Origin of the sequence: Vibrio sp. 1562 (genome assembly GCF_033340155.1) — a bacterium.
In the GTDB taxonomy this organism is placed as follows: domain Bacteria; phylum Pseudomonadota; class Gammaproteobacteria; order Enterobacterales; family Vibrionaceae; genus Vibrio; species Vibrio alginolyticus.
This window is the reverse complement of the sequence record NZ_JAWOVY010000003.1, coordinates 330554-375614: the sequence shown is the minus strand read 5'-3', so window position 1 is coordinate 375614 and position 45061 is coordinate 330554. Positions and strand designations below refer to the sequence as shown.

At 43.0% G+C, this 45061-nt stretch carries 36 protein-coding genes, 1 tRNA gene and 5 pseudogenes (1 of these 42 only partly in view); 23 read left to right on the top strand and 19 right to left on the bottom strand.

Annotated elements, in window-relative coordinates; all coding sequences use genetic code 11:
* Nucleotides 1–397: 397 nt before the first annotated feature.
* Nucleotides 398–751, bottom strand: a complete 354-nt coding sequence (locus tag R7Z49_RS05185) for a hypothetical protein (RefSeq protein ID WP_318111416.1) — start codon at nt 749–751, stop codon at nt 398–400.
* 1309 nt (nt 752–2060) lie between these two features.
* On the opposite strand from R7Z49_RS05185, the gene R7Z49_RS05180 reads away from it, so the two are divergent.
* Entirely contained in the window at nt 2061–2675 is a 615-nt protein-coding gene (locus R7Z49_RS05180; protein WP_025612720.1) for a hypothetical protein, read from the top strand.
* 59 nt (nt 2676–2734) lie between these two features.
* Nucleotides 2735–3082, top strand: coding sequence for a hypothetical protein (locus R7Z49_RS05175; protein WP_169637214.1), 348 nt, complete (start codon nt 2735–2737; stop codon nt 3080–3082).
* 165 nt (nt 3083–3247) lie between these two features.
* Here the strand turns inward: R7Z49_RS05175 and R7Z49_RS05170 are convergent.
* Nucleotides 3248–3470 (bottom strand): annotated as a pseudogene (locus tag R7Z49_RS05170) (hypothetical protein); the annotation flags it as partial.
* Between the two features lie 218 nt (nt 3471–3688).
* On the opposite strand from R7Z49_RS05170, the gene R7Z49_RS05165 reads away from it, so the two are divergent.
* Complete coding sequence (locus R7Z49_RS05165; RefSeq protein ID WP_025612718.1) at nt 3689–4387, top strand: hypothetical protein; 699 nt, start codon at nt 3689–3691, stop codon at nt 4385–4387.
* A gap of 403 nt (nt 4388–4790) precedes the next feature.
* Nucleotides 4791–6040: pseudogene (locus R7Z49_RS05160) on the top strand (DEAD/DEAH box helicase).
* 151 nt (nt 6041–6191) lie between these two features.
* Here the strand turns inward: R7Z49_RS05160 and R7Z49_RS05155 are convergent.
* Entirely contained in the window at nt 6192–6608 is a 417-nt protein-coding gene (locus R7Z49_RS05155; protein ID WP_005375544.1) for a VF530 family DNA-binding protein, read from the bottom strand.
* Nucleotides 6609–7026: 418 nt separating this feature from the next.
* On the opposite strand from R7Z49_RS05155, the gene R7Z49_RS05150 reads away from it, so the two are divergent.
* Entirely contained in the window at nt 7027–8484 is a 1458-nt protein-coding gene (locus R7Z49_RS05150; protein WP_053303744.1) for a DUF3360 domain-containing protein, read from the top strand.
* A 131-nt stretch (nt 8485–8615) separates the two neighbouring features.
* Here R7Z49_RS05150 and trpB read toward each other — a convergent pair whose 3' ends face one another.
* The 4 genes and pseudogenes from trpB to R7Z49_RS05130 form a co-directional block, all read right to left on the bottom strand.
* Nucleotides 8616–9839, bottom strand: coding sequence for a tryptophan synthase subunit beta (gene trpB / locus R7Z49_RS05145; RefSeq protein WP_005375643.1), 1224 nt, complete (start codon nt 9837–9839; stop codon nt 8616–8618).
* A gap of 400 nt (nt 9840–10239) precedes the next feature.
* Nucleotides 10240–10546 (bottom strand): annotated as a pseudogene (locus R7Z49_RS05140) (S1 RNA-binding domain-containing protein); the annotation flags it as partial.
* Nucleotides 10547–10905: 359 nt separating this feature from the next.
* The gene (locus R7Z49_RS05135; protein ID WP_005375644.1) at nt 10906–11118 is read right to left on the bottom strand and encodes a cold-shock protein; all 213 of its coding nucleotides are present in this window, start codon (nt 11116–11118) and stop codon (nt 10906–10908) included.
* A 306-nt stretch (nt 11119–11424) separates the two neighbouring features.
* Nucleotides 11425–11673: a hypothetical protein gene (locus R7Z49_RS05130; protein WP_005375646.1), complete on the bottom strand. Its 249-nt coding sequence runs from the start codon at nt 11671–11673 to the stop codon at nt 11425–11427.
* Nucleotides 11674–11962: 289 nt separating this feature from the next.
* On the opposite strand from R7Z49_RS05130, the gene pcp reads away from it, so the two are divergent.
* The 4 genes from pcp (at nt 11963) to R7Z49_RS05110 (ending at nt 15575) form a co-directional block, all read left to right on the top strand.
* Nucleotides 11963–12601 (top strand): pyroglutamyl-peptidase I, encoded by a 639-nt coding sequence (gene pcp / locus R7Z49_RS05125; protein ID WP_064354607.1) that lies wholly within the window; start codon nt 11963–11965, stop codon nt 12599–12601.
* A 197-nt stretch (nt 12602–12798) separates the two neighbouring features.
* Nucleotides 12799–13062, top strand: coding sequence for a hypothetical protein (locus tag R7Z49_RS05120; protein WP_053303741.1), 264 nt, complete (start codon nt 12799–12801; stop codon nt 13060–13062).
* 63 nt (nt 13063–13125) lie between these two features.
* Nucleotides 13126–14112, top strand: coding sequence for a CobW family GTP-binding protein (locus R7Z49_RS05115; protein ID WP_017821090.1), 987 nt, complete (start codon nt 13126–13128; stop codon nt 14110–14112).
* Nucleotides 14113–14282: 170 nt separating this feature from the next.
* Nucleotides 14283–15575, top strand: a complete 1293-nt coding sequence (locus R7Z49_RS05110; protein ID WP_025768979.1) for a DEAD/DEAH box helicase — start codon at nt 14283–14285, stop codon at nt 15573–15575.
* Nucleotides 15576–15641: 66 nt separating this feature from the next.
* On the opposite strand, the gene R7Z49_RS05105 is transcribed toward R7Z49_RS05110, so the two are convergent.
* From R7Z49_RS05105 to R7Z49_RS05095, 3 genes are all read right to left on the bottom strand, one after another.
* Nucleotides 15642–18632, bottom strand: coding sequence for a DUF6701 domain-containing protein (locus R7Z49_RS05105; RefSeq protein WP_411913021.1), 2991 nt, complete (start codon nt 18630–18632; stop codon nt 15642–15644).
* Nucleotides 18633–18942: 310 nt separating this feature from the next.
* Nucleotides 18943–19782 carry an arginase gene (locus tag R7Z49_RS05100; RefSeq protein ID WP_086047306.1) on the bottom strand — a complete coding sequence of 280 codons (840 nt, stop codon included), beginning with the start codon at nt 19780–19782 and terminating at the stop codon, nt 18943–18945.
* Between the two features lie 6 nt (nt 19783–19788).
* Complete coding sequence (locus R7Z49_RS05095) at nt 19789–20523, bottom strand: IclR family transcriptional regulator (protein WP_053307814.1); 735 nt, start codon at nt 20521–20523, stop codon at nt 19789–19791.
* Between the two features lie 348 nt (nt 20524–20871).
* Between R7Z49_RS05095 and R7Z49_RS05090 the strand changes: the two genes are divergently transcribed.
* Nucleotides 20872–22344 carry an EAL domain-containing protein gene (locus tag R7Z49_RS05090; protein WP_053307813.1) on the top strand — a complete coding sequence of 491 codons (1473 nt, stop codon included), beginning with the start codon at nt 20872–20874 and terminating at the stop codon, nt 22342–22344.
* On the opposite strand, the gene modF is transcribed toward R7Z49_RS05090, so the two are convergent.
* Entirely contained in the window at nt 22332–23786 is a 1455-nt protein-coding gene (modF, locus tag R7Z49_RS05085) for a molybdate ABC transporter ATP-binding protein ModF (protein ID WP_064354613.1), read from the bottom strand. The two genes, R7Z49_RS05090 and modF, sit on opposite strands and share 13 nt — an antisense overlap.
* 285 nt (nt 23787–24071) lie before the next feature.
* Between modF and R7Z49_RS05080 the strand changes: the two genes are divergently transcribed.
* Complete coding sequence (locus tag R7Z49_RS05080) at nt 24072–25622, top strand: PAS domain-containing methyl-accepting chemotaxis protein (protein WP_025768974.1); 1551 nt, start codon at nt 24072–24074, stop codon at nt 25620–25622.
* 161 nt (nt 25623–25783) lie between these two features.
* Here R7Z49_RS05080 and R7Z49_RS05075 read toward each other — a convergent pair.
* Nucleotides 25784–25874: transfer RNA gene (locus R7Z49_RS05075), tRNA-Ser, on the bottom strand.
* A gap of 329 nt (nt 25875–26203) precedes the next feature.
* On the opposite strand from R7Z49_RS05075, the gene R7Z49_RS05070 reads away from it, so the two are divergent.
* Nucleotides 26204–26884 carry a MaoC family dehydratase gene (locus R7Z49_RS05070; protein ID WP_318111415.1) on the top strand — a complete coding sequence of 227 codons (681 nt, stop codon included), beginning with the start codon at nt 26204–26206 and terminating at the stop codon, nt 26882–26884.
* A gap of 63 nt (nt 26885–26947) precedes the next feature.
* Here R7Z49_RS05070 and R7Z49_RS05065 read toward each other — a convergent pair whose 3' ends face one another.
* Nucleotides 26948–27772, bottom strand: coding sequence for a phosphate ABC transporter substrate-binding protein (locus R7Z49_RS05065; protein WP_064354614.1), 825 nt, complete (start codon nt 27770–27772; stop codon nt 26948–26950).
* A gap of 266 nt (nt 27773–28038) precedes the next feature.
* Between R7Z49_RS05065 and R7Z49_RS05060 the strand changes: the two genes are divergently transcribed.
* Entirely contained in the window at nt 28039–28392 is a 354-nt protein-coding gene (locus R7Z49_RS05060) for a DUF3024 domain-containing protein (RefSeq protein ID WP_017635751.1), read from the top strand.
* Nucleotides 28393–28425: 33 nt separating this feature from the next.
* On the opposite strand, the gene R7Z49_RS05055 is transcribed toward R7Z49_RS05060, so the two are convergent.
* Entirely contained in the window at nt 28426–29235 is an 810-nt protein-coding gene (locus tag R7Z49_RS05055) for a helix-turn-helix transcriptional regulator (RefSeq protein ID WP_053307810.1), read from the bottom strand.
* A 71-nt stretch (nt 29236–29306) separates the two neighbouring features.
* On the bottom strand, nt 29307–31310 hold the full coding sequence (gene rnb / locus R7Z49_RS05050; protein ID WP_318111413.1) for an exoribonuclease II: 2004 nt from the start codon (nt 31308–31310) through the stop codon (nt 29307–29309).
* Nucleotides 31311–31723: 413 nt separating this feature from the next.
* Between rnb and R7Z49_RS05045 the strand changes: the two genes are divergently transcribed.
* Nucleotides 31724–33655 (top strand): DEAD/DEAH box helicase, encoded by a 1932-nt coding sequence (locus R7Z49_RS05045; RefSeq protein WP_104976537.1) that lies wholly within the window; start codon nt 31724–31726, stop codon nt 33653–33655.
* A gap of 72 nt (nt 33656–33727) precedes the next feature.
* On the opposite strand, the pseudogene R7Z49_RS28115 reads toward R7Z49_RS05045, so the two are convergent.
* A pseudogene (locus R7Z49_RS28115) lies at nt 33728–33971 on the bottom strand (EAL domain-containing protein); the annotation flags it as partial.
* 86 nt (nt 33972–34057) lie between these two features.
* Nucleotides 34058–34378: pseudogene (locus R7Z49_RS28110) on the bottom strand (GGDEF domain-containing protein); the annotation flags it as partial.
* A 363-nt stretch (nt 34379–34741) separates the two neighbouring features.
* On the opposite strand from R7Z49_RS28110, the gene R7Z49_RS05035 reads away from it, so the two are divergent.
* Nucleotides 34742–35935 carry an acetate/propionate family kinase gene (locus tag R7Z49_RS05035; RefSeq protein ID WP_005375697.1) on the top strand — a complete coding sequence of 398 codons (1194 nt, stop codon included), beginning with the start codon at nt 34742–34744 and terminating at the stop codon, nt 35933–35935.
* 68 nt (nt 35936–36003) lie between these two features.
* Here the strand turns inward: R7Z49_RS05035 and R7Z49_RS05030 are convergent, their stop codons facing one another.
* Entirely contained in the window at nt 36004–36933 is a 930-nt protein-coding gene (locus R7Z49_RS05030) for a LysR family transcriptional regulator (protein WP_115386707.1), read from the bottom strand.
* 128 nt (nt 36934–37061) lie between these two features.
* Between R7Z49_RS05030 and R7Z49_RS05025 the strand changes: the two genes are divergently transcribed.
* From R7Z49_RS05025 to R7Z49_RS05010, 4 genes are all read left to right on the top strand, one after another.
* On the top strand, nt 37062–37976 hold the full coding sequence (locus R7Z49_RS05025) for an alpha/beta hydrolase (protein WP_318111411.1): 915 nt from the start codon (nt 37062–37064) through the stop codon (nt 37974–37976).
* 72 nt (nt 37977–38048) lie between these two features.
* Complete coding sequence (locus tag R7Z49_RS05020; protein WP_017635745.1) at nt 38049–38987, top strand: alpha/beta hydrolase; 939 nt, start codon at nt 38049–38051, stop codon at nt 38985–38987.
* A gap of 205 nt (nt 38988–39192) precedes the next feature.
* Nucleotides 39193–39495 carry a hypothetical protein gene (locus R7Z49_RS05015; RefSeq protein WP_054579645.1) on the top strand — a complete coding sequence of 101 codons (303 nt, stop codon included), beginning with the start codon at nt 39193–39195 and terminating at the stop codon, nt 39493–39495.
* Between the two features lie 224 nt (nt 39496–39719).
* Complete coding sequence (locus R7Z49_RS05010) at nt 39720–40928, top strand: hypothetical protein (RefSeq protein ID WP_318111409.1); 1209 nt, start codon at nt 39720–39722, stop codon at nt 40926–40928.
* Between the two features lie 119 nt (nt 40929–41047).
* Here R7Z49_RS05010 and R7Z49_RS05005 read toward each other — a convergent pair whose 3' ends face one another.
* Entirely contained in the window at nt 41048–41854 is an 807-nt protein-coding gene (locus tag R7Z49_RS05005) for a sulfite exporter TauE/SafE family protein (protein WP_258490088.1), read from the bottom strand.
* Between the two features lie 122 nt (nt 41855–41976).
* Here R7Z49_RS05005 and R7Z49_RS05000 point away from each other — a divergent pair, with 122 nt between their 5' ends.
* The 4 genes from R7Z49_RS05000 to R7Z49_RS04985 form a co-directional block, all read left to right on the top strand.
* The gene (locus R7Z49_RS05000) at nt 41977–42771 is read left to right on the top strand and encodes an AraC family transcriptional regulator (RefSeq protein ID WP_258490089.1); all 795 of its coding nucleotides are present in this window, start codon (nt 41977–41979) and stop codon (nt 42769–42771) included.
* Nucleotides 42772–43109: 338 nt separating this feature from the next.
* Nucleotides 43110–43778 carry a DUF1826 domain-containing protein gene (locus tag R7Z49_RS04995; protein ID WP_017635741.1) on the top strand — a complete coding sequence of 223 codons (669 nt, stop codon included), beginning with the start codon at nt 43110–43112 and terminating at the stop codon, nt 43776–43778.
* A gap of 4 nt (nt 43779–43782) precedes the next feature.
* Nucleotides 43783–44253, top strand: coding sequence for a Fur family transcriptional regulator (locus R7Z49_RS04990; protein ID WP_258490091.1), 471 nt, complete (start codon nt 43783–43785; stop codon nt 44251–44253).
* An 82-nt stretch (nt 44254–44335) separates the two neighbouring features.
* Nucleotides 44336–45061, top strand: partial view of a dihydroorotase gene (locus R7Z49_RS04985; RefSeq protein WP_047104476.1) — the 5' portion only. The gene runs 609 nt beyond the window's last position; 726 of the gene's 1335 nt are visible here — the first part of the coding sequence; it begins with the start codon at nt 44336–44338; its stop codon lies beyond the right edge, outside the window.

The following is a 45061-nucleotide window of genomic DNA, read 5'->3' as shown; positions in this document are numbered from 1 at the left end:
AGTTTGCAACGTTTCCTCTATCAGAGCGTTTGTCAGGGGTTATTTAACTGGCTATGGCAAACACACCTCTGCCCCAAAGTTGTTTAGATTAAATACCCTACAAAATCTAGGGGCAGGCGTTTTCCCCTACCAAATCTAATCCGATTCATGAAGACTAGCATGTGTCTTTTTTGCGTGTGAATAGGCTAAAGTGTGTTCTTGGTGGAAAGTGAACCCTCCAGCTCCACCAACCGTTTGGAAGCAACATATTATCAATTAGTTAGTGCTTTTTTGAAAATGCTATATTTGTATAAGCGCTTCGTAAACGCCATGTGGGTTCATGGCGGCTCATAGTTGAAGTGCTCAGTTCTCTAATTTTAGTCAAACCATCCTCTCAATCTATCTTTACAGGGGACGGTCACTTGATGTACCCCATTAAGCATTCTCCCGCTTGCTGTTCTGAGAAATAGACTGCTAACGACTGTTTTTCATTTTTATTAGCCAAAATAGAATACTCAAAAGCTTTTTCAAGCACCACAAGCCCACGCATGTAATCAGAAATATTACTTGTTGTGGATTTCAATTTTTCCTTAGCTAAATCATAAGACATTCCCATTTGACGAAACGTCATAAAAGATTGAGCCACTTCTCCAACACCTCTACACTCTTCCAGAATATCACGGGATTCACTTACTTCTAGATTAACGCTAGACATAGCGTTCGCATTCAAAATCAAGGTACAGAATAAAAATATCGACTTTTGAAATTTCACAATATCACCACTTAATCGAAATTTATCACACCAACAACCGACCAACCTTCTTGACACCGCGGACACCTGAAATCACTCCTACCATAAATCAAGCCATTAAGAGATTCGATTGGAATCAAATAATCACTAAATGGTAAAAATCTCACACTACTTTGTAATGTTACTAGCTCTAGGTTCTTATCTATTGTGATGTATTCAAACACTGTTTTCGGTAGCGCATCTGACTCTCGTAACCTCAAAAAAAGCTCAGCTTCCGAAAAACCAAGCGAGATGCTGCCATTGACACCACAAGCACAATTTATTCTGATAATTTCACCAGGCAAACTTATTTCCTTTATCATGAAGATAGATAGCTACATAGTAAATGCGACACTGTATTACTTTTAGTTAAATCATAATTGCCCTGAAACGTGTTTAGACAGCATTTACCTATACAAGATAAATTTAGCCAACAAGCGGTTGACCATTTGTGCAACAAGCCTTTTGCACAAATGAGCTAACGCATCTTTGCCCCATTTCGGATTAAATTATTTACTCAGTATCAGAGAAAACTCGCAGTTTTCCCTAGAATAGGTAATATGACTAGCCATAGATGCAGGTAATACCAACTTATAGGATTTCATCGTCACTCCAATCCACTAACGAGGTGAACAATGACAAGTAAGAGTAAATAAGCCACCAGAAATTTTGATTAAGAGGTATTTAAATTGAAAAGAGATGTCGCGTTACTAGTAGCCGAAGCGCCTTGGTTTTCTTTCAAAAACAACAGAGATCAAGCGAGTGGACTCCGTTTTTTACAGGGATAAAGCAGTATGTGAACAAAAATGCTAAGAAATTACAGCGTAATATTTATTCATGTGAATATTACGATAATAACTCCTTGGGGTATGCGTTAAATCACTTAGACATGGAAGAGAACATACAAATACTTTACATCGGTGGGCAGTACTACTAGAAACTGCAATAATCAAAGAGTTCACTGAAGGTTATATTAACGAGGGTAAGTTGAACTCTAAACAAGACATTATCACTTGCTTTCATAATGCTCTTTTTCCATTTGATTTGAATATCCCTTTTGCCAATGGTGACGATGGAAGTCCTCAAACTCTTGGTGAATCAATACGTTTTTGGTCAAGACCACAAGGGAGCAGGTCATCCTGTAAACGTCACAAAAGAGTTACTTACTGGCTTGATGACTTGAGTATCGGGCAAAATCGTGAGATTTCTTTCTTAGTTTTAGGTATAAGCGAGTTTAGCTAGTTGTTAGCACATACTACTTTATTAGTTAAACAACAGGATGAAACTAACTATGCCTATTAAAAGAAGAGTTAAAAATAATCATATCAATTATGAGCATGTGGCGAAGCTGATTCTTTTGTGTTCTAAAAAACACTGTTCAGATGCTGAAGCAGGTCAAAATAGGTTCAAAGTTCGTGAAGGTCTCATCCAGAAGATAACGGGCATACCTTTATCTCATGATGACCGCTTTTCCATTATCAGAGAGTTTAATTATCTAGGCTGGCAGGTAGCCATTAACCCTGATTATTGGCTTGTATTTGCGGTGGATGAAGATCAACTATTTAAGTGGGATGAGGCTAGTTACCTGTATGGGCTGGAGCAAAGCATCAAAGCAATACAGCAGGGATATGAGCCGCAACTGGGAGAGATTTACGATTACTATCCACTTAGATCAAACCTAACTGCAAAGTTCTTAGGTTGGTCGGACGAAGATATTCAGGAAAAGCTTGTGGAAGAGGCTTTAAGGGAAGCAACAGATGAAGTTGAAGAAGAGTATGAAGAAACAGGTGATAAATCTCTTCTAGGTATCGGACAGAATGATGAAATCTGCTTAACGAACTTCACTTTTTGGGAGTATCTAGACTTCGAACTGGCTAGAAATGGACTAGTTTTCAAATCTAAATAAGACTGGCGCAGGTGTGTGGTTACTCGATAGTAGCCACTCATCCTCCAAGGAGGTTTGTGTTGTTAACCCCTCAAATACCTATCGTGATCAATACCAGTAATCTTCACAAATGCCTAGAAGATGCGAAGTTAATATCGAAAAAGGTTGGAGAGCAGAACATTCTCTTAGAGCTACAAATTTATCTTTTAAGGATAGATTTATTAATAGCCAATAGCCGTATCCAGAGTGATTGGCAAACCAATGCATTAACCCTCGATAAAATTCTTCGTAAACTTTTAGGGCTCTCAAAGCAGATAGAGTCGTTGATAGATAACCATGTTTTTTCAACTCAATATTGCCTTGATAGTGCTTTGGAACAAGTGAAGGTATTGATTACCGTAACCTGTAAAGATATAGACGGTCGGTAATATTCTTGGTGTAATTTGGTGCTTGATATGATGGTTATGTTCTAAGACAGACTGAGTGATTATATGTCACCCCGACAATTACAAAGGACTGTTTACCGTCTCTCCAGAAATGATTTGTGCAGTTTTGGGAGTGCCCGTATCTGCTTAATCCTGATTCGTCACAATTCAGTGTGTGTTTCTTCCAACTCTTTTTAGATCACGAATTGCTTTCTCTTTATTAGCAATTCGCAGGGGCCGATCTGAAGTTATGGTATTGTTGATAATGTCAATATTATCACATTTCGTGTGTGTGAACTCGATAACGCCATATGAGGTCCTAAACTCCCCCCTTGCGTCCAGTCGTCATGATCGTAATTCGGTCAATCATCACTTGGGAAATGACACTGTATGGCAATCTGGTTAATAACTTAAAAGTGAACGGCCTACCTAGCGATTTTGGTGTTATAATATTGATTATTAGGAAAAAACTCTTCAATATTGACGCTGCGAATAGCTAAGAAGCTCAAAGCCTATTTTTCAAGCTTTGAGCTTACCTTACGATTTGCTCAGATGATGGCTACAAATTTAACTCTAATGAATACCAAAATTTTTTAAAAGGAACTAAAGATGGCAAGACATAGTGCCAATCGGGGAATACTGGTGCTGGAAAGTCCATGGGAATTGGATGATAGTGACTCTAACCGTTCAAGTGTTGTGCCTTTTATTGAAGGTGTTGCAAAATTAGCAGGGGATACAGAAGTTTACCATGCTGATTTTTATGACAAAAAGAGCTTTGAATATGCCTTAGAATGTCTTTGTAAAGTCAGGTTTTCTAACACTATTGTCTATATTGCAGCTCATGGGTACAAGAAGAAAATAGGTAATATGAAGTTAGAGGATATTCTTTTCGCTATTGGCATGAAATCAAAACAGTACAACATAACAGGGGTTATGTTCGGTTCATGTTTCGTCGGGGGGAATACTGAGTTAATCGAAGTCTTCACCGCTGCCAATAATTTACGTTGGTGTGCAGGTTATGCTTCGACATCTAACTGGCTAAGTGGCACTTTCATCGATAGTGCAATCATTGCGCAGATGATCAATTTAGAAGAAAGTGAGTTCTCTAATCGAGATACACTTGTCGAACATCTTGCTTATGCAATATCCCCTTTCTCAGACCAAATGTACATTGGTGACGATTATGAAGAGAATCCTGTAGCTTTGTCGGACTCATTGCAGTTTATCGTGCAACCTAAGGGACAGGGTTATCATCCAAAAACAGTTTCGTCGGAAGTCTTCATAGCTAAGAAACAGTACGACGTATAAGATCTCCGCCACATGACGGATTAACTCAAACTGTAGTGGATGAGTTGATTTGGCCAATAGATAAGAGGTATTTACAATACCTCAGATTATCCGCTAAATGCTAATTTAGGGAAAGCACTGACAAACTTTTGTCCAATTATAAGCTATAGGGTTTTCTCAAGCTGTATTTTGCTTTACAGGAGTCAGAATGCCTGACTCCTTTTCACTTTGCTTGTCGTGAGCTTTACCATCTTGGTCGTAGAGTATTGGTTATCGAAACCATTAACTCATGTTAGTGAAAGGAAGTTCCTGAACCCTATAGTGCTTCTTTCACCAATCTTCTGTTTGGGCCATTATCTCTAACATCCAGACGCGAAATAGCATAAGATACACGGCCTTTACTAGCACTGAGCCACTCATTGTAATGACAGATAAAACACAGCAAGCGACATTTGCCGATCTTGGCCTGATTCCAACATTAGTCGAGCGACTAGAAGCGTTGGAATACAGCCAACCGACGCCCATTCAATCCCGTTCTATTCCTGATATCCTTGAAGGGAAAGATATTATTGGTGGTGCCAATACGGGGTCTGGTAAAACCGCTGCTTTTTCGCTGCCAATCTTGCAAAAAATTGTTCAGCAAGACGAATCAAACAATCGCCGTGGCAACTTCGTTTCCCACCTGATTTTAGTACCAACTCGTGAGTTGGCATCACAGGTGGCATATAACGTCAAATCTTACTCATACCATCTCAGAGATAAGATCAAAACGGTTGCCGTATTTGGTGGTGTATCGGTGAACCCACAAATGCTGGCGCTTCGTGGTGGCTGTGACATCATTGTTGCAACGCCGGGTCGATTACTTGATCTGGTATCCAGTAACGCGATTAAGTTGGACCAAGTAAAAACGCTTGTTCTTGACGAAGCCGACCGTATGTTGAGCCTCGGATTTACCGAAGAACTGAATAAGATTCTTGCGTTACTCCCAGAGAAGAAACAGACGCTGTTATTTTCTGCAACTTTCCCTGATAAAGTGACGACGTTGGCTCAGCAGTTGCTCCGCGACCCTGTTGAAGTTCAGTTGCAGAGCGCAGAAGCCAGCACTTTGGTGCAGCGCGTGTTTAGTGTAAATAAAGGTGAGAAGACGGCGGTACTCGCGCACTTAATCAAACAGCATCAGTGGCGACAGACTCTGATTTTTGTGAATGCTAAGAATGCCTGTAATCATTTAGCTCAAAAGTTGTCAAAACGCGGTATTACCGCTGAAGTTTTCCATGGTGATAAAGGGCAGGGCGCTCGTACTCGTGTCCTTGACGGTTTTAAGTCTGGCGAGATTCAAGTTCTTATTGCCACCGATATCGCAGCACGCGGCCTTGATATAGAAAAACTTCCAGTGGTGATTAACTTCGATCTTCCGCGTAGCCCTGCTGATTATATGCATCGAATCGGTCGTAGTGGTCGTGCTGGTGAAGTAGGTTTAGGTTATCTCTTATCGATTACGACGACTACCACCATTTCAAAGTGATAGAAAAGAAAAATAAGTTTCAACTTGAACGCGAGCAGGTAGTCGGTTTTGAAGTGGAAGACGATCAGAGTGAAGCCTACTTTTTACCAATGAAGCCGCGAGCGAAGCCGGCAGGTACGGGTAAAAAGAAGAAAAAGCGTAATCAATAGAAAACGTAAACTACATGTGAGTTTACTTACGGGAGTTGTTAGAGAAAAGGAATGCTCACTAGCTTGAGTCTTCGCTTCTAGCCATTCCTTTAAAGAACAATAGAGCCCTGCTGGAGCTACCAGTAGGGCTCTATTGCTTTTCAAGATAGTGTTATTGGCGACGAGCAGGGCGTCCGCGAGGTGAACGCTTTTTAAATGCAGACGCTGCTTTGGCTTGTGACTTAAGAATAGAGTCAACGGTTAGCGGCATTGGCTCTTTAGGTTCAAGGCCATGAGGGAAGGTACGAGCTCTTGGTGGTAAGTTGTATTCTTCTTCGCTCGCGCGTGGCATGCGCTTAAAGCGATAAAGGTAAAAGTTTTCTAATTTTTCTCTCGCCCATTCGGTTTTCTTTAAATACTTCACGCTACTTGCAATCGAAGGCTTAGTGTTAAAGCAATTAAAACGCATTGCTGTATCTAGAATGTCCCAGCCGTAAAAATCCACTAACTCTTGCAACATAGTCTCTAGCTTTAATCCGTGCAGTGGATTGTTCTGTTGCAGCTCGATTCTCTCTTCGTCAGTCATCATTTTTAAGGGCCTTACTCATTAAAGGGCGGAGTTTAACAAAGTATACAATGTAGAGATATCTATAGTTACTTTGCGATGGATGCGAGCACAGTGCTCTCTACCTTGAAAGTATAAATCGGAATTGGCCGCTCTACTTGGCTCTCTGCTCAAAAATGACTCTTAAAAGTTCAAGCGTCCCAGCTCGATGTTAAATTATTGTGTAATAAGTGAGATTTTTGTTGTTCTTTTACTAATGTCTAATATTCCTACCCATAGCAACACATGCTTAATAAGCTCAAAATCAAAATTGGTTCATGCCGCTTTCTTAGTATGGCCTAGAAGTTTGATGTGGGTGTTGTCTCGTATTGGTCGAAGGCCTGTCTACCAAGCGAAACTCTAGTTGACGTAGTTCAACGTTGAAACATAAAAGGATGACTCAATGTCTGACAAAAGTAAGACTTTTTACAGGGATGTGCGCAAAAAACCGCATGAATTTGAAAGCCGAGAAGACTTTCTAAATCATGATTTAACCGTCATGAGTTTCCGTCGCTGGGGAATTCATTTGCCTTCACGTGATTACAGTATTGAAATCGAAGACTGGGTACCGGCATTAGCAGCAACCATTGGTAAAGTGGTTATGGTCACTGCCATGGTTTCCGCTTTTGCTGCTCAGTTTGGTTTATCTCCGGAATTCATTGCAGAAAACGTGCGTTACGAATTACTTATCGCTGGAGCCCTGTTCGTCATCCTGTTTTCTGCCATCCTAAACCCGAATGCAAACTTAGCGGGAACCCATGGACCAATGATACCGCTGATTCCTATGATTGCAGCTGCAGGAGGGCACCCTCTCGCGCTAGGTTTGATGGTGTGTGTTTTTGGGTTAATTCTCGCCTTAACCAAAGGTGGCTCTAAACTCATGACTCTTACTGGTATCGGGGTTCGAGGAGGGTTGTTGATCTACCTTGGTGCCGTTGGGTTGCTCGGGCAAATTAATAAGACGGAAGCGTGGGCTGCAAGTACGGACCAAGGTTACATTTCGTTTGTGGTCATAGGCCTAACCGTTATGGTTTACGCTTACTTAGCCAAGATCAATAAACGTTGGCTCGCTATCCCATTGTGCTCTGCACTCGCGGGTATTGTTGCTTATTTGATGGGCGCTGAGTTTGCTTTTACCACAGAACCGGGCCTACCTAATTTCAGTCCATTCTACTGGTGGGGGGAAGATACAGGCTGGCAGCTAGGCTGGCCAACCCTAGAGCACTTTATTGCCGTGACTCCATTTGCTCTACTGGCAGTCGCTATGTGGTCCCCTGATTATCTCGGCCATCGTGTGTTTCAAGAACTTAACTACCCAAAAGAAGCGAAAGGTGTACTCATGGATGTCGACGACACGATGGTCGGAGCATCTGTTCGTCAGGGGGTTGGTTCACTCTTAGGGGGCGGAAACCTAGCTTCTTCTTGGGGAACGTACATGATTCCTGCCGCAATTGCCAAGCGTCCTATTCCAGGTGGCGCTCTGTTGACGGGTTTCATGTGTATTGCGGCGGCGGTAATTGGCTACCCAATGGATCTAGCAATGTGGGAACCTGTTCTGCGCGTTGCTTTGATTGTGGGTGTATTCTTACCACTCCTTGAAGCGGGTATGCAGATGATCCATAAGCATAAAGATTCACTCAGTGCAGGTATCTGTATTTTTGCCTGTGCATTCGTTAATCCAGTCTTCGGTTGGGCAATCACGATGCTGTTGGATAACCTCGGGCTTATCGGCGACCATGAGCGTGCTAACGAACTATCGCGCAAAGATAAATATCTGATTCCTGGCACTGCGTTTATCGTATGTGCAGGCTCCCTTGCTATTGTTGGTCAGCTTCCAGGCATTCCAGCTCTTATCGGTTAATCGAATTATGCTCTAAAGGTATAGTGAGAGCAGTGAGTAAAGGGACTTGCTTCTTAAAATAGTAGACAAAAACAAAAAGCTACCTAGTACCAGGTAGCTTTTTGCATGTAGGGTTAGGCTACGGAGTTAGGCTATATGAGTGATTCAATGCCGTATTTTGCGCCGTAGTGTTCAACGACAAAATCAATGTCTTTGTCACCACGGCCTGATAAGTTGATCAAAATCGAGCCGGTTTCTCCTTGCTGTGCGAGTTTAATTGCGTAAGCGACAGCGTGTGAGGATTCAATAGCAGGGATTATTCCCTCTTCACGAGACAGCTCAAAGAAGGCATCAATCGCTTCGTCATCACTGATTGAGCCGTAATTGACACGGCCAATGTCTTTTAAGTAACTATGCTGAGGCCCAACCGATGGGTAATCCAAGCCACTTGCTACAGAGTACACTTCCTGAGGTTCGCCTTGCGCATCTTTAAGCATGTAAGACTTAAATCCGTGCATGATACCTGGCTCACCGAGTGTGAGTGTTGCAGCATGCTCGCCAACCTTTTGCAAAGAGCGGCCCGCAGGTTCAACGCCGTGAATGGCGACTTGTTCATCCTCTAAGAAAGCAGTAAATAGCCCCATCGCGTTAGAACCACCTCCAACGCATGCGACGAGATTATTGGGTAACTTGCCGGTCATTTCTTTGAATTGAACTCGTGCTTCGTTACCGATAATTGATTGGAAATCTCTCACCATTTTAGGGAATGGGTGAGGGCCAACGACAGAGCCTATCGCATAAAGTTGTGTATCAGGATCTTTCAGATAAGCTTCGAATGCAGAATCTACCGCTTCTTTGAGGGTTTTGCGCCCATGAGTGGCAGGAATGACATTAGCACCAAGGATTCTCATGCGGACGACATTCGGATGTTCTTTGGCGATATCAACTTCACCCATGTAAATGTCGCATTTCAAGCCAACCAATGCCGCGGCTGTAGCAAGCGCAACACCGTGTTGCCCTGCGCCAGTTTCTGCAATTAGTTTCTTCTTACCCATCTTTTTAGCGAGAATGGCTTCCCCTAAGCAGTGGTTAATTTTATGTGCGCCTGTATGGTTTAAGTCTTCGCGCTTTAGGTAGATGTCTGCTCCGTATTTTTTAGACAAGTTTTCCGCATGGAAGATTGGGCTAGGTCGTCCAACAAAGTGCTTATACAGGCGAGCGAGTTCCGCTTTAAATTCAGGATCTTTGCTGCATTCCTCATAAGCTGCGTTGATGTCATGCATGATTTGTTCAAGCTCAGGTGGAACAAAGCTACCACCGTATTCACCAAAGTATCCTTCTTCGTTGGGCATAGTGAGATCAAACGAGTTTTTCATTATTTACATCCTAGTTAACGAAAGTATTGATACTTTTATACCCAAAATTTAGAAGTGGTTGTGTGATCAGTTGCTTAAATCAGAGTTCGCGATCTAGTGCACTAGTTAAAAAGTACAACTTGTGTAGGGGACAATAGTTGTGATGTAGAATCAGGTGGTTTGAATAGATGCAAAAAAGCCTCGAGAGATCCTAGGCTGTCATAAGAACCTCTCGAGGCAAACAGAATGCTGGAAATACACTCTGCGATGGTGTCTGGAAACAAAAATTAGATTCGTTTCCTTTGTCAGATATTAGGGTTTTAGAATGAGTCGATGTCAGCGAAATGTCACAAGTTAATTGCGGTATTAAAAGCTTATTTTTTATTTTTGATTAATGGATTAGAAAGTAACCTAAAACAGGCTAACCTACCGCGTGTTCCGCGTCTTTTAAGTTGGACATGATCTTTCTTTGTCTCGAATCGGCGTCTTTAACCAACACGTGCACTTTAGCTCCTAAAGTAAACGTGGCGCTCTGGCTGGAAATTTTTTGTTTGACTGCATCAAATTCGAACTCACCATTTTGGAAACTTGATAAAGGAATGAGACCTTCGGTTCGGTTCCTCTAACTCAACAAATACCCCGAAGTGTGTGACTCCACACGCTGTCCCTATGAAGTGTTGTCCGATAAATGGCTTCATGTAATGACATTTCAGTGCTGACTCAACCTCTCAGCTAGGGATTATGTGCTCGTAGTTATTAGAATTTATTGATTGAGCAGATATATTTAATTTCATTTTTTCTCTTATATTCGCCAATCGCTTTTATTTTATAAACTTTATTTTTATGAGCAAAGCATGAGGCGAAGTGATTCAGATATGAATGAGATTAATTTAATTCCAAACTGGAATTGCAAGGTAGGTTGTGTGATTACCTAAAGATGTATACCAAAGTGACTTTATTGAAAGTGATTAATGATGGTGTGGGAGAGGTAAGTGATTTGGGTATATAAACTTAGATAGAGAATAGTAAGGGCAGTAATAAGTGGAAGGGGATTGTGGCACCAACAACATTGATGCCACACAAAGAATTACAGAGCAGTTACTTCAGCTGCTTGTAAACCTTTGTTACCTTGTTCAACAACGAACGATACTTTTTGGCCTTCAGTAAGAGTTTTGAAGCCTTCAGAAACAATAGAACGGAAGTGAACGAATACGTCATCACCGCCATTGTCTTGAGAAATAAAACCAAAACCTTTAGTTTCGTTGAACCATTTTACTGAACCAGTTAATTTATTAGACATAGATACCTCTATATTTGATTGTTTTAAATATTGAATTTTTAGCTAATATCAAGTGCTACTATATGATTTTAGAGATAACTATTTTGTCGCAGGAACGTAAACGAGGAATTCGATGTGGAACTGAGAGAAACTTTGATCTTTAATTACATTAATAGCTCTTTCCGTAAGAGCTGATGTGCAGTATACCGACAAAATTAATAAAGGCTAGCCTTTTCTTTTTTATTTTTTGAGTACACCAAGCGCATTGCTTTCAAAGCATACGCTTGGTGTATAAGACGGCGTGATGTTATAGGTGGCGTCGAGCGCTTAGTGTTTTCTGGTTGGGCCGTTACGAACGATGTCTTTACCATTGTCATATACGTGCTGCGAAACCCAGCGACCGAGGAGCAATTGGTGCTTTTCTCCTAATACGGCAACAAATGGACGACCATCGGTATTAGAGGTGGCTAGCGCAACGCCAGTGACACCTTCAAGGCCAAGAGCGCCGCTTTCTACTAAATGCAGAAATGCCTCTAACTCTTCAATCGTTTCGATTACATGGTTATCAATATTCATTGTATTCAATCTCTTCGAATTGCATTGCGGTCGCGTACTCTACCTAAGTTAAGCGTGGAAACCAAGCTTCTACGTGCGTCATGTAATGAGAGAACCTTGCCCTGCCACTAATCATCAATAAGTTAGTCTCGATAGTCCGGAACTTGCCTAGATTCAATGAGGCAGAAAACACTCTCTGGTTAGACATGAGTCACATAATGTTGTCTGGTTTATCTCATCAATACTTTTGCTATTGGATGGGGTAAAGGGGAGTGCAATAATTTGTAAAACTCTTTTCCTAAAGGCTGTTATGAAGAAAGTCCTGATTACCGGTTTTGAACCTTTTGGTGGTGACGCCATTAACCCCGCCTTAGAAGCGGTCAAGCAATTAGAGGCTGCGGCCATAAAAGGCGGTGTGATAGTTACTTGCCCAGTCCCCGTAGTTCGATATGACTCGGTGAAAGTCGTTATTGAAGCAATAGAAGCGCACCAGCCAGACTGTGTGATTACTGTAGGGCAAGCGGCCGGGCGTAGCGCGATAACCCCAGAGCGTGTCGCAATTAATGTCGATGATTTTCGTATTCCAGATAACGCTGGTCATCAGCCGATTGATGAACCCGTGGTGGCCGATGGTCCTGATGCTTACTTCTCGACGCTGCCGATAAAGCGTGTTGTTCAAACGCTGCAAAAGCAGGGGATACCTAGCCAGATTTCCAACAGTGCCGGAACATTTGTATGTAACCACCTTTTTTATGGCATCCAACATTATCTAAAAGACAAACCTATTCGTCATGGGTTTGTTCATATCCCATTATTGCCAGAACAAGCAGTAGATGGCAGTCAGCCTTCTATGTCTTTGGACATGATAGTCGAAGGGCTAAGGCTGGTGGCGCAAGTTTGTATTGCCAATGATAGCGATATCCTGGTAAGCGGTGGAACGATTTGCTAGTAAGTGTTTTAAAATCCAGTAAGTGTCTGAAAGATAATAATAAGCTCGTCGTTTGATGTTGTAGTAAATGTTAGCTTTGTCAAATTTCACAAGTAGCGAAAGGAGTAGCATTGAATAGTCAGGTTGGATGTTGTTCAAACTGGCATTCCTCTAGTACAGGAGGTGTTAGGGGCTAACTTTACGAAAGGCGAGTTATTATGAAAAGCAACAAAAGTAAGTCAATCGCACTTATCTCTGTCGTTGTTTTCGCGTTGGCTATTGCTGCGCTTAAATTCGAAAACACGCTCGGAGTTCTTCCCATCGTAGTCGCTATTATCGCGTTTTTTACTTGCGTTATTTATACCGGTAGGTACTTGTCCGATATGAAGCGTTCAGAGTTGATAAGTCAACCCAAACAAGCTCGAAAAATGTGTGCCAACGCATCACGCAATGAGCTTGATGAGTGCGATAAAAAGCGTTGAAGCGAGTCACATTCTCCGTATACTTTGCTGGAGCATTAATGCACTAACGTGTCGGAGATAAGCATGTCAAATCGAGTACCAACCAACATACTGACCGGATTTTTGGGTGTCGGTAAAACGACCACGATTTTAAATCTACTGAAGAACAAACCGGAAAAAGAAAACTGGGCGGTTTTGGTCAATGAATTTGGTGAGATTGGCATCGACGGTGCATTGATGACCGACCAAGGAGCGCTGATTAAAGAAGTGCCGGGTGGTTGTATGTGCTGCACTGCGGGTGTGCCGATGTCGGTAGGTATCACCGCATTATTGCGTCAAAAACCGGACCGTTTATTGATTGAGCCGACAGGCCTTGGTCATCCAAAACAGGTTATCGCGACGCTTACCTCACAGCAGTATGAACCTTACGTTGATCTTAAAGCGACGATTGCCTTGGTTGATCCGCGTAACTTAAGTGATGAAAAGTATCTTTCTAACCAAAACTTCGTGGACCAGTTAGACAGTGCAGATGTGGTTATTGGTAGTAAGGTTGACCTATGTTCCAGCCACGACCTTGATGTGTTTAATGACTGGGTGACGGACCAATCCCCTTCAAAAGTATTCAGTAAGCTTATTCATGACGGTGAGTTGCCGATAGAAGTCTTGGATATTGAACGGGTTTACGGCAGCGCTTCTTCCCATATCGAGTCACATCATCATGACCACGCTCATCAAGAGCCTCAATTCCAGTTGGCGCCTGGTGAAGCCTTTGTGCGCAAAGAGAACAAAGGGCAGGGTTATTTTAGTTGTGGGTGGTTGTTTGGGGCAGAGTATAAGTTTGATTTTGAAAAGCTTTTCTCTATGCTTTCGGACTTGACCGCAGAGCGTGTTAAAGCAGTGGTCAATACGGATCAAGGTTGTTACGCGTTTAATGTTGCCAACCGAGTCGTGTCGGTGAATGAAATCAGCTTAGAAGGCTTTGAATCACGATTAGAAGTGATAGATTCTCAGCTGTTGCCATGGGATGAGCTTGAGCGAATTCTCCTTCAGTTATCTGGCATCAAACATTAAATTGCGCAAAGGTTAAACGAAAACGGTGAACCACTGATATATCTGTGCTCACCGTTTTTTCTTTTGTAGGATTTCAATGAGAAAAGTGAGATAAATCACTCAAATTCGGGTATAGTGCACGGCTAAATTTTTAAAGCTATTTTTAGTGGTTTGTTTAAGGAATACGCTCAATGTCATTTTCATCTCAAGGTTTTGCGCCAGAAGTGGTTAAAGCACTGGCAGAATGCGGTTATGAAAAGTTAACGCCAATTCAACAGAAGGCGATTCCAATGGCTCGCAAAGGCCATGATATTTTCGCTACAGCACAAACAGGTACTGGTAAAACGGCTGCGTTTTCTCTGCCTATGATTCAGCAGCTGCTAGACAGTAACCGTAGCGCTTCTCGTAAGACTGCTCGCGCACTTATCTTGGCTCCAACTCGTGAGCTTGCTGAACAAATTGCTGACAACATCAAAGCTTACACGAAGTACACGAACCTGTCGGTGGCTGCGATTTTCGGTGGCCGTAAAATGTCTTCTCAAGTAACGGCATTAGAAAACGGTGTAGATATCCTAGTGGCTACACCAGGTCGATTGGAAGAGCACATTGAACAAGGTAATGTCTCGGTCGCACACTTAGAGTTTTTAGTGTTTGATGAAGCAGACCGTATCTTGGACATGGGCTTTATTCACGCAGTACGTAAGATCATGCTAGATGTGGATACTGATCCGCAAATTATGATGTTTTCAGCAACGACTTCGAGCCAACTAAATCTGTTAGCAAAAGATATCCTGCGTAAGCCTAAGCGTATTGAAGTTGAGCGAGCGAATACGACAGCACAGACAGTTGCTCACGTGTTATATCCAGTTGATCAAGAGCGAAAAACGGAACTGCTTTCGGAGCTGATTGGTCGTAAGAACTGGAAACAAGTGTTGGTATTTGTGAACTACAAAGAGACCGCAAACGACGTTGTAAAAGAGCTGAAACTTGATGGTATCAAAGCGGTGGTTTGTCATGGTGACCGTGCTCAAAGTGCTCGTCGTCGTGCGTTAGAAGAGTTCAAGTCCGGTAAAGCACGTGTCATGGTGGCTACCGATGTCGCTGCTCGAGGTCTAGATATTGAAGATTTACCTCACGTTGTGAACTATGACATGCCTTTCCTAGCGGAAGATTACGTTCACCGAATTGGTCGTACAGGCCGTGCAGGTAAACAAGGCCATGCTGTTTCATTTGTAAACCGAGATGAAGAGCTCACGGTTGTTCAGGTTGAAAATCTAATCCAGCAGCGAATTCGCCGTATTGAGCTTGCAGGCTATGAACCAAAACAGCGTGAATCTTACATTGAAAAGCTGCACTCAAAACCAGCGTTTAAGAATCGTCAAGGTCGTCGTAATAACCCGAACCAGTCGGCAACAGACCAAGGGTCGGCAGAGCGTCGTCTTGCTATGGTGAAGCGCCTGAAAGCGCGTCGTGGCGCAAAGTAAATTACATCCGTTTTAGATGAAAAGAGCCCCTCAATATAGGGGCTTTTTTTGTTTTGTCGTTTCGCGTTAATTTAGGCCAAGCATATTTGGCTCACCACGATAAATAATGCGATCGTTTCCTCGGTGAATACCAAACGTAACTGTAACAGGTGGATTTTCCTCTTCACTTGTCGTGTTATCCCAATCGTATTTCAGCCAAGGGATGCGATTACCTGAGCCGTCTAAATCCAGGTGGAATTGTATTTGCTCGCGTGCTGAGTCAATTTGGCTTGCAACGATATCGGTCATTCTGCCAATACTCATCGTTCCAACGCCAGAAAGCAGGGCGTTGTTTGCTAGCGCATGAGACCAAATTGGCGTGCTGAAGTAATATTCACCACTCGCCGTTGTTGAGCTGTCATCGAAGTTAGTCGTAAATCGACCGTTTTGCCAAATTTCCACATCAAGTGGCACTTTGATCACCATGCCTTGGTTGCCACCTACATCTTGAAAGTTCAAACGACCGAATCGAATGTCTGGTTGTTTTGTGAGCACTTCGCTATCGTCGAAGAAGTTTACCTCATCAACGGCTTTAGTCGTGACTAAACCTATTTGGCTGCTGTCACTGTTAGTCCCTTTATTAAATGGGCCATCAGGGTATTGTTTATCTGTCGTGTTCTTTTTCCAACATGGGCTATTGTTACAAGTCGCATTGGTCGAGGGCTTCTCGATCACAAACGTTCCAACACTCGCGCTACCCAGTAGTTTCCAGTCTACCTTCTTAGGCTTAGGCGGCAAAAACCGATCGGAGTATGAGCTTAGCTCGCCTAAGTCGAAATGTTGTTGAAGGTTAGATGAAAAGTGGACGTAGTTCTTCACGTTTTCCTTATTCGCATTGAGTGCGACAACATCGTAAGTGACTTTCTCAAAAGGTTGATTCATGTAAGCAAAAGTTTGGCCATGTGGGTAGTGCCATTCTTGGTCTTGCACTTGAAAATATTTTGGGTAAAAACGACCGATGTAACGATAGCTTTCGTTCACAGTCATACCTAGATATTTACTTTCTAGGTTTGCTTTTACTCTCAAGCTCCCGACTTCTTCCCAATATAATCCATTAAAGACGAATTGATCATTCTTGGCTGAATTATGCGCCTGAGCCAGTGAGTCACTACTTTTTAGCAATTTTGAGGTTTGGTTCGCTGTCTCTGATGGCGTATGTTGCTCACTCGACAAGACAACCGATGCTGCTGGAGCGTCATCAAGCATAAAATTACGGGTGATAGAGGCATCACAATAACGTGCTGATTCAACAGAACCACTTACAGAGCCGTCAGTTTGCCAAATGATCGGCTTCACTGTTAGAGAGAAAAGTTCTCCGGCGGCAATAAACCCATCTCCTTGTTCAGAGGTGCCAGAAGGCAAAGCACGTTGGTTGTCACAGATAGCGAATGTCCATGGTCGCGAGTGCACATTAAATGTCCCTTTCACTTCCACTTTGCCTTCTTCAGGGCACTCTTCAAATCCCTCACATTCAAAATGATCGGACAATGTCACTTCAAATATGCCGGACTCGTTCGTGACAAGACCATGTTCAGACAAGCCGTCTTTAAATTCCGCTGAATAGCTAAAGTTTCCTTCACTTCCTCCTAATGGTTGAACCAATGGATGAAAAACCTTAGGAGTACCATTGTAGTTGCTTGCGACTACAGGTTCGCCGGTGGAAGCACAAGCAAGCAATCGCGTATGCACGTTTTCTGGTTTACCTGCAATAACGCGTATTTCATTTAAAGTGGCGCTTTTCGTCTTTGAGTAGGCCTCAAACATAAATGGCGTAAACATAAAGCTAACCGTTTGATGCTTGCTGGTGTCTTCTGCCATAGTGAAAGTCAGCGTGTAGTTAGTACCTAACGCGATGGTATCAATATCGTTCGGGACCACTCGAACAACGAGCTCACCATTGTCGTCAGACATAAATTGGTTTGCTTTTAATGTCTGCTGACCTTTGATCACCTCTAAAGTGAACAAGTCAGGGTGTGATAGGGCTGCACTGACTTCTGCGCTTACAACTTCTCCATTATTGGTTGTCATTGCTGTAAATTGCGGAAGATCGTCGCCGCACATCAGTGCCATGTCGTCCGATGGTGTGACGCTGAGGTCGAAGTCGTTCTCTGATGGAGGCGTAATTTTACATTCAGGGATATAAGAAGGAATAGGGCAAGTTGTTGGTGTTTGATTTGCGTAACTACAATTGGGTTCATCAATGCCACAATAGTGGTTGAAATTTGAACTTGATTCTAGGGTGGCTGTCACACTACCACAAATAGAAGTATTGGAGTTATTAATTGAAAAATGCATTGCCGAAATAGCTTGCTTATTCGCATATATTTTGGTCGTGCCAAAACCTGTATCTACAGTATGTCCCTGAGATGTCAAAGAACCAAAAACTGTCGTATTATTAAGATTTATCCCCGATAGAGCATTAATGTTGCCCACAACTATTGGTGTATTAGAAAGCGACGATTCCAGTTGATTAATTTCTACTTTTGTTCCTTTTGATTTGATATCACCGCAGAACATACCAGATTCGATGTACACGTCACTTTGAGCAATGATGTTGCCATTAAGGACGTTGTGCTCTCCGTAAAACTCGACAGAACGGCCATTTCCACCAACACCATTGGTTTCTATATCTCCTTCGATTTCACTATCAGTTATTTTTATAGAACCTAAAGCAGAGACATTACCTAGTACGTAGCTATTACCATTAATTTTTAACCAAGTTCCTTTAGCTTTGATGTTTATAGGGCTTTCCTTTGAGCCTATGACATTCTGCCCACGGAGTGTTATGGAACCATGAGCGGTTAAAGACGATGAGCTTTGACTACTATTTATAATTTGATCGCCTTTCGGGAGAACAATATTTGTAGTGCAATCGTAAGTAGAACCCGTTACATGAATGGTTCCGTTTTTACAAAAGGCAACATTAGTGTTTGACTTGATATCTGCTAAGTCATAAGTGGTGGCGTGTGAGGTTAGCGGTAAAAAAAGAACCGCAGTGAAAATACTGCAAAGACGCATCATCAAATGTCCTAATGAGTGGAACAAGATGGCATCAAGCGAGCGTGAGCAAATGCTCACTGAAATTGGAATAGCTGCGGTAATTTTTTGTTTTGAAGCAGCTTAGTTATTGAACTTTGGTTATTTTTTATTTCGTATGTCATACCAAAGTTTAGCGGCCTTATTACAACGTAAGTGTCAGGTTAGTTCAAGAGGCCAGTGTGATGTGTGTCGATTTATATGTGTAACTATTTGTTAGTTAAGGATAATAAGTAAGCATGTTGGTTCAGAATCAGGAAGGAAGCGATCCTGATTCTGAATGTTTATAACGCTATGCAGCGTGAACGATGAGTGGAGCCATCTGATATAACTCTTCTAGTATGGCTTTCGTTTGTCTCGAATAGACCAGGCAATCTCGATCGCCAACGAGCTGAATTGCCCTCACTTTACCTGCAACCAGACATTGCCTAATCGTGCGTAGAACCATTTGGATATCAATTTCTGACGCGCCATCAAGGCTGTTTTTGGTTTTTAGAGATCCAAGGTCGATGCTAATGATTATTTGGTCGCAGTGGTCTAGGTAATTGCCGATCTGTTGCTTAACGTTATTGCGATGACGAAAAGAAAACTCTTTCTCGGTCACCCAATCACAACCTTGATCTTCCGCGTATTCCCACGTTTCCTGCTTCGTCTCTTGCTCACAGACGCCAGCAAAAAACAATCGTACGTTTTGATAGCGAGAAAGAGCAAAATGGAATGCAGAGCCTAAGCGTGGCTCAAGTGTCGGCTTCAAGTTCATGTTATGCCCGATATTTACGACACCCACTTCGTCTCGATAGGATACGACCACAGGTAACATTGACAAGATTGCCTCGGTACAGTTGGTCACTAAAACGGGAATAGAATGACGAGAAAGCGAAAGACTTAACGCTTCCTGAAACTCGCCATTTTCCAGCTTGTCGTGGTTGAAGTGACCAAAGTTTTCAGCGGTTTCATGATCATGTTGTTGGTAAAGCCAATCACTAGCATTTTCCAAACTTTGATCAGCTAATTCAAACGCACCCTTCGACATAGGAGGTAAATACTCGCACACTGTCATAAAAGAAAAAGGGTAATGTTGCGGCTGTTTCACTGTGTGATGGAGTTTATAGCGTTTGAAAAAGCTTAACATGATGAATTACCTTTCTGGTGGTAGTGCCCTTGCCGCTTGCAGTACATGTAAAATAATGCGCTGCTTATCCTTTTCGACTCGGTGGGCCGGAGCCATCACCGAGACTGCGCCAATCAGTTTGCTTCCTTTCATTACCGGTGCGCTTATACCTGAAACACCAGGGTCAATCTCAGAAGTACTGACGGCATATCCGTGTTTACGGATGGTTGTGAGCTCTTTTTCCCACTCGTCGCGTCGGTGATCTTGATTAAAATATCTCAAGATTTTCTCGCATCGACTTTGAGGCATAAAAGCGAGCATCACTTTAGATGAGGCACCGCGCAGCAGAGGTTGACTTTGACCCTGGACGAAGCTGCAACGCAGCGCCTGCATACTTTCTTTCTGTCTGACACAAAGCGCACGATAACCAGCTGGTACCATATAAGCGGCCATTTCCCCGGTTTGTTGTACCAACCTAGCCAGTATGGTTTCGACCATGTCGAGCCCATGTTGCGCGGTCTCATAGCTGTGCATGAGTAATAATGCCGCTGGACCAACGACAAATGTCTTGTCGTGAACGCTTTCTTCGATCAAGTTCCACTCTTTAAGCAGTTTTAAGTGTCGGTAAAGGCTGCTTAAAGGAACGTTCAATTGCTCGCTTAGCGCTTTCGCAGAAACTGGGAACGGACTAACTGCAACTTGCATTAACAACTGCAGTGATTTTTCGTTTACCTGGTTAGCATTAGCTTTGTTTGTCGTCATGAGAGTGTTGTAACGTGTTGTAGGAGTTACGACAAATATAATTCTTAATTACTGAGAAAAGAAAAATAATTTTAATGGGTAATTCTTACATGATGAGAAACAGACCGGTAAAGACTTTCGCAAGTACCGATAGACATAACATGGTGTCGAATTAAAGTCTCAGGTTTGAGGCGCTTGATACTAAATTGGAACAGGAGTGAATAAGACATTGTTTAGTTTGCGGTATTACTCAGCGTTTCGCATACTGAGTTAATCCAAACAAATAATGTTAAAAAACGTGAGTTGCTAGCGGGTATCGGAATCGAGGTACCATCTCAGTAAATCGGTTTTATAAAAGGTTACTTTTATATGCTGAATAAGGCGATTTTTAAAAAAGCCATCATTTTCCTTCTGCCTATTCCCTTGGTTATTGGAGAAGTTTTGTATTTAGCTCGTGAAAGCGTGCAAAACAATCTCAATCATTTATTAGAAAAAAATGTGCAAATTGCAGATGAAATTTTATTCCAAATAGAGACAGAAAACCGCACGGCGCTGCTACACCCTGAACGATGTGAAGAGCTCCAGCAAAGCTTAATGTTTGAACGAGATATTGAAGAAATGCTCATTGTGAAAGAGGGAGTCATTACTTGTTCTTCGAAATTGGGAAGTATCTCTAAACCGTTAGCTGAGCACATCGCCTTTCCCAAGGGACAAACGCTAGCGCTTGGTAGTGTTGATAGCTTGTACGATCAGTTCTTGCTAGTGGTAACGGAGGGAGAGCGGGGTTATCAAGCCGTAACGATTATCGATCATGACTACTTTAATGCAACAATAGGGTTTAACAACGATTTACGCCTAAAACGCTCTGCGCTGTTTATCCATGATCAAGTTTCACCTGAAGGAGCATTAAGAGCGGGAAGTAATCCTATCGGTATCAAATCGTCGCAAATGTTTGAGTATGAAGCTTTGAGCGAAGCCAGCGATCTTTTCGTCAAACAGAGAACACTTTCCTATTTTTTGTACTCAATTCCAATTATTTTCGTTATCTACCTTTGCTTGTATGCGTTGAATAAGTTTATTGATCCCCATCGCAATTTGATACTGGATCTTAAAAGAGCGATAAAAAGAGGAGAGTTGACCCTGTATTACCAACCGCAAGTTAACGTTGATACCGGCCAGTTATTCGGGTTTGAAGCGCTAGTGCGATGGGAGCATCAAAGTAAGGGGTTCATTTCTCCGGATGAGTTTGTCCCTGCGGCAGAGCAAAGTGGATTGGTTTTTTTACTTACTGATTTCGTTCTGGATAAAGCGGCAGAGGACTTCAGTAAATTAGGCTTTGATCAGCCTGTCCACCTTGGTATTAACGTGCCGCCTGGTTATTTAGTCGGACCAAACGCGATCAGAAAAATTCAATTGCTCGACAGACAGTTGAGCCGAAACAAAGTCTCATTAGGGGTAGAGATAACGGAGCGTCAGCTCATTGATTCAGAGGCGAGAAAATGCATTGCAGCGCTGCGAGTGCATGGTATTGATGTGCTGATCGATGATTTTGGAACTGGCCAAACCTCGTTAGCATTTCTACAGCACATGCGCATAGATTACTTAAAAATCGATAAGTGCTTTGTCGAAACCATTGGTATTCCTAGCCTTAGTGCTTCTGTCTTAAAAGCGATGGTTCACTTCGCGGAAGAATTACAAGTACAATTGATCGCTGAAGGCGTGGAAACCATAGCGCAAGCTGAACACTTAAAGAAGATGGGAGTGAGATATCATCAGGGATACCTATACTCCAAACCATTACCTTATGAGCAGCTTGCGCAGCGAAGTCATTATGATTGGTAGACGTTAGCTCTATAACACTGAGCATTTTCATCAAACACAAACTCTAACTCATTTTTGATGCTATCTAAGCGGTCTTCTTGGTAGTGAGACACATACAATAGTTGGCTTAAATTCTCTCTAGCGATGAGCTCAAGTGTGTTCTTAACTAACCGTCTACCCAAAAAATCTAACCCTTGATACGGCTCGTCCAAAATCAATAATGTGGGTTGTTTCACGATGGCTCTTGCAATCAGTAATAGTCGCTGCTGACCGTACTCTAATTGCTTGAATGAGGTTTTTTTGTACTGGCTCATATGTAAGATATCGAGCCACTCGTTTGCAATATTCATCTCTTTGCGAGTTGGCTGGTTATACAACCCAATCGAATCGTAAAATCCTGACAAAATGACTTCTAATGCGCTGCAATTGACTCGATATTGGAGGTGTAGCGCTGAAGACACCATACCGATATGCTGCTTAATTTCCCAGATTGTCTCGCCAGTACCACGCTTTTTACCAAAAATATCAATGTCATTGCTGTAGCATTGCGGATGATCGCCAAAGATCAATCCAAGTAAGGTACTCTTTCCACAACCATTTGGGCCTTTGACCTGCCAATGTTGGCCCTTGTCTATGCGCCAGTTCAAGTCAGTAAAAATCTTCTTATCGGTGTATTCAACAGTCCCATTCTTTAGTTCAAATATTGGGTTGTTGAATGGCGTCGAGTGCTGATGCTGACGTATCAAGCTCATCATTTCTTCACTCTGTTGCTCTGACTGAGATTTTATTTGTCCAATGATTGGATGATTATCCCAACTGGACTTATCCATTGTACTATCAAGCTTTCCTGCACTGAAAAGCGCGATGCTATTGATCCACTCAGGCATGTCAGATTCGCGAGAGAAGGTTACGAGTAGTTGCACATTTTGAGAAAGCGAGTGTAAATAGCGAGCGAGAGCAGCTCGGTGCGCAATATCTAAGCCAGTAAATGGATTATCGAGTAATACTAAGTCAGGTTGTGTGGCTAAAGCTCGGGCGAGCATTACTCTTCTGGTTTCTCCGGTAGAGAGAACGCGGAAGCCACTATCTTTAAGATGACTTAGGTCGAGATCATTAATTAGCTGTTCAGTTAAGTTGGTGTCTTGGCTCTGCTCTAGGATTAATGAATAAACAGTGCTCCCTTGGTCGATACGATCAAGAAAATCCGTATCATCCTTTTCTAATTCTCTTTCCAGTAATCGCTGTTGCTCTGATAACGACACTTGCGCAACGGACAGCCCATTTAGCTCAATTTCCCCACTATTTGGTGACATTTCATCACAAATAAGGTCTCCAAGCAGAGAGCCAATATCTCCATCCGCGCTGAATATCCCCCAAGACTGCTGAGTGTTAATTTTCCAATCGTCAATAAACAAGTGTGTCGTGTTTCTCTTAGCTGCAAGCTGACGAAAGTGAATAGTCATTGTGTTTGTCTTCCCTGTTTTCGTTTTAGTGGATTACTTATAACAATTTACGAACTCAGTACGGAAGCGCTTTTGTGTATTAATTTTGAACAGTGCTCAGTCTTGTGCATATTAACGAAGCCTTGTAGTAGAGGATAAAAATGCGACTAGAGTCATTAAGTAACAAGTAAACTTGTCAATAATTTTGTTTTATTTTTGAATCAACCTATCATTATGCATGTATATGTTATGCTGATAAATTCATATTTGCCGTTTGTTAATTAATCAATGTAAGGACACATGTTTATGAGTGAAACGGAATACGATTACCCTTCGAGTTACAGCCTAGTTTCCATTACCGATACCTCCAGTTACATCAAATATGCCAGTGAAAACTTTAATGAAGTCGCGGGGTTTGATGAAGGGGAGCTTATCGGTAAACCCCACAATGTTGTGCGTCATCCTGATATGCCAAAACAGGCTTTTAAAGATTTATGGACTCACCTGAAAACTGGCAAACACTGGATGGGAATGGTCAAAAATCGACGTAAAAACGGCGGCTATTATTGGGTTGACGCGTTTGCTTCTCCTATAAAATCTAATGGTGAAGTTGTGGAATACCAATCAGTGAGATTTAAACCTGAGCGTATACACATCCAGCGAGCGGAAAAAGCGTATTCGAAGCTTCGAAATAATCGTAAGCCGTGGAAAATGTATCTTCCTCGTACACGTTTGTGGATGAGATCGGCCTTCTTCCTTTTAATTTCAAACCTTCTTGGCTTACTCATTCTACAAATGAATCAATCACCAGTGATAGCGTTTGGCGTTGTTGCGTTACTTTCCGTTTTCTCTATTTATGTATTAACCAGACCAGTTGAGAAGCTCGCTAAACAGGCTAGGCAAGACTTCAACAATCCACTCATGGAATATATTTATTGCGGAAGAATCAACGATCTGGCTGAGATTGAGCTGGGTATGAAGATGCGTAAGCAATTTGCCAATGCGCTATTGGGGCGCGTTGGCGTGTCTGTAAAAGACTCTTGCGAAAAAACGCGCGCAAGTGCTAACAGTGCTGCGACAAATAGCCAGCAAGTGACGGAGAACTTAAGCGCACAGAAAGTGGAGATTGACTCGGTCGCAACAGCGGTCAACGAGATGCAAGCCTCTTCATCTGAGATATCAAATAATGCTCAAGCGACCGCCGAGGCTACGTTAGAAGCGCAAAATACGATGATAGACAGCCGTAGCGTTATCGATAATGTTAACCAATCGGTACTAGAGCTGGTGGGTGAGCTCGGCGAAATATCTAAAGTGGTCATACGTTTGAACCAACAAACCGAGCAAATTGGAACCGTTGTTGAAGTCATCAATGGTATTGCCGAACAAACTAATTTATTAGCGTTGAACGCTGCAATTGAAGCCGCGAGGGCAGGCGAACAAGGCAGAGGGTTTGCCGTTGTAGCAGATGAAGTGAGAACCTTAGCTAAAAGAACTCAGGAATCGACAACAGAGATTAAATCGGCCATTGAAGGGATTCAAAATGGGAGCAAATCAGCGGTTTCTGCGTTAGAGAAAGGTAATGAAATGTCGACCGGAACGGTAACATTGCTAGGTACTGCTTTGGATAGCATTCAACAACTGGAGTCCCTTGTTCAGGACGTCGTCGAACGAAACCAACAAATTGCGGTCGCGATAGAAGAGCAGGTTTATGTAACGGATGAAATAAATGAAAACATCCAGTCGCTTAATTTAAAGTACAGTGAATCGTATGAACTGATGACTGAAACGAATCATATGAACACCAAAGTGCAAAATTGCACCAATGACCTGTCTGAAATGATTAAGAAGTTTGCTTAAACTTTAGAAAATCGAAGTTAAAAGCCCGCTAAACATTAGCGGGCTTTTAACTGGAATATAGTGAAGTGCTGGATTCGCTTACGAGCGAGGATTTCTAAATCTCGTTTTTGTAAGAGCTAAAACGACGAGAGCTCGCAATAAATGCGAGCTCTCTAAATAAGTGGCGGAGAGATAGGGATTTGAACCCTAGATACGCTATTAACGTATGCCGGTTTTCAAGACCGGTGCTTTCAACCACTCAGCCATCTCTCCGTTGTGGGCGGTATAATAAGGAGCATAGTCCGACTTGTAAAGTGCTGAATTATAATAGAAGTACTGTTTGCTTGTTTTATGATCACTGATGTGATGTTGGACAGTTTGAAAACGGAGTGAAAAAGGGACAAAAAGTACCAATTTATAGAGTTTTTACTTTATATTGGCGCACGTCAATAAAATGGTGTTTTATTGTTATCTTGCTGATATATAAGACATAACATGCTTTTAGGGTACATGTGTTCGCCCGAAAGTATTTGCAAGACTTTGTGAACTAATTCAAAATTAACTGGTATAGCCAGTTGTGCTTAGAATTCTTAAGGGTGTTTATGAAGGTCACAAATCTATTTAAAGACAAAGTTGATGCGATTTCTGCTCATCAATCCGAGTTTATGAATTGGATGTCTCCAACGTTACGCGATTATTGGAGTGACTTTTTGGGGAAAGCTCAAAATAGCTTTCTTTTCTCAAAAGTTCGTGATCACCAGCAGCCAGCCGTCAACGAAGAAGTTGCACCTCAACCTGCACCGATCGTAATGGCACCTGAGGCTCAAAAGCTTTATGACGAGTTAAGTGAAAAAATTGGCGAAGTTATTCACACTGGTGATTGGGTTCATGTGTCTCAAGAACGTATTAACCAATTTGGTGCGGTAACGGAAGACATGCAATGGATTCATACTGATCCAGAGCGTGCTTCAACTGAATCTCCATTTAAGACAACTATCGCTCATGGCTTTTTAACATTAGCATTGCTGCCTACACTGACGGATTCAGTCGATCCAGACAAGCCAATGTTCCCAACAGCTAAAATGGTAGTTAACTTGGGTTTAAACCAAGTCCGTTTCCCTTACCCTGTCAAAGCAGGCAATAATGTTCGTGCAGTCAGCACGTTAACAAAAGTAACGCCAATCAAAAAAGGTTTGGAGATTGAGCGCGAAATTAAAGTGGAAATTGAAGGTATTCGTCGACCTGGTGCGGTTGTGGTCTCTGTAATTCAACTGCATTTCTAATTCCGAAACCGGATAGAACACGACATAGTAAAAGAGAGCATCAAGGTGCTCTCTTTTTCATTTTTACTGATTAAAGTTTTTTACTGGCGTATAACCGTAACCTGCAATCGCTTTTTGTCCCTGCTCTGAACGAAGGAAAGCGATAAAACCTTTACCTGCATCGCTAATCTTATCTACTTTGTATAGCACTAGGAACGGTCGCGCCAACTTGTACTTATGATTGCTAATGTTTGTCGAGGTTGGGTCAATACCATCTAACTGAATCGCCTTGATCGAGCGATCTACTGACCCTACAGAGATAAAACCAATGGCGCGAGTGTTATGGTTAACAATGGTTTTTACCATGCTGTTGCTGTTTACAACCAAGTTGTTTGGGCTGATATCCGAGACAAGGCGATCATTAACGATTTTGGTCAGTCCCAGCAAGCTTTCGAAGCTGTAACGTGAACCTGAAGACGCTTCTCTAGTAACCACCGCGATAGGCTGATCTGCGCCCCCGACCTCTTTCCAATTCTTAATTTTACCTTTGTAAATATCAAATAGTTGTTGCTGAGAAAGGTTTTCTACAGAGTTGGTACGGTTTACAACAACAGCGAGGCCATCATAAGCGATAGGGTATACATTGAGATCTTCACCTTTTTCGCTTTCAGTCAGATAGCGAGAGCTCATGCCTATTTCGGCTACTCCTTTATTGACCATGGTGATACCAGCACTCGAACCAATGCCCTGAACAGCAACGTAATCGTCTGGGTGTGTTTTGTTGTATTCCTCAGCAAGTACATCCATCACACGAGCAACCGACGTTGAACCCGAGATGTTGATTTCTTTTGCAATGGTAGGGAGGGAGACTGCTATGGCCAATAACGTCGCCACAGTAAAACGTAACATATTAAACTCCATATACGGGATAAAGCAGAGTTTATGATATTGCGTTCAGGTTACACTTTTGTGAACTGTTAGCGCTAAACAGGGGAATTGTTTCTAGTCAAGAGGTGATGGAGCTAGCGTTTCCAAGTGGATTGAGATGATAATCTGGGTAAATGATAATATAGCTATCTTATACTTGAGTTAGGTAGATAACTACCATCGGTGATGATGTAAAGGTTATATACTAGGATCGACAGCTCTAACTATCATCCATCGGGAGAACGTTGATGTCAGTGTCCCAAATGGCGACAAGTCGTTTATACAAATCAGTTCAATCGCTCTGCTCTGCGCGTAATGCTAACTTGCCTGTCGAACAGGGCAAGTGCCTCTATGAGCTAGTAGAAAATGGCGTTGAGCTTCATCGGGCGCATTTTCTCCTCGACTCCCAGCATAGCGAGTATACTTCTCCCGTCGCGAAGATCATGTTTGATGAGGACAACCAACTTTGGTATTTCTATGTTCCCACATATCACAACGAGCTGTTAAGGTGGGTGCCTTATAAGCCACTTCCATTTAGCCGAATGCTTGAGGACTTACTCAACGAGTTGGAGCGCGATCCTCAAGCGTGTTTTTGGGAATAGGGCGAGCCCAACGGATGCGAATGCCGACATGATTTATACTTTAGGCTTAACGACTTGGTTTCTAAAGTCTTTGGGGGTCATGTTGTAAACGGATTTAAATGCTGTACTGAAATGCGCTGCACTTTTAAAACCAGACTCAAACGCTATTTCTGTTATTGATTTTTCTGACTTGCGCAGTTGGGTTGCTGCGAAGTTTATCCGTTTCACCTTTAATATCTGAGAAAACGAAAGATCATCTGCGGCGAGGCGACGTTTCAAGGTCGCGATGGACATGCTCATATGAGCCGCTAAGCCTTCTAGCGTGATGTCTTTTTCAATATTACCCTCAATGTACTTAATGGCTTTTTGAGAGTCGCTCAGGCTACTTGCATCATCTATGATAGATAGGATGTTTGGCTCTACCTCAACCATCAACGACAGCAATGCCATTGCGATATGGCTTTGTGTGTAGTCTGGAGCGTTGCGACTCGCTAACTTAACCAACATGTCCTTCAATTGTGCTACTTCGCTACTGGATTGCGTTGAAAAAGGATAGAAGCGCCTTTCTTCCGTTTTGGAACGTAGCATCGGGTGCGCTTTCTTAAAGTCACAGAATATGTTTGGGTTGAAGACCAAAGCCAGTGCTTTAAAGCCACCGTCACTAGAGACGGCTTCTGCACTGCTCAGATCTGCGGAGTTATAGAGTGTGAAATCTCCGGCTTTAAGTTCAAATTGCTCACCATTAGGTTGATGAACTAATAGGGCACCTTCTTCAACAATATATAATCCATTATGTGTTGCAGTGTAACGCTCACTTTTGCGCGCAGTGAAGTGATTAAAGCGAATGATCTCAATGTTCGGCATACTCGTTCTTATCGTTTTACATAACAAATAAAAAAGGCGCTCAATAGAGCGCCTTTTAACTTCATTCGGTATTATTCACTTACAGTCTGTTCTGTTTGTGCTGCTGGTTGTTCAGCGAATACCTGGGTTGGCTTTGCAACTAAACTGCGGTTTTCTTGGTTTACGTCCGTAAGGACAATTTCCAATGTATCCCCAAGTTTGTATACGACCTCTTTATCGATAGAGATGGTACCGTTGTCGCCATTGCACTCAATTCTTTCTTTATTATCAAGAATTAGTGCACCAGGAATAAAGGCTGCTGCGCCATTTTCGAGAAGTCGGACACGTGCGCCTGCACGATTAATATCGAAAATCTCACCTGTGAAACAAGTTTTCTTGCTCGGCTCATCAGCAAGCGTGCGTGCATATAGCCAATCTGAGACATTTCGCTCAGCGATTTTATGATGTTTACGATGTAGAGCTAGCTCTTCGCCTACTTGGTCATCTGGTTTTTGTACGGGTTCTTTACCAAGGATGACGGCCTTCAACATACGGTGGTTGATCATATCACCGTATTTACGAATTGGTGATGTCCAAGTTGCATAGATGTCTAAACCCATTGCGTAATGAGGCAGAGGCTGATTACCCACTTCACTGTATGCTTGGAACTTACGAATACGGTTATCTAGATAAGACGTTTCTTGAGCAGCCAACCAGCGGCGCAACGCAGCAAAGCCTTCTAGCGTAGCAATAGACTCCGCTGTGAACTCCAACTGGCCTTCTGGATTGACAAGTTGAACCACTTCTTCAATCTTCTCGTTCTTGATACCTGCATGCGTATTGAAGACACCTGTTTCAAATTTATCGCGTAATGTACGACCTGCACAGATGTTTGCGGTAATCATGGATTCTTCAACAAGACGGTTTGCACTGCGGCGCATGTCTGCGTGGATAGCGATTACATCGTTATCTTCACTGAGCTCAAAACGGTAGTCAGGACGATCAGGGAAGACCACTGTGTTTTTCTCACGCCATTCAGCGCGAGCAAGAGAGAACTCATAAAGATCACGAACGATAGTCGCGATCTCTTCAGATGGCGTCCATGCTTCAGAGCTGCCGTTTTCTAACCAATCAGACACGTGATCGTATACTAGGCGTGCATGTGATTTGATGTTTGCCGCGAAGAATTTAATATTGTCGCCAATCACACCATCTTTACTTACCGTTACGGTACAGCAAATAGCAGGGCGGGTTTCTCCTTCAATCAGAGAACATAGGTTGTCCGCTAAATCGCGAGGTAGCATCGGGATGTTGCGGCCTGGAAGATAAATAGTATAGCCACGCTCACGCGCTACTTTATCCATTTCATCTTCAGGTGTGATGTAAGCGGTTGGGTCCGCAATAGCGATGGTGAGTTCGAAATCGCCAGATACGGTTTTCTTCGCGTACAGCGCATCGTCCATATCTTTAGTCGATTCACCGTCGATAGTGACGAATGGAACATGAGTCATGTCTACGCGTTCTAGCTCCGCGTCGTCTTTTAGTTCCCAGTTATCGATGCCTGCTGGCTCAGAGTTTGGTAGATCGTTTTGAGCAAGCGTCACCCACCAAGGCGCAATTTTATCATTCGCGTCAGTGATTTTTTCAGAAATTTCTACGAAGAAAGAGTTATCGCCTTTTAGAGGGTGGCGAATAAGATGTGCGACAACCCAATCACCTTCGGCGAACTCGTCAGGTTTTAGACCTTTCTTTAGTTTCGCTTTAAGAGATAGCTTTTTAAGCTGTGGGTGATCAGGTGCTACGTTGAGCTTGCCTTTGAACATTTTTACTCGACCAATAAAGCGAGTCACGGCTTGTTCCAGCAGCTCTTGTGGCTCTGCAACTTCGCGTTCATTTTCGGTGCGGATAATGGCGATGACTTTGTCACCGTGCATGCACTTTTTCATGTACGCAGGCGGGATGAAGAAGCTCGTCTTACTGTCCACTTCCAAAAAGCCAAAGCCTTTATCTGTGGCTTTTATTGAGCCTTCTTTTTTAGGCAGGTTTTCTTGGATTTGCTGCTTAAGCTGAGCGAGTAGTGGGTTATCTTGAAACATCTTTTCTTAAATTACCTATGGAGTTGGGCACACTATAATCATTGCGAGCTATTATTACTACCTGTGGAGCGTAATTTCGCCGTGAATTTTGCCAATTTAACCACGAGAAATTGGCTTAAATATTGATGAAATTCTCATCTGTGAGTTACGCGAATCTACGGGGAATGGTAGGGTTGGTGGAAAAATATGCTAAAAATACCATTGTTGAGAATAAATTGTGATGTAATTCAATTTTTTCTGGATTTTTTTATGCTTTTAAGGAATAATCCGCCTCCCTTAGTCGTCCCTAATGGCTTATCGCGGTTGTGTACTGTGCTGTGTTCCCGTCTGAATGGAATCAGTATCTGGATGGATCAGTATCGAATTGGAAGAGCATATGGGACTGTTTTTTTGTTTAATTAAGTAGGATCCCAATGCAAGATTCTGTTATTCAATTCAGTGATTTATCTCTGAATGATTCTATCCTTTCTGCTCTAGACGGAATGGGTTTCGTGTCACCAACTCCAATTCAGGCTGCGGCAATCCCACACCTATTGGAAGGTGCTGACGCGCTGGGTAAAGCTCAAACAGGTACAGGTAAAACAGCAGCGTTCTCTCTGCCTCTTCTCAACAAACTCGATCTAAACCAACGCAAACCGCAAGCGATTGTACTTGCTCCGACTCGTGAGCTGGCAATTCAGGTTGCAGCGGAAATGAAAAACCTTGGTAAAAACATCAAAGGTTTGAAAGTTCTAGAGATTTACGGTGGCGCATCTATTGTCGACCAAATGCGTGCTCTTAAAAGTGGCGCTCATGTAGTTGTCGGTACTCCAGGCCGTGTTCAAGATCTTATCAATCGCGAACGTCTACACCTAGACGAAGTTAGTACTTTCGTTCTTGATGAAGCAGACGAAATGCTAAACATGGGTTTCGTAGATGACGTAACTGCGATCATGGAGCACGCTCCAGAGTCAGCACAACGCGTTCTGTTTTCTGCAACTATGCCTCCAATGCTGAAGAAGATCGTTGAACGTTTCCTTCGTGACCCTGTAACGGTTGACGTTGCTGGTAAAAACCACACTGTAGACAAAGTTCAACAACAGTTCTGGGTAGTGAAAGGTGTAGAGAAAGATGAAGCAATGTCTCGTCTTCTTGAAACTGAAGAAACTGACGCGTCAATCGTATTCGTACGTACTCGTCAAGATACTGAGCGTCTGGCTGACTGGCTATCTGCACGTGGCTTCAAAGCAGCTGCACTGCACGGTGACATTCCTCAGTCTCTACGTGAGCGTACTGTTGATCACATCAAACAAGGTGTTATTGACATCCTAGTTGCAACTGATGTTGTAGCTCGTGGTCTTGACGTTCCACGTATTACGCACGTATTCAACTACGACATCCCATTTGATGTTGAGTCATACATCCACCGTATCGGTCGTACTGGCCGTGCTGGACGTAAGGGTAAAGCGATCCTTCTAGTTCGCACTAACCAAATTCGTATGCTTCGCACTATCGAGCGTGTAACTAAGTCATCTATGGAAGAAATCCAACTTCCTCTACGTGACCAAGTTGCTGAAGCTCGTCTAGCTAAGCTAGGCGCTGAGCTTGAAGCAGAGAAAGAGCACAAAGCACTAGACAAATTTGCTGAGTTGGTAGAGAAACTACAAACTTCTCTAGACATCGACCCAGCAACACTTGCTGCTATGCTTCTTAAGCGTCAGCAAGGCAAACGTCCTCTGTTCTACATTGGCGAAGACCCAATGGTTGAAGCAATTGAGCGTGACAAGCAACGTCGTAAAGAGCGTCGTGAAGGTGGTCGCGATGGCGGTCGTAACTTCAACAACCAAGACTGGGATACTTACCAGCTTCAAGTTGGTCGTGAGCAAGGCGTTCAAGTTAAAGACATCGTTGGCGCTCTAGCAAACGAACTAGGTCTAGGTAAAGGTTCTATCGGTGCGATCAAGCTAGCTCAAGGCCACACATTCGTACAGCTACCTAAAGCAATGACTTCAGACGCGGCGAACAAGCTAAGCAAACTACGTATCCGTCAACAAGATGTTGGTGCTGTAGTATGTGATTTCGATGATTTCCGCGAGTCTCGTGGTGGTCGCCGTGACGGTGGTCGTCGCGAAGGTGGTCGTCGTGATGGCGGTGGTTACCGTGGCAACCGCGAAGGCGGCAATCGTGGTGGTGATCGTCGTGAAGGCGGTCGTCGCGAAGGTGGTTTCCGTGGTAACCGTGACGGCAACCGCGATGGTAATCGTGAAGGTGGCGAACGTCGTTTCGATCGCAACCGTGGTGGTGATCACCGTGGTGCACATCGTGGTGAACGTGGTCACGGTCGTGGCCGTCGTACAGACGCATAATCACGAGTGATTAAAGCGACGGTTTAAGTTGCTACAAAAAGAATTGAAAGCCGAGCAAAGCGCTCGGCTTTTTTATGCGCGTCTAATACGGTTTTGCTTTTCATCGTGTTTGTTTACCCAACTTATTACTTCGTCTAAGGGCAGGTCAGAACAAGTAACCCTGAATGATGTCACAGCCTCGACTTCTCAAAAAATGCAGTGTGTCCATGTCTTGAACGCCTTCTGCTACGACCGAATACCCTAATCCATGTGCTAACGCAATCGTGTTCTCAACGATAGAGCGGGAGCCTTCAGTGCGGCTTGCTGTGAAAAGAAATTAACCAGCTTACCTTGAAACGTATTATCAATCTTTCGACGTTTTTGAGGTTATCTCATAATTTGAATCAGTCATTGGCCTTCAGGTTGTGTCATGTCTTCGATAGACTCAAAGCAGTATTTACGATTAGGGAGCCCAGTAAGAGCGTCATGGACAGCATTGCGCTTCTCTCTTTCAGCAACGGTATGAAGCTCGAATATCGAATCGTTGCTCCACTTAATCACCAGCACGACAAAGATACTGCCGCCAAAAAGTATAAGAGAAACCCCCGTTTCTAAGAGAGAAGCAATAGGTTTTTGCATGATGGCGTGCAAAAAAACGGCATAAGCAAAAATGAAACAGCTGATTAACAATAATAGGAAAGTCCACCCGGTTACGTCAGTTTTCGAGCAGATGTTTTTTGTCATCTGCCATCCCCAGCAGAGCAAAATCGAACCTAAGATCACTAATAGAAATGCAATAGTGGGCACATTATTACCCCGATTTATTGATTGGTTTGTTATTTTTGTTCACCCAATAAACAACGTATCTTATATATCTGACTTTGTACAAATTGACCTATTCATAAATTATCTTTAACAAGTGATATCTTTTAGCCTTCAAATAAAATGAAAACTTGCTACAGATCAACAAAATTTGTTCAATCAAATCGGTTTTACTAAAAGATTGTTGAAAGATTAAAAAATTATTGAATAATAGAGGGGCAAACAAGAAGTACGCAGCGCACAAGCGCTATTACAACCTCTGCTCTACAACAGGATAACTATTTCATGTCTAATTCGTTTGTACTGGTGATCAACTCTGGTAGCTCTTCATTAAAATTTGCTGTTATTGATTCTGAAACCGGTGAAGCTTTGGTATCAGGTATTGGTGAGTGTTTTGGCCTACCTGAAGCTGAAATCAGTTGGAAATATCAGGGAGAAAAAACCGTTGAAGCAATTCCAGCTGGTGGCAACCATCATCAGTACGCTGTTGAGCGAGTGGTAAAACTACTCGATACTCTAGGTTTGAGCTCAAAATTTGTCGCTGTAGGCCATCGCATTGTCGCAGGCGGTGAAACCTTTAAAGGAACTGTGAAAGTTGATGAAACAGTTATTCAAGAAGTAGAGCGCCTTGCTGAACTTGCACCACTTCATAACAAAGCGAACGCTGAAGGCATGAGAGCGGCAATGGCGGCGTTCCCTTCACTGCCTCAATTTGCTGTATTTGACACTGCTTTCCACCAAACAATGCCAGCCAAAGCCTTTATGTACGCACTTCCTTACGAGCTTTACGAAGAGCATAAAGTGCGTCGTTACGGTGCTCACGGTACAAGCCACTACTACGTAAGCCGTGAAGCAGCGAAAATGCTAGATAAGCCGGTTGAAGAAAGCAGCTTTATCACTGTGCACTTAGGTAACGGTGCATCAGTGAGTGCGGTTAAAAATGGCGAATGTGTTGATACAAGTATGGGTTTGACGCCGTTAGCTGGCCTAATGATGGGCACTCGCTGTGGTGACCTTGATCCAAGTGTTATCGAGTTCCTTTTCCGTAAAGGCTGGGAAAAAGACGAAGTGTTCGAGATGATGAACAAGAAGTCAGGTTTCTTAGGTGTATCTGGTGTGACAAGTGATGCTCGTGGCGTACTAGAAGCAATGGAAGCGGGGAATTCACGTGCGAAGTTGGCATTTGAGATCTTCACTTACCGCGTTGCGAAATACATTACTTCCTACCTAGCGGCTCTGGATTCATTAGACGGCATCATCTTCACTGGTGGTATTGGTGAAAACTCACTACCAATTCGTCGTGAAATCTTGAAAAACCTAAAACTGTTAGGTTTTGTTGAAGATGAGAAAGGTAACGAAGATGCAAGATTTGGTAACGCAGGTGTTATTGCAACATCTGAGTTATTAGGTGCCAAAGCTCTTGTTATTCCTACTAACGAGGAATTTGTGATAGCTAAACAATCGGTTGAGCTATTGTAATATATAACGAAAACAGAAAGTTAAAAGCGAGCCTCGTGCTCGCTTTTTTACTTAAAGCAATTTGGTAATTACTCTTTGAGTTTCAGAGCTTCGCGCTTTTCGATTAAAAAATCCATCAAGACGCGGATTTTTTTCGGCATATGCTCTCGTGAAGGTATATATAAATAAAACCCAGGAAACTCTTTGCACCAAGGTGTCAGAACTCGGGTCAATCTTCCCTCATTTATGTGCTTTTCCACCCATAAATCAATATGCTTCACTAAACCCACACCCTGTATTGCAGCTTGTAACATACTATAGTCATCATTAAAAATAGCATTGCCTTTAGGCTCGAAAACGAGGGTGCGCTTTGCAACATCTGGAGAGGTTAGCGACCAATGATCAATTGTTCCGCTAGAGGTAAAACGATAAGCAAGGCAATTGTGACCTTCTAAATCCTCAGGAGTTTGAGGTAGTCCATTTTGCCTAAAGTATTCAGGAGAGCCCACTATTGCCGTTGTTAACGGCGGAGTAATAGGGACCGCAACCATATGTTCATCTAAGCTTAATCCTAAGCGAATGCCAGCGTCAACGCCTTCTGCGACGATGTTAGAAAACCCATCATCCATGATTAGCTCTAGGCGTATTTTAGGATAACGAGAGAGGAACTCACCTAGATAGGGCTCAATAAGCAGCCGAGCAGCGGTTCTTGATACACTGATACGGATTAATCCCGAAGGCTCAAGATGAGAGTCGTTCAATTCGTTAACGACCTGCTCAATGTTCATCAATGAAGGTTGCAAAATATCAAGCAGACGTTGGCCTTCTTGAGTCAACGACATACTTCTAGTGGTTCTATTGATTAACCGAACTTGTAGCTGTTGCTCTAACGCTTTCAGGTGTTGTGATAAGGCAGCACGGGTTATCCCCATTTCTAAGGCTGCTTTAGTGAAACTGCGATGGCGAGCAATATGTGCAAACCACGTCAGTGATGAAATTAAAGAAGGTTCTATTCTCATTTGTTAAGTATAACTAAACAGTCATGTAGATAAAACGATATTTATCCGAAACAGTGTGTTGACTAATATTACCTCGAAGCTTAGGTCAGCCTGAGATGAACAGTTAACCTCTAATGGAGAATGTCGCTATGTCTAAAGTCACTTTCAAAAATCTCAATGGTCAAGGTATTGAGATTTCAGCGGTTATCAACTTCCCTACAGATTTTGATGCAAGTAAACAATATGCGGCGGTTGTTGTTTCACACCCAGGTGGTGGCGTAAAAGAGCAAACCGCAGGCCTATATGCGAGTAAACTTGCAAAAAGCGGCATAATTGCCATTGCGTTTGACCGTTCGTATCAAGGTGAAAGTACAGGTGAGCCTCGCCAAATGGAAAACCCTTACACGAGTACTGAAGACGTGAGCGCAGTCGTCGACTATCTGACAACGTTAGAGTACGTCGATAACGATAAAATTGGCGCAATGGGGATTTGTGCTGGTGCGGGCTATAGTGCAAATGCAGCGATCAATGATCGTCGAATCAAAGCACTGGGTATGGTTAGTGCCGTAAACATTGGCCAAATGTTCCGTAATGGTTGGGATAATTCGGTTAACGATGCTGACGCTGTTGATTACTTAGAATTTGGTTCGAATGCTCGCACAACCGACACGAATGGTACAGAATTCGCGACTATTCCTCTAGCTCCGATGCGTGAAGAAGATGCCTCAAATGCAGAGCTACGCGAAGCTTGGGAGTATTACCACACACCACGTTGTGAACATCCGAATGCGCCGGGCTTTGCTCTAACTCGTAACTTAAACCAGATCATTACTTACGATGCGTGCCACAAAGCGGAAGCATTCCTAACTCAGCCAATTCTTGCTGTCGTTGGTAGTGACGCAGGCAGCAAATGGATGAGTGATGACCTGATAGAACGTGCTGCGAGTTCAGATAAAACCTTGTATGCCATTGATGGTGCAAACCATATGTCGCTTTATGATGTTGCCGAATACGTCGATGACGCAGTATCCCAACTCGCATCTTTCTTCCAACGCACTCTTTAATATTCCCGATGAAAGGCTCAATTGCTTCGAGCCTTTCTGCTCTCAAGGCTTTTTACTCTTAAGGTATTGATTATGAATATGCAAAAAATCACTTTTAGAAATGCTGATATGTCTTGGGATATGTCTGCATTAATTTTATTCCCAGAAGGCTTCAATGAATCGAAACGCTACCCAACAATGATAAGTGTTCATCCTTTTGGTAGTTGTAAAGAACAAACATCCAGCGCTGTCTATGGTAAAGCCCTTGCTGAGTTAGGTTACGTCGTGATCGCATTTGACGCGAGCTTCCAAGGAGAATCGGGGGGATTGCCTCGCTACGTAGAAGACCCAAGTCAACGTGTTGAAGATATCAGTCGCGTTATCGACTATGCAGTGACTTTACCTTATGTCGATGAGAATAGAATTGGTGGACTCGGTATCTGCGGCGGTGGTGGTTACATGATCAATTCAGCCCTAACCGAAAAGCGCTTGAAAGCTGTCGTAGGTATTACGCCTGTTAACTTAGGTCGCTTGTTCCGTGAAGGCTTTAGTATGTACGACCCTATCGCCAATCTTGAAGCTATGGCTGCGCAGAGAACAGCCGAAGCTCGCGGCTCAGAGCTGAAAATCGATGAACTTCTTCCTCCAAATATTGAATTTGCAAAAGAAAATGGATTAACAGAACGAGACGTGTTCGAAGCTACTGAATACTACAAAACATCACGTGGACAAACCGAAGGTGGTGCAACTCGTATGCTGTTTTCACATGCACAGAAAACACTGAGCTGGGATGCCTTTGCATTTGCCGAAACGTTATTGACTCAGCCTGTTATGGCCGTGGTAGGGCAAAAAGTCGGGGCGTTTGGTGCTTATCGTGATGGGCAGGAAATTTATGGCCGCTCTGTTCAATCAAAAGACCGACAGCTGGTTAATTTGGAAAACTGGTCTCACTATGAACTGTATGACCATCCAGAAGCAGTCGGCATTGCAATGGACAAGGTTTCAGCATTCCTTGAAACACACTTAAAATAATCTAATAAGTTAGAAGCGTTTTGTAGAGTTGCAAAGCGCTTATTTTTAACAGCGTAAGATGTAGTTCGAAGCGAGTAGGTCGGTAAATCTTCGTGCGAATAACCTCATCTACAGGCTATTGACTAAATACCACTGCCAAATACTGTTTAAGACAATGTACACTGAAACCTAATTAAAGGCGTTAGATAGGAATGAAGTTTAATTTATGCGCAAATCAGATAAGAAGGTCGAGAATCTAATTAGAGGAGTGTTGACCGAAGTTTGTGAAGATACGCTAAAAGGCTACGATGGCTTTCTTTGGGTGACTCATACCGTCAAATTCTCTTCTTTTCCACAAAGTTTAGAAATAGTCTGCGTATTCGAAACGAAGCAAGATCGAGCTAACTTTTTTGAAGGAGAGGGCCGCCAGCATGTTTCCACAACTATTCAAAAGGCATTTAATAAGGCAGGAGTGCAACTAAAGAACGCCAGTAAGCAAATCAGTTACGATACAAAACAAAAGTGTTAGTGCGGGCAGCAATGGTCCGTAATAAAATGGTGCTTGGCTACCTTGCTATAAAAATGCAAAGGGCACTGGATGGGCAATGAAGCTTCAGCTCACTTAGATATACATCGGTGTAACTATGAGTTATGGAGTTATGGAGTTATGGATTGTGAATACGGTTGGTTTTCTAATGTTGCCTTAAGAGGCCATGATTAGTCGTTTACAATGAGTAAAGTACAAACTTCTGCATGGTGGATATCCGCAGAAAATTATTGAAAAGAAAGGCTCTAGCTGGAGCGGTCTATCATTTTCTTTGGGTTACCTCGACTATGAATAGCTTAATTGCTATGTTTCGCAAAATATATGGATATTCTTCTGCTCGTTATCTTCAGATGCCGTGCAGAAGAATGTGTTTGCCGGCTGAGGGAAAAATGAAAACCAAAATAATAATGTCTTTTCTACTCGCTACATTATGTGTCAGTGTCAGCGCCAGTACGAATGAGCCGAAATACCATTCTGCGCTAACAGTCAAAACGGGATTCAGTGAAGACAGAGACAAGCCTGTGGAAGTCTATTATTGGTATCCCACAACGAACGAAAAAAACAACTTCTCGTTTGGTAGGGGGAACATTTTTAAATCAGTCGAAACGCAGTTAGATGCCCCTTTAGCAAGTGGAAAATTTCCCGTTGTGCTTTTGTCGCAGGGCGGAACACGGTCAGCGTTTTCCCACAGTGGTTGGATAGCCTCGAGCCTGGCGCAACAAGGTTATGTCGTTGTGGTACCAAAGCCTCCTGCACCGAACGAAATCAATGCAGAAATGGCTGTTGATGAAATCACATTCAGAACCAGTGATTTGGTGCTTGGGCTGAACGAATTAAGTTCGGTCGGGGTACTGTCCGGAGGCGTAGATACTGATGCAGTGCAGGGGGTCGGCTTTTTTCTGGGCGGCACATCTATGCTGATGCTCTCCGGAGCGCAAATAAGCCCGGAGAAATATCGAACATCGTGTCACAACGCCACCAATGTAGACTGTCATTGGTTACGTGAAAATAACGTTGATATTACCAGCATCCCGGATCAAAAATTCCCCCGATTTCAGTCTGAAAACAAACTGAAATCGGTCGTCGTTATCAACCCTGAGCTAACGAAAACTTTTGTCCCTGAAACTCTGGCCTTGATGAACAATGCTATCACCGTGGTGGCGCTCTCTGATCGGCTACATCCCGCACTGACACCAGCCGAATCACTTGTTGCTCTTCCCAATGTGACGTTTCAAGAGATCCCCAGTGCGAGTCAGTTTAGTGCGTTCGCAGAATGTACTGAGCGTGGCATTAAAATTCTCGCATCAGAAGGGGAGGAAGCACTTTGCCAGGAGCGTGACGAGGTTTCCAGAAAGGACAATCACCAGAAAATTTTGGATGTAATTCTGACTAGCCTAACAAAGCCACAAGAATAGCAACAATGTGACACTTTCTTACACATTGTCTGTTCGAGTAAGCAAAGCGAGGAGTAAGTTTTGTGCAGGCTTATCCCTCCACCATACTGCAAGACATACTAGTGACCGTATTATTTGCCTTAATTAAGTACTTGTCCCAGCATTTTAAAGCTTAGAAGAACACACAAAATACCAACGATTTTCTTAAGAACTTTATTTGGGAAATACGCTGCACAACGCACGCCGAGGCTAGTAGTTAAGTAGCTACTAATGGAGAAGCTGAGCATTGCAGGAAGGTATATGTATCCTAATACTAAGTTGTTCCAATCTGTGTTTCCCCATCCGTTTAACATGTAACCGAGGCTTCCTGACAGCGCGATAGGGAAACCTATCGCAGCAGAGGTACCAATAGCACGTTTTACCTCAAAATTTTGCTGGACAAGATAGGGGATGATCAACCCCGCACCGCTTATAGAGACAAGTGCTGATACAGAGCCAATCACCGAGCTTACAGTGATATTACCGATAGCCCCATGTGGGTTAGGGTTGTACTCATTTTCAGTGTTGAGAAACATCTTATAAGCAACATACAACATGAATACGCTGAAAAAGCCTGCCAGATAAACTCCTTGTAGATACGATGCTACGAATGTGGCGCAAAATGTTCCGACTAGAACTCCGCTCAACATTTTTCCTACCATTGTCGAGTCTACATTCTCTTTTTTGTAGTGAGCGCGCATGCTGCCCAATGTTGTAATAATCATCGAAGCCATTGATGTCCCTAACGCAAGATGCACTACTTCCGTATCAGCTATTCCCTGTAGTGAAAATAGAAACGCAAAAATAGGGACGGCCATTCCACCACCACCCACACCAACGAGTCCAGCGAGAAAGCCAATGCCCAAGCCTGCTGTAATGTAATAGATAATAAAGATAGGTTCGTTCATGATGGTTCTGCCTTCGATAAAATGATCGTTGCTAAAATGTTACTCGAACGCTAACTTGCTATGGTAACGTTAAGAGGACAGAAAATAATGAATAATGGCCAAAATGGAATTGAGTAAATAAAGTGACAAACTCTGATTACAGCGAATGGAAAAATGGCGCCGCACTGATCGCTAAGGAGTGGCAGCATGAAAGGAGCGACTTCAACCATTTGGATCAACGGCCACATAATTGGCACAGTCATCATCGAGGCCAGTTACTGTGTATAGATGAAGGGCTAATACAGGTAAAAACCGATGAAGGAACGTGGATACTACCACCTCACCGAGCTGGTTGGATCCCCCCGGGTGCGATGCACAGTGTTTATTTTTGTGGTTCTCTGAAAGGTAGTTCATTACTGTTTACTCCAGAGAGTTGTGAGCGGTTTCCAATGAGACCTTGTGTTATCCAAATGAGCGATGTGTTGAAAGCCCTATTGGTTAGGGCATCGATATGGAGCAAAACAGACGATCTATCCATACAGTCTTTACGTATTCTCGCCGTAATATCCGATGAAATCGTCAATAGCCCTCATGAGTCACTCCACATCCCACTGCCCAGAGATCCGAGACTGCAAAAAGTTACTCAAGCAATTTTAATAGACCCAAACAGCAAGCATTCTGTAGAGCATTGGGCCAATATTGGGGCAGTCTCATCTCGGACGTTAAGACGATTGATTCGAAGTGAGTTAAACATGAGTTTTAGTGAATGGCGGCAACAAGTACTGCTAATACATTCATTAGAAATGATAGCTCGAGGGGAATCGGTGGGAGATATTGCACATGCTTTAGGTTATTCGACGCCCAGTAACTTTATTGCGATGTTTCGTCGGGTCTATGGCGATTCACCCACGCGTTACTTTTCTAATCGCGGAATATAATTTCCGTGCTCGCATGCTCATGATGTTCCCCTAATTATCTTTAATCAAAAAAGGTAAATATTGAAAAGATTAATTGTTATGTTATAACATTGCCTTGTTTGGGGCTCTACAATTTGTTGTTTAAAGAATTGATCTCACAACCAGTAGTCTCCTATTGAGGAGAGTAAACGTTGATTTCTTCACAAGCGCTGTCTGACTTGACTCTACATGGGGTGGGACTGTGTCAATATGTCCGTGAACTAGAGCGAAATCGTAACGATTACTAGGTCTCATAGCCCTAGAAAATCAACGTTATTAAAACCTTTACCTGACCTTTTTAACGCTTGGGAGGAAGATATATGAGCATTGATGTAGTTGAGAACCCGCTTCGTGTCCAAAAAACATCATCGTTGGCGATATCGACATCAGCGAACATACTTAGCGACATCTACAAACCAGAGCACAATATTGCCATATGGCAGCGAACGCTCTCGAAAGAGTTGACGAAGGACATTAATCTGATGCTGGCTCAGGAGCCTAGATTGGCACTGGTACAAAGTGTCACGCCAGATGATGCTGCACAATGGGTACGAAGCAAGTTAGAGGGCTATGCGTGTGCTGATGCGCTGAGTGAAGATGTTGCTTTAATCGTCGATATGTTCTGCTGTTTGTTTGAGGTTAAAGAAGCAGGTTTGAGACTAACTCGCCTAGACAGCCCGATGTGCCCGAAATTTCACTTTGATCGTGTGCCTTGCAGACTTGTCATAACTTATACCGGCCGAGCGACCGAATGGTTAACCAACGATACCATTGATCGCACTAAACTCGGTGCCGGTAGTCTCGGTCAACCTGATCACCTATCGGGCTTATACGACTCTGAAAGTGCAATACGACGAATGCAGCCTGGCGATGTTGCCCTGCTCAAAGGAAGTGGTTGGGAAGGCAATGAAGCCACTGGACTTATACATCGCTCTCCACATGTTGCAGACAATGAACGTCGCTTACTACTCACATTGGATTTCATCTAGAGATATGAGAAAGCTCAAAACGGTAGATGACGTCATGAAGCAGGTAGAGAAAATCTGCCTGCTGCGAGGTAAACAACTCACTACTAAACGGAAATTGATACTGACTTCACTGCTATATGCGGAGAAGCCGCTTTCTGCCTACGAACTAGTTGACTACTGCAATCACAACTTTTCTCAAAACATTCAAGCGATGTCGGTTTATCGAATACTCGATTTCCTTGAAGCAGAGCACTTTGTCCATAAGCTCAATACATCTAGTAAATACGTCGTTTGTTCTCAAATCGCGTGCGATCAGAAGCATGGCGTTCCACAGTTTGTGATTTGCTCTCAGTGTGGAAAGGTTAGTGAAATAGCGGTTGAAGCCAATGTTATTTCTAGCGTATGTGCGAAAGCCATACAAGAAGGCTTCACCGTTCTTAGCCCACAATTTGAGATTTCCTGTGTTTGCGATGAATGCGCAAACCGCCCCCTATGAGGCAGACACACGATCTCCCCTTATAGCTTCACAAGGTGACCGAGTATTGGCCACCTTTTCAAATTATCTAAAAGAATGAATTATGTCAGCAACATTGATTAAAAACGCTCGGGTGGTTAACGAAGGAGCCATTACCGAAACAGATTTACGTATTGTTGATCAACGAATTGACAAGATTGCTACTAATATATCCGTACAACACGGAGATATTGTAATTGATGCTAAAGGGGCTTATTTACTGCCAGGCATGATTGACGATCAAGTGCATTTCCGAGAACCTGGGTTGACACATAAAGGCACAATTGCAAGCGAGTCGCGGGCAGCGGTAGCCGGCGGTATTACAAGCTACATGGAAATGCCCAATGTTAGTCCGGCTACAACGACTATTGACTCGTTAGAGCGCAAGTTCGCTCTCGCTAAAGAAAGCTCGTTTGCGAATTATTCTTTCTACCTCGGTGCAACCGAAGACAATCTTGAACAGATTAAACAACTTAACCCCAAACAACATTGTGGTGTGAAAGTATTTATGGGGGCATCAACAGGAAATTTGTTAGTCGAAGATCCGCAAGCGTTAGAGTCAATTTTTCGTGACTCTCCAGTACTCATTGTTACTCATTGTGAAAGTGGGACTGTTATTAAACAAAACCAGCAAAAGCAAAGGCTTAAGAAGCCAGGTTTCACTATCGAAGACCATCCCATTTTGCGTGACGAAGAGGCCTGTTACGCTTCATCTTCTTATGCGGTAGAACTTGCCAAAAAGTATCACAGCCAACTGCATGTGCTGCACATCACAACGGCGAAGGAGCTA

Excerpts from the sequence above, each read along its gene's own strand:
- R7Z49_RS05180 (WP_025612720.1), top strand. The coding sequence starts at position 2,061 with ATGCCTATTAAAAGAAGAGTTAAAAATAATCATATCAATTATGAGCAT.
- R7Z49_RS05165 (WP_025612718.1), top strand. The coding sequence starts at position 3,689 with ATGGCAAGACATAGTGCCAATCGGGGAATACTGGTGCTGGAAAGTCCA.
- R7Z49_RS05155 (WP_005375544.1), bottom strand. The coding sequence starts at position 6,608 with ATGATGACTGACGAAGAGAGAATCGAGCTGCAACAGAACAATCCACTG.
- R7Z49_RS05150 (WP_053303744.1), top strand. The coding sequence starts at position 7,027 with ATGTCTGACAAAAGTAAGACTTTTTACAGGGATGTGCGCAAAAAACCG.
- trpB (WP_005375643.1), bottom strand. The coding sequence starts at position 9,839 with ATGAAAAACTCGTTTGATCTCACTATGCCCAACGAAGAAGGATACTTT.
- R7Z49_RS05135 (WP_005375644.1), bottom strand. The coding sequence starts at position 11,118 with ATGTCTAATAAATTAACTGGTTCAGTAAAATGGTTCAACGAAACTAAA.
- R7Z49_RS05130 (WP_005375646.1), bottom strand. The coding sequence starts at position 11,673 with ATGAATATTGATAACCATGTAATCGAAACGATTGAAGAGTTAGAGGCA.
- pcp (WP_064354607.1), top strand. The coding sequence starts at position 11,963 with ATGAAGAAAGTCCTGATTACCGGTTTTGAACCTTTTGGTGGTGACGCC.
- R7Z49_RS05120 (WP_053303741.1), top strand. The coding sequence starts at position 12,799 with ATGAAAAGCAACAAAAGTAAGTCAATCGCACTTATCTCTGTCGTTGTT.
- R7Z49_RS05115 (WP_017821090.1), top strand. The coding sequence starts at position 13,126 with ATGTCAAATCGAGTACCAACCAACATACTGACCGGATTTTTGGGTGTC.
- R7Z49_RS05110 (WP_025768979.1), top strand. The coding sequence starts at position 14,283 with ATGTCATTTTCATCTCAAGGTTTTGCGCCAGAAGTGGTTAAAGCACTG.
- R7Z49_RS05105 (WP_411913021.1), bottom strand. The coding sequence starts at position 18,632 with ATGCGTCTTTGCAGTATTTTCACTGCGGTTCTTTTTTTACCGCTAACC.
- R7Z49_RS05100 (WP_086047306.1), bottom strand. The coding sequence starts at position 19,782 with ATGTTAAGCTTTTTCAAACGCTATAAACTCCATCACACAGTGAAACAG.
- R7Z49_RS05095 (WP_053307814.1), bottom strand. The coding sequence starts at position 20,523 with ATGACGACAAACAAAGCTAATGCTAACCAGGTAAACGAAAAATCACTG.
- R7Z49_RS05090 (WP_053307813.1), top strand. The coding sequence starts at position 20,872 with ATGCTGAATAAGGCGATTTTTAAAAAAGCCATCATTTTCCTTCTGCCT.
- modF (WP_064354613.1), bottom strand. The coding sequence starts at position 23,786 with ATGACTATTCACTTTCGTCAGCTTGCAGCTAAGAGAAACACGACACAC.
- R7Z49_RS05080 (WP_025768974.1), top strand. The coding sequence starts at position 24,072 with ATGAGTGAAACGGAATACGATTACCCTTCGAGTTACAGCCTAGTTTCC.
- R7Z49_RS05070 (WP_318111415.1), top strand. The coding sequence starts at position 26,204 with ATGAAGGTCACAAATCTATTTAAAGACAAAGTTGATGCGATTTCTGCT.
- R7Z49_RS05065 (WP_064354614.1), bottom strand. The coding sequence starts at position 27,772 with ATGTTACGTTTTACTGTGGCGACGTTATTGGCCATAGCAGTCTCCCTC.
- R7Z49_RS05060 (WP_017635751.1), top strand. The coding sequence starts at position 28,039 with ATGTCAGTGTCCCAAATGGCGACAAGTCGTTTATACAAATCAGTTCAA.
- R7Z49_RS05055 (WP_053307810.1), bottom strand. The coding sequence starts at position 29,235 with ATGCCGAACATTGAGATCATTCGCTTTAATCACTTCACTGCGCGCAAA.
- rnb (WP_318111413.1), bottom strand. The coding sequence starts at position 31,310 with ATGTTTCAAGATAACCCACTACTCGCTCAGCTTAAGCAGCAAATCCAA.
- R7Z49_RS05045 (WP_104976537.1), top strand. The coding sequence starts at position 31,724 with ATGCAAGATTCTGTTATTCAATTCAGTGATTTATCTCTGAATGATTCT.
- R7Z49_RS05035 (WP_005375697.1), top strand. The coding sequence starts at position 34,742 with ATGTCTAATTCGTTTGTACTGGTGATCAACTCTGGTAGCTCTTCATTA.
- R7Z49_RS05030 (WP_115386707.1), bottom strand. The coding sequence starts at position 36,933 with ATGAGAATAGAACCTTCTTTAATTTCATCACTGACGTGGTTTGCACAT.
- R7Z49_RS05025 (WP_318111411.1), top strand. The coding sequence starts at position 37,062 with ATGTCTAAAGTCACTTTCAAAAATCTCAATGGTCAAGGTATTGAGATT.
- R7Z49_RS05020 (WP_017635745.1), top strand. The coding sequence starts at position 38,049 with ATGAATATGCAAAAAATCACTTTTAGAAATGCTGATATGTCTTGGGAT.
- R7Z49_RS05015 (WP_054579645.1), top strand. The coding sequence starts at position 39,193 with ATGCGCAAATCAGATAAGAAGGTCGAGAATCTAATTAGAGGAGTGTTG.
- R7Z49_RS05010 (WP_318111409.1), top strand. The coding sequence starts at position 39,720 with ATGGTGGATATCCGCAGAAAATTATTGAAAAGAAAGGCTCTAGCTGGA.
- R7Z49_RS05005 (WP_258490088.1), bottom strand. The coding sequence starts at position 41,854 with ATGAACGAACCTATCTTTATTATCTATTACATTACAGCAGGCTTGGGC.
- R7Z49_RS04995 (WP_017635741.1), top strand. The coding sequence starts at position 43,110 with ATGAGCATTGATGTAGTTGAGAACCCGCTTCGTGTCCAAAAAACATCA.
- R7Z49_RS04990 (WP_258490091.1), top strand. The coding sequence starts at position 43,783 with ATGAGAAAGCTCAAAACGGTAGATGACGTCATGAAGCAGGTAGAGAAA.